This window comes from Streptomyces sp. NPDC056160, from assembly GCF_042268205.1.
Taxonomy (GTDB): Bacteria; Actinomycetota; Actinomycetes; order Streptomycetales; family Streptomycetaceae; genus Streptomyces.
The window spans coordinates 112,691-170,361 of the sequence record NZ_JBHJUW010000001.1 but is presented as its reverse complement, the minus strand read 5'-3'; the positions used below and the strand labels follow the sequence as shown (position 1 = coordinate 170,361).

At 73.1% G+C, this 57,671-nt stretch carries 41 protein-coding genes, 9 tRNA genes and 1 riboswitch (2 of these 51 running past the window's edge); of the genes, 23 read left to right on the top strand and 27 right to left on the bottom strand.

The window, feature by feature from the left end:
• Positions 1 to 1,187, top strand: partial view of a sigma-70 family RNA polymerase sigma factor gene (locus tag ACFC02_RS00800; RefSeq protein WP_376350244.1) — the 3' portion only. Its footprint begins 985 nt before the window's first position; 1,187 of the gene's 2,172 nt are visible here — the last part of the coding sequence; the start codon falls outside the window, past its left edge; it ends in the stop codon at positions 1,185 to 1,187.
• Here the strand turns inward: ACFC02_RS00800 and ACFC02_RS00795 are convergent.
• Together ACFC02_RS00795 and ACFC02_RS00790 are read right to left on the bottom strand one after the other, a co-directional pair.
• A complete protein-coding gene (locus tag ACFC02_RS00795) occupies positions 1,174 to 4,575 on the bottom strand; it encodes a BTAD domain-containing putative transcriptional regulator (protein ID WP_376350242.1) in 3,402 nt (1,133 codons plus the stop codon). The two genes, ACFC02_RS00800 and ACFC02_RS00795, sit on opposite strands and share 14 nt — an antisense overlap.
• Before the next feature lie 86 nt (positions 4,576 to 4,661).
• Entirely contained in the window at positions 4,662 to 6,740 is a 2,079-nt protein-coding gene (locus ACFC02_RS00790) for an asparagine synthase-related protein (RefSeq protein WP_376350239.1), read from the bottom strand.
• 716 nt (positions 6,741 to 7,456) lie between these two features.
• Here ACFC02_RS00790 and ACFC02_RS00785 point away from each other — a divergent pair.
• From ACFC02_RS00785 to ACFC02_RS00770, 4 genes are all read left to right on the top strand, one after another.
• A complete protein-coding gene (locus ACFC02_RS00785; RefSeq protein WP_376350236.1) occupies positions 7,457 to 8,881 on the top strand; it encodes an MFS transporter in 1,425 nt (474 codons plus the stop codon).
• Positions 8,882 to 9,123: 242 nt separating this feature from the next.
• Positions 9,124 to 10,344, top strand: coding sequence for an L-2-hydroxyglutarate oxidase (lhgO, locus tag ACFC02_RS00780; RefSeq protein WP_376350233.1), 1,221 nt, complete (start codon positions 9,124 to 9,126; stop codon positions 10,342 to 10,344).
• 572 nt (positions 10,345 to 10,916) lie between these two features.
• Positions 10,917 to 11,777 (top strand): tRNA (guanosine(46)-N7)-methyltransferase TrmB, encoded by an 861-nt coding sequence (trmB, locus tag ACFC02_RS00775; protein WP_376350230.1) that lies wholly within the window; start codon positions 10,917 to 10,919, stop codon positions 11,775 to 11,777.
• Between the two features lie 219 nt (positions 11,778 to 11,996).
• On the top strand, positions 11,997 to 13,397 hold the full coding sequence (locus ACFC02_RS00770) for a PrsW family intramembrane metalloprotease (protein ID WP_376350227.1): 1,401 nt from the start codon (positions 11,997 to 11,999) through the stop codon (positions 13,395 to 13,397).
• A gap of 56 nt (positions 13,398 to 13,453) precedes the next feature.
• Here ACFC02_RS00770 and ACFC02_RS00765 read toward each other — a convergent pair whose 3' ends face one another.
• The 12 genes from ACFC02_RS00765 to ACFC02_RS00710 all read right to left on the bottom strand — a co-directional run bounded on the left by ACFC02_RS00765 (position 13,454) and on the right by ACFC02_RS00710 (position 25,874).
• Complete coding sequence (locus tag ACFC02_RS00765) at positions 13,454 to 14,398, bottom strand: aldo/keto reductase (RefSeq protein ID WP_376350224.1); 945 nt, start codon at positions 14,396 to 14,398, stop codon at positions 13,454 to 13,456.
• Positions 14,399 to 14,487: 89 nt separating this feature from the next.
• Positions 14,488 to 15,591 (bottom strand): M23 family metallopeptidase, encoded by a 1,104-nt coding sequence (locus ACFC02_RS00760; RefSeq protein ID WP_376350221.1) that lies wholly within the window; start codon positions 15,589 to 15,591, stop codon positions 14,488 to 14,490.
• Between the two features lie 11 nt (positions 15,592 to 15,602).
• A riboswitch (cyclic di-AMP (ydaO/yuaA leader) is annotated at positions 15,603 to 15,760 on the bottom strand.
• Positions 15,761 to 16,153: 393 nt separating this feature from the next.
• Positions 16,154 to 16,227: transfer RNA gene (locus tag ACFC02_RS00755), tRNA-Met, on the bottom strand.
• A gap of 46 nt (positions 16,228 to 16,273) precedes the next feature.
• Positions 16,274 to 17,455: a dihydrofolate reductase family protein gene (locus ACFC02_RS00750; RefSeq protein WP_376350218.1), complete on the bottom strand. Its 1,182-nt coding sequence runs from the start codon at positions 17,453 to 17,455 to the stop codon at positions 16,274 to 16,276.
• Between the two features lie 155 nt (positions 17,456 to 17,610).
• Positions 17,611 to 18,903, bottom strand: a complete 1,293-nt coding sequence (locus ACFC02_RS00745; RefSeq protein ID WP_376350216.1) for a mannosyltransferase family protein — start codon at positions 18,901 to 18,903, stop codon at positions 17,611 to 17,613.
• Between the two features lie 138 nt (positions 18,904 to 19,041).
• Entirely contained in the window at positions 19,042 to 19,587 is a 546-nt protein-coding gene (locus tag ACFC02_RS00740; RefSeq protein WP_376350213.1) for a hypothetical protein, read from the bottom strand.
• A 10-nt stretch (positions 19,588 to 19,597) separates the two neighbouring features.
• A complete protein-coding gene (locus ACFC02_RS00735) occupies positions 19,598 to 20,104 on the bottom strand; it encodes a SigE family RNA polymerase sigma factor (protein WP_360977465.1) in 507 nt (168 codons plus the stop codon).
• 314 nt (positions 20,105 to 20,418) lie between these two features.
• A tRNA-Lys gene (locus ACFC02_RS00730) sits at positions 20,419 to 20,491 on the bottom strand.
• A 123-nt stretch (positions 20,492 to 20,614) separates the two neighbouring features.
• A complete protein-coding gene (locus ACFC02_RS00725; RefSeq protein WP_376350211.1) occupies positions 20,615 to 22,183 on the bottom strand; it encodes an amino acid permease in 1,569 nt (522 codons plus the stop codon).
• A 135-nt stretch (positions 22,184 to 22,318) separates the two neighbouring features.
• On the bottom strand, positions 22,319 to 24,598 hold the full coding sequence (locus tag ACFC02_RS00720; protein WP_376350208.1) for a DEAD/DEAH box helicase: 2,280 nt from the start codon (positions 24,596 to 24,598) through the stop codon (positions 22,319 to 22,321).
• Between the two features lie 294 nt (positions 24,599 to 24,892).
• Positions 24,893 to 25,441 carry a hypothetical protein gene (locus ACFC02_RS00715; protein ID WP_376350205.1) on the bottom strand — a complete coding sequence of 183 codons (549 nt, stop codon included), beginning with the start codon at positions 25,439 to 25,441 and terminating at the stop codon, positions 24,893 to 24,895.
• An 82-nt stretch (positions 25,442 to 25,523) separates the two neighbouring features.
• Positions 25,524 to 25,874, bottom strand: coding sequence for a metallopeptidase family protein (locus ACFC02_RS00710; RefSeq protein ID WP_376350203.1), 351 nt, complete (start codon positions 25,872 to 25,874; stop codon positions 25,524 to 25,526).
• 237 nt (positions 25,875 to 26,111) lie between these two features.
• On the opposite strand from ACFC02_RS00710, the gene ACFC02_RS00705 reads away from it, so the two are divergent.
• The 8 genes from ACFC02_RS00705 (at position 26,112) to ACFC02_RS00670 (ending at position 33,835) form a co-directional block, all read left to right on the top strand.
• Positions 26,112 to 27,740 carry a metallophosphoesterase gene (locus ACFC02_RS00705; RefSeq protein WP_376350200.1) on the top strand — a complete coding sequence of 543 codons (1,629 nt, stop codon included), beginning with the start codon at positions 26,112 to 26,114 and terminating at the stop codon, positions 27,738 to 27,740.
• 80 nt (positions 27,741 to 27,820) lie between these two features.
• Positions 27,821 to 27,893: transfer RNA gene (locus tag ACFC02_RS00700), tRNA-Glu, on the top strand.
• Between the two features lie 50 nt (positions 27,894 to 27,943).
• Positions 27,944 to 28,018: transfer RNA gene (locus ACFC02_RS00695), tRNA-Asp, on the top strand.
• Between the two features lie 24 nt (positions 28,019 to 28,042).
• Positions 28,043 to 28,116, top strand: a tRNA-Phe gene (locus ACFC02_RS00690).
• 81 nt (positions 28,117 to 28,197) lie between these two features.
• A complete protein-coding gene (locus ACFC02_RS00685) occupies positions 28,198 to 28,866 on the top strand; it encodes a histone deacetylase (RefSeq protein WP_376350269.1) in 669 nt (222 codons plus the stop codon).
• 134 nt (positions 28,867 to 29,000) lie between these two features.
• Positions 29,001 to 32,954, top strand: a complete 3,954-nt coding sequence (gene hrpA / locus ACFC02_RS00680; RefSeq protein WP_376350198.1) for an ATP-dependent RNA helicase HrpA — start codon at positions 29,001 to 29,003, stop codon at positions 32,952 to 32,954.
• A gap of 126 nt (positions 32,955 to 33,080) precedes the next feature.
• Positions 33,081 to 33,155, top strand: a tRNA-Asp gene (locus ACFC02_RS00675).
• 386 nt (positions 33,156 to 33,541) lie between these two features.
• Complete coding sequence (locus ACFC02_RS00670; RefSeq protein WP_376350195.1) at positions 33,542 to 33,835, top strand: DUF6274 family protein; 294 nt, start codon at positions 33,542 to 33,544, stop codon at positions 33,833 to 33,835.
• 465 nt (positions 33,836 to 34,300) lie between these two features.
• On the opposite strand, the gene bldC is transcribed toward ACFC02_RS00670, so the two are convergent.
• Complete coding sequence (gene bldC / locus ACFC02_RS00665) at positions 34,301 to 34,507, bottom strand: developmental transcriptional regulator BldC (RefSeq protein ID WP_003949541.1); 207 nt, start codon at positions 34,505 to 34,507, stop codon at positions 34,301 to 34,303.
• Between the two features lie 554 nt (positions 34,508 to 35,061).
• Positions 35,062 to 35,985 carry a hypothetical protein gene (locus ACFC02_RS00660; RefSeq protein ID WP_376350192.1) on the bottom strand — a complete coding sequence of 308 codons (924 nt, stop codon included), beginning with the start codon at positions 35,983 to 35,985 and terminating at the stop codon, positions 35,062 to 35,064.
• Positions 35,986 to 36,217: 232 nt separating this feature from the next.
• Here ACFC02_RS00660 and ACFC02_RS00655 point away from each other — a divergent pair, with 232 nt between their 5' ends.
• Together ACFC02_RS00655 and ACFC02_RS00650 are read left to right on the top strand one after the other, a co-directional pair.
• Positions 36,218 to 37,318: a Leu/Phe/Val dehydrogenase gene (locus ACFC02_RS00655; protein ID WP_376350189.1), complete on the top strand. Its 1,101-nt coding sequence runs from the start codon at positions 36,218 to 36,220 to the stop codon at positions 37,316 to 37,318.
• 307 nt (positions 37,319 to 37,625) lie between these two features.
• Complete coding sequence (locus ACFC02_RS00650) at positions 37,626 to 37,877, top strand: DUF3073 domain-containing protein (RefSeq protein ID WP_360978662.1); 252 nt, start codon at positions 37,626 to 37,628, stop codon at positions 37,875 to 37,877.
• Positions 37,878 to 37,984: 107 nt separating this feature from the next.
• Here ACFC02_RS00650 and purM read toward each other — a convergent pair whose 3' ends face one another.
• The 6 genes from purM to purS all read right to left on the bottom strand — a co-directional run bounded on the left by purM (position 37,985) and on the right by purS (position 45,403).
• Positions 37,985 to 39,049, bottom strand: coding sequence for a phosphoribosylformylglycinamidine cyclo-ligase (gene purM / locus ACFC02_RS00645; protein WP_376350186.1), 1,065 nt, complete (start codon positions 39,047 to 39,049; stop codon positions 37,985 to 37,987).
• Between the two features lie 44 nt (positions 39,050 to 39,093).
• Positions 39,094 to 40,623: an amidophosphoribosyltransferase gene (gene purF, locus ACFC02_RS00640; RefSeq protein WP_376350184.1), complete on the bottom strand. Its 1,530-nt coding sequence runs from the start codon at positions 40,621 to 40,623 to the stop codon at positions 39,094 to 39,096.
• Between the two features lie 291 nt (positions 40,624 to 40,914).
• A complete protein-coding gene (locus ACFC02_RS00635; protein WP_376350181.1) occupies positions 40,915 to 41,712 on the bottom strand; it encodes a sterol carrier family protein in 798 nt (265 codons plus the stop codon).
• A gap of 462 nt (positions 41,713 to 42,174) precedes the next feature.
• Positions 42,175 to 44,433 carry a phosphoribosylformylglycinamidine synthase subunit PurL gene (gene purL, locus ACFC02_RS00630; RefSeq protein ID WP_376350178.1) on the bottom strand — a complete coding sequence of 753 codons (2,259 nt, stop codon included), beginning with the start codon at positions 44,431 to 44,433 and terminating at the stop codon, positions 42,175 to 42,177.
• Positions 44,430 to 45,134 carry a phosphoribosylformylglycinamidine synthase subunit PurQ gene (gene purQ / locus ACFC02_RS00625; protein WP_376350175.1) on the bottom strand — a complete coding sequence of 235 codons (705 nt, stop codon included), beginning with the start codon at positions 45,132 to 45,134 and terminating at the stop codon, positions 44,430 to 44,432. Before purQ ends, purL begins: the two co-directional genes overlap by 4 nt.
• The gene (gene purS / locus ACFC02_RS00620) at positions 45,131 to 45,403 is read right to left on the bottom strand and encodes a phosphoribosylformylglycinamidine synthase subunit PurS (protein WP_031037010.1); all 273 of its coding nucleotides are present in this window, start codon (positions 45,401 to 45,403) and stop codon (positions 45,131 to 45,133) included. Before purS ends, purQ begins: the two co-directional genes overlap by 4 nt.
• A 365-nt stretch (positions 45,404 to 45,768) precedes the next feature.
• Between purS and ACFC02_RS00615 the strand changes: the two genes are divergently transcribed.
• The 8 genes from ACFC02_RS00615 to ACFC02_RS00580 all read left to right on the top strand — a co-directional run bounded on the left by ACFC02_RS00615 (position 45,769) and on the right by ACFC02_RS00580 (position 50,759).
• Positions 45,769 to 46,086 carry an Lsr2 family protein gene (locus ACFC02_RS00615; protein WP_037862750.1) on the top strand — a complete coding sequence of 106 codons (318 nt, stop codon included), beginning with the start codon at positions 45,769 to 45,771 and terminating at the stop codon, positions 46,084 to 46,086.
• A gap of 192 nt (positions 46,087 to 46,278) precedes the next feature.
• A tRNA-Gly gene (locus ACFC02_RS00610) sits at positions 46,279 to 46,350 on the top strand.
• Between the two features lie 80 nt (positions 46,351 to 46,430).
• Positions 46,431 to 46,503 (top strand) — tRNA-Gly (locus tag ACFC02_RS00605).
• Positions 46,504 to 46,647: 144 nt separating this feature from the next.
• Positions 46,648 to 47,619: an ABC transporter ATP-binding protein gene (locus tag ACFC02_RS00600; protein ID WP_376350172.1), complete on the top strand. Its 972-nt coding sequence runs from the start codon at positions 46,648 to 46,650 to the stop codon at positions 47,617 to 47,619.
• Entirely contained in the window at positions 47,616 to 48,425 is an 810-nt protein-coding gene (locus ACFC02_RS00595; RefSeq protein WP_376350169.1) for an ABC transporter permease, read from the top strand. The genes ACFC02_RS00600 and ACFC02_RS00595 overlap by 4 nt, the downstream gene beginning before the upstream one ends.
• 277 nt (positions 48,426 to 48,702) lie before the next feature.
• Positions 48,703 to 50,043: a sensor histidine kinase gene (locus ACFC02_RS00590; protein WP_376350266.1), complete on the top strand. Its 1,341-nt coding sequence runs from the start codon at positions 48,703 to 48,705 to the stop codon at positions 50,041 to 50,043.
• Positions 50,040 to 50,663, top strand: a complete 624-nt coding sequence (locus ACFC02_RS00585) for a response regulator (RefSeq protein WP_376350166.1) — start codon at positions 50,040 to 50,042, stop codon at positions 50,661 to 50,663. The genes ACFC02_RS00590 and ACFC02_RS00585 overlap by 4 nt, the downstream gene beginning before the upstream one ends.
• Before the next feature lie 23 nt (positions 50,664 to 50,686).
• Positions 50,687 to 50,759 (top strand) — tRNA-Gly (locus tag ACFC02_RS00580).
• A 53-nt stretch (positions 50,760 to 50,812) separates the two neighbouring features.
• On the opposite strand, the gene ACFC02_RS00575 is transcribed toward ACFC02_RS00580, so the two are convergent.
• The 5 genes from ACFC02_RS00575 to ACFC02_RS00555 form a co-directional block, all read right to left on the bottom strand.
• Positions 50,813 to 51,712 carry a phosphoribosylaminoimidazolesuccinocarboxamide synthase gene (locus ACFC02_RS00575; protein ID WP_376350164.1) on the bottom strand — a complete coding sequence of 300 codons (900 nt, stop codon included), beginning with the start codon at positions 51,710 to 51,712 and terminating at the stop codon, positions 50,813 to 50,815.
• A 68-nt stretch (positions 51,713 to 51,780) separates the two neighbouring features.
• The gene (locus ACFC02_RS00570) at positions 51,781 to 53,304 is read right to left on the bottom strand and encodes a N,N-dimethylformamidase beta subunit family domain-containing protein (protein WP_376350161.1); all 1,524 of its coding nucleotides are present in this window, start codon (positions 53,302 to 53,304) and stop codon (positions 51,781 to 51,783) included.
• 282 nt (positions 53,305 to 53,586) lie between these two features.
• A complete protein-coding gene (locus ACFC02_RS00565) occupies positions 53,587 to 55,554 on the bottom strand; it encodes a hypothetical protein (RefSeq protein WP_376350158.1) in 1,968 nt (655 codons plus the stop codon).
• A gap of 397 nt (positions 55,555 to 55,951) precedes the next feature.
• Positions 55,952 to 57,205, bottom strand: coding sequence for a phosphoribosylamine--glycine ligase (purD, locus tag ACFC02_RS00560; protein WP_376350156.1), 1,254 nt, complete (start codon positions 57,203 to 57,205; stop codon positions 55,952 to 55,954).
• Between the two features lie 114 nt (positions 57,206 to 57,319).
• On the bottom strand, positions 57,320 to 57,671 hold the 3' end of the coding sequence (locus ACFC02_RS00555; RefSeq protein WP_376350153.1) for a DNA polymerase III subunit gamma and tau. Its footprint extends 2,090 nt past the window's final position; only the last 352 of its 2,442 coding nucleotides appear in the window; its start codon lies off the right edge, out of view; its stop codon occupies positions 57,320 to 57,322.

Sequence of the window (57,671 nt, the reverse complement as noted above, 5' to 3'; positions counted from 1 at the left end):
ACGAGGAGTGCTCCCGCTACGCCGGCCAGCTCGGCGGCTACGCCCGGCGCAAGCTGCGCACCCGCGCCGAACGGGGTCTGCGCAAGCATCTGGCGGAGTGCGCCAGGTGCCGGCTGGCGGCGCTGCAGATCGAGGAGGTCGCGAGCGGCATCCCCGCCGTCGTCCCGGTCGCCGTCATCGGCTGGTTCGGGGCCGCCGGGTACGCCAAGGCACTCGGTCTCCTCGCGGGCGGAGCGGGAGCGACGGGCGCGGCGGGTGCCGCCGCGGTGGGCGGAGGTTCGGGGGGCGCGTCGGCGGGGGCGGCCGGTGGAGCGGGCGGTGCGGCCACCGCTGCCGGGGGCGGTTCCACCGGGGGCGCGGGTGGGGGCGCGGCCGCCTCCGAAGGGCTCGGCGCCCCGGTGAAGGCCGGTATCGCGGCCGGGGTCGTCGCCGTGGCCGCCGCGGCGCTCGCCTTCGCCCTGGCCGGGCAGGAAACCCCGGCCAGGAAGCCGGAGGCGGCACCTCCCCCGGCCCCGGCCGTCGAACCGCAGCCACCGTCGGCCGCCCCGCCGCAGCCGACGCCGAGCCCCCGGCCCAGCCGGAAGCCGCCCGTGCACGCCGCAGCGGCCCGCCCCGCCCCCAGGCCGACGCCCACGCCCGCACCCACGCCCGCTCTTTCACGCAAGCCGTCCCCGAAACCCACGCCGGCCCCCGAGCCTCCTGCTCCGCCGCCCCCTTCACCGACGCCGACCCCGCTGCCGACGCCGCCCGCCCGGGCCGTCTACCGGTGGAGCGAGCTGGACTACGACCTCACCGGTGACGGCACCGGCCCGGAGATGCGCATCGACCGCAGCAGCTGGGTGTGGCAGCGCGACGGCGTGTCGATCGCCGGGAGGCGTTATCCGCACGGTGTGAGCGTCCACGGCGAGTCCTCCGTCACCGTCGAGCTGAACCGCACGTGCTCCGCCTACGACGCGCTGGCCGGTGTCGACGACCTGGCGGCCGGGCTGGGCAAGGTCACCTTCTCCGTGTACGCCGACGGGGTCCGGCTGTGGCACTCCGGCCCCGTCGTCGGGGGCGCTGCCGCCGTCCCGGTCCATGTCGACCTCGCCGGGCACCGGACCGTACGACTGGTCGTCGAGCCGCGCGGCGCCTTCGACGCGGTGCCCCTCGCGGACTGGGCGGAGTCGCGGTTCACCTGCGGGTAACGGGGTGGGCGCGGACGGCCCGGTCGAGTTCGGCGAGGACGTCGTCCGCGGTGAGCGCGGCGCCCCGGGTCCGTTCGGCGGCCAGGCGTCCGGCCGTGAGGGCCGCACGCGCGGCGCCCTCGACGCGCTCGGCCGTCTCGCGCTCGGGCACCAGGCGGGGGCGGCCGCCGCGCCAGCGGTCCGCCGCGGCGAGCAGCCGCACCGCGCGCGCCTGCTCGCCGAGCCGGGCCAGCATTTCGGCGGCGCCGTCCACGAGGGCCGCCGTGACCACCTCCGCGCAGCGCTGTGCGACGGCTGTGCGCAGCGCCTCGGTCAGCAGCGGAAGCCCGTGCCGCGGGCCGTGTTCGGCCGCCGTGACGAGGGCGTCGACCGCGCTCAGCATCGCTTCGAACTGCGGTGGCGGGCTCCCGCGCCGGCTCTCCTGGCGGGCGCCGTCGCACAGGGCCCGGGCGGAGGCCGCCTCGCCGGCGTCCAGGGCGAGCTGGGCGCGCAGGAGCAGGACGAACGCCTGGGAGTCCGCGACGCGGTACTGCTCGGCCGACTCACCGGCCTCGTCCAGGATCCGCAGGGCGCGGGCGCGGTCGCCGGAGCGGTAGGCGATCTCGGCGAGGCGCGCCTGCAGGAACGGGGCCTCGGCATGGGCGCCGACCTCGTGGGCGAGTTGCAGCGCCCCCGCGAACTCGGCGCGTGCCTCCTCCAGCCGGCCGCGGACCATGGCCGCCTCCCCGGCCGCGCTGCACACCTGCGCCCGCATCCAGCGGTCGCCGACGCGGCGGCTGATAAGCCGCAGTTCCGCCAGGTCGTCGTCCACGCCGTGCAGGTTGCCGGGCGAGTCGACGACCAGGTGCGTGCGGAACATGAGGGCCACCCCGGTCTCCCAGTCACCGCCGTACGCACGGCAGTTGGCCACAGCCGCATCCATGGCGGGGCGGATGCCGTCCGCGTGGCTGTACAGGTAGGCGGTCAGCGGCCAGATGAGTCCGGGCATCCGGGCCGCCCGGGGGCCGCCCGCCGCGAAGGAGGACCGGACCAGGTCGACGTAGCGCAGGGTCCGTTCGTCGCGGGCCACCTCCGCCGGCTCCGTCTCCGTCGTCAGGAACAGATGCATCATCCGCACGTCCATGCGCAGTTCGTGCAGCGGATGGTCCGCCTCCCCGTCGGGGTCGGACAGGAAGGCGTCGACGGGATCGATGCCGTCGACGCCCCGGCCCGGGAGCGCGGCGGCGCCGGCCCGGCCGGGCGCGGACGCCGGGCCGGACGCGTCGAGGGCGGCGCCCAGGCGGAGCACGCGGTGGAACCACTCCATGGCTTCCCGGCGGTAGTTGCGCAGCCACCAGAACCAGCCCACGTTCAGGACGAGTTCGCCCGCCGCCCGCTCGTCCCCGGCGGCGAGCGCGCGGTCGAGGGCCGCCCGGATGTTGTCCAGCTCGGCCTCCAGCCGTGCGATCCACGGCAGTTGCGCGGCCGACCGCAGGCGCGGCGCGGCCTCCTCGGCCAGGGCGCGCGCCCACGCGCCGTGCCGCTGCTCGGCGGCGGCACGCAGGCCGGGCACCTCCGCGGCGCGCTCGACGGCGTACTCGTGGATGGTCTCCAGCATGCGGTACCGCATGCCGCCTGTGCCGCCCTCTGCGTCGTCGGCCGGGGTGGCGACGATCAGGGACTTGTCGACGAGCGCGCCGACGAGGTCGGCGGCGGGGCCGGTGCACACGGCCTCGGCGGCGGCGAGGTCCCAGCCGCCCGCGAAGACGGAGGCCTCCCGCAGCATGGTCCGCTCCCGCTCGTCGAGCAGGTCCCAGGACCAGTCGACGACGGCACGCAGGGTCTGCTGGCGGGGCAGGACCGTGCGGCTGCCCGCGGTGAGCAGGCGGAAGCGGTCGTCGAGCCGGTCGGCGATCTGGCGGGGGCTGAGCATCCGCAGCCGGGCGGCGGCCAGCTCGATGGCCAGGGGCAGGCCGTCCAGGCGGCGGCAGATCTCCGCGACGGCCTCCGTGTCGCCGAGCGCGACGGCCGCGTCGGGGCGGACGGCGGCGGCGCGCTCGGCGAAGAGGCGGTGCGCCTGGTCGGGGACCAGGGGCTCGACGGGGCGCACCAGCTCGCCGGGCACGCCCAGCGGTTCCCGGCTGGTGGCGAGGACGGTGAGGCCCGGGCAGCGGGTGAGCAGGACTTCGACGAGGTGGGCCGCCGCGTCGATGACGTGTTCGCAGTTGTCGAGGATCAGGAGTTCGCTGCGCGGTGCGCAGTACTCGACGAGGAGGGCCACCGGATCGTTCTGCGGAGTCACCAGCTCGTTGGTCATCAGGACGGTCTCGCGCAGGCCGAGGGCGCTGACCACCGCGCCCGGCACCGCCTCGGGACGGTCGAGCGGCGCCAGCTCGACCAGCCAGGCCTGGGGAAGCCCGGCGGCGGCTTCCTCGGCGAGGCGGGTCTTGCCGGAGCCGCCCGGTCCGGTGAGGGTGACGAGGCGGGCCCTGTGCAGATCGGAACGGATGGCGGCGAGTTCGGGTTCCCGGCCCACGAAAGAGGTAAGACGCGGACGGATGTTGCCGGTCCGGCCGGGTGCGGGCGGGCGGGGGGTGTGGTGAGCGGCGTGGGACGGGGCAGGAAACGGTTCTGCCGTCACCGGCGCCGCTGCCGCGTCCGGCGCCGCTGCCGCCGCTTCGCCCCCTTCGTCCGCCGGGGCGAGCAGCGCCGCGTGCAGGGCGCGCAGTTCGGGCCCGGGGTCGGTGCCCAGTCCGTCGGCGAGGGCGCGGCGGACCCGTTCGTAGGCGGCGAGGGCGTCGGCGCCCCGTCCGGTGTCGCGCAGGGCGCGGACCAGCAGTGCGTGCAGCGTCTCGTCGTACGGGTGCGCGGCGGTCAGTTCGGTCAGTTCCGGTACGACGTCCACGGCGCGGCCGAGGCGCAGTCGCGCGTCGGCGCGGGCACGTACCGCCTCCAGGCGCAGGGTCTCGGGGCGTGCGGCCGCGGTCCGGTCGGGCAGGTCGGCCAGGGCGGGGCCGTGCCACAGGGCGAGGGCCTCGCCCAGGTGGCGCTCCGCGGTGACCGCGTCCCCCCGGTCGAGAGCGCTGCTGCCCTGTCGTACGAGCCGTTCGAAGGCGAAGAGGTCGACGTCCTCCCGGTCCACGGCGAGCCGGTATCCGCCCGTCTCGGAGCGGATCGCGTCCTTGCCGAGGGCGCGGCGCAGGCGGCCCACCAGGGCCTGGAGCGCGGCGGGGGCGTCCTGCGGCGGGTTCTCGCCCCACACCTCGTCGATCAGGACGTCCGGGCCCGCGGCCCGTCCGGGTCGCAGGGCGAGGGCGGTGAGCAGCGCCCGCAGGCGCCGACCGCCCACGGGTACGGCTGTGCCCCGGTCGTCCTCCGCCTGGGTGACGCCCAGGATTCTGTACTGCACCGGCCCATTGTCGCCGGGTGCGGGGGAACGGGGCACGGAGTTTGCCGCCGCGGGCTCGGGGACGGCGTACGGGATGCTCGACGCCGTCAGGCGCCGGAGGCCAGTGCGCCCCGCTGCGGGACGATGCCCGCGGGTACGGCGCGCGAGCGCGCGGGGGTGCCGGTCCAGCAGGTGCCGCGGCGGGCCAGCAGGCGGCGCAGCCACACTTCCAGGGAGACCAGTTCCGCCAGGCCGTCCAGGGGCAGTGGCTCACCCTCGGCCGCCGCACGCAGCGCCTTGCGGACCACCCGTGCCTCGACCAGGCCGGCCTCGGCGAGCAGGGGTGTGGCGAACAGGGCCATCAGGTCGTCGACGGCCACGCGCAGGCCCGCGCGGGCGGCGACCGCCGCGGGGGCGTGGGTGGGCGCGCCCCAGCCGGTCGGCAGTTCGCCCACCCCGGCGCCCTCCAGGACGGTGCGCAGGATGGCCGCGCGGGCTCCCGGGCGCACGCGCAGCGCCTCGGGCAGCGCCCGGCAGGCACGGACGACCTGGTTGTCGAGGAACGGGGCGTGCAGCCGCTGGGAGCGGATCTCCGCGGCCTGCTCCAGGACCCGTACGTCGGCGGCGTGCCGGGCCAGGGCGGCACGCGCGCGATAGTCGCCGGGCCGCTGCCCCGGGCCGACCCCCGAGCGGTTCGTCGCGCCCTGGAGGCAAACCGATACTTCAGCCAGTGCCTCGCCCGTCAGCCAGCGGGCGGCGGGGCCGGGTCTGGCCCAGGTGAGCGCGGCCAGGGAGGCACCCACCGCCCCCTTGGGCTCCTCGAACCGGCGCTGGAGCAGCCGCTCCGCGAGCACTTCGAGGCCGTCCCGGTACGGCGTCCGGGCGAGCCGCCGCGCCGCGCTGTACACGCGCGCGGGGACCATCACCGACCCGTCGGCCTTGGCCAGCGCGGCGACCGGCCGGACCAGGTGGCGCCGTTTGCGGTCCATGAGCAGGTCGGCCAGGCGCGCGGGGTGGGCGTCGAGGACCTGGCGGGCGCCGTAGCCGGTGAAGTGGTCCGCACTGCCCGACGCGAGGCGAGCCCGGTGCCGTGCCGAGGTCACCAGCGACGGGCCGGGCTCGTCGGTCAGGGGGCCCTCCAGGTCGGCGTACGGCAGCACCTCCTCGCCGCCGGCCACCACCACGTGGTGCAGGCGGGGGTCGGCCGCGAGCGTCCCGGCGCGCTCCAGCTCGGCCTCGCGTCCGCCGACGGCGAGGTCGTTGAAGGTCACGGCCAGCAGGCGCTCCCCGGCGCCGGTGCCGTGGCCCAGGAGGGTGCCGGGGTTGCCGGGCAGGCCCGCCGCCAGCAGCGCGAGGGTGCCCGAGGCGGGGCCGCCGGACAGGTCGGCGCCGATGCCGGGCACCGGCATGCCGCGGGCGGCGCGGCGCTCGGCGGGGCCCATGCCCGGTACCGGCCCGGGGTCGATGTCCGGCACGTGCCGGGGCGCGGAGAGCCGGGCGCGGACGGCATCGACCAGGGCGTCGCGTACCGCGCCGACCGCGCTGTCGGGGTCCGCCGGGGGCGCGGCCACGGCGAGGGAGGCGACCGGCTCGTAGCCCGCGACCTCACGCGCCCCGGCGCGCAGGATCAGTGCATGCCCCGGCGGAATGCGCCGTACGCCGTCGTACGGCGTGGAGTCGTCCAGCGCGGCCGGGACGTCCGGGGCGGCGAGCAGGGCGGCGAGGTGCCCGAAGTCGAGGTTGGCCTCGACGAGGTCGGCCAGCGGCAGCGCGGCCGTCGCGTACGCCGTGCCGCCGGACCAGGGGGTGTGGAACACCGGGCGGGCGCCCGCGAGGTCACCGCAGACGGTGATGCGGCGGCCCACCTGGACGACGGCGGTGTAACTGCCGGGCCAGGCGGTCAGATGACGCAACGCGCCCCCGCGCGCGGCCAGCAGGCCGACCCGCAGCTGTTCGTCGGAGGCGCCGCAGGTGCCGAGCACCGCAATCCTCGTCCGGTCGTCGGCCCGCACGAGCCGGACCTCGTCCGGGCGCCAGTCGCCGACCGCCCACAGCGGGTCGGGGTCCCCCCACAGGAGCTGGGAGCCCACCGGTTGCACGGTCTCGCCGTCGTATCCGGTGGCGCCCGCGGAGCCGATTGCTCCGGTGCCCGCGGCGGCGCTGCTCCATCCCACCAACCACCGCATCGACGCCTCCACGGACCGGGGATCACCAGTGCACCGCACCAACCGGGTCCCATGCTGCCACGAAGGCGGCGCACCGGAGGGGAGGCGGAGCCGCCTTCGACCCAGCGTGCACGCCCTCGCGCGCCCGCCCGCAGGATGGCCGGCCCCCTCGGGCACGCATGGCCAACGCCCGCAGTGGGCACGGACATCACGACCTGAATGCGCCCCCTTATGCGCTCCCCGCGATCCCCCGCGCGCCGTCAACTGCCGTGGTGGGGACGGAAATTCACGGCAGGAGGCAGAGCTGATTTTCAGCCAAATCAGCGCGGCGGATGCGGACGTGCGCCCGACGTGCACACGCTCCGTACACGCTCTGCGCAGGGCGCGGACAACGCGCAGTCCGGGAGGCGCAGTTCGCCTCCCGGACCGTTCCGCCGCCCGCGGGGATGAAGGCGGCGGTGTCCCCCAGCCCACTGGATCCAGTACAGCGGGCCGACCCACGCAGAGACCATGGAACCGGTCCCCCGATGGCCGGAGAAGAGCGCACGGGCGGGCGCACGACCACACAGAGGGGGCACGTCGCCACGGTGCGTGCAGGGCCCGTACTTCCGTGCGGGCCACAATCCCGCCAACCGGAAGAATGCCCCTTAACGCTTGGGATGCGGCGAACTACGCTGGGTTTACGAATGCCGCGTGGTTATGCCAGCGCGGCAGCCGTCTGTGTCGAGGGGTGGCGCATGTCCAGGGAGCAACGCGGGCCGAACGAAAAGCTCGGCGCCGTTCTCGCCCTCGCGGGAATCAGCAACGCCGGACTCGCGCGGCGCGTCAACGACCTCGGCGCCCAGCGCGGGTTGACCCTCCGCTACGACAAGACCTCCGTGGCGCGCTGGGTGTCGAAGGGGATGGTGCCGCAGGGCGCGGCGCCGCACCTCATCGCGGCCGCCATCGGACAGAAACTCGGCCGCCCGGTGCCGCTCCACGAGATCGGCCTGGCGGACGCGGACCCCGCGCCCGAGGTGGGCCTCGCCTTCCCCAGGGACGTCAGCCAGGCGGTGAAGGCGGCCACCGAGCTGTACCGCCTCGACCTCGCGGGCCGCCGGGCCGGCTCCGGCGGCATCTGGCAGTCGCTCGCCGGATCGTTCGCGGTGACCGCCTACGCGACGCCGGCCTCCCGATGGCTGATAACCCCGGCCGACAGCTCGGTGGCGCGCGAGGCGGGCGGAGCGGAGGGCTCGGGCGCACCGATCAAAGTCGGCCACAGCGACGTGCAGAAGCTGCGGGAGGCCGCCGAGGACGCCAGGCGCTGGGACTCCAAGTACGGAGGCGGCGACTGGCGTTCGTCCATGGTGCCCGAGTGCTTACGGGTGGAGGCGGCGCCGCTCCTCCTCGGGGCGTACTCCGACGAGGTCGGCCGTGCCCTGTTCGGGGCGTCGGCCGAACTGACCCGGCTGGCCGGCTGGATGGCCTTCGACACCGGCCAGCAGGAGGCCGCCCAGCGGTACTACATCCAGGCGCTGCGCCTGGCACGCGCGGCGGCCGACGTGCCCCTGGGGGGATACGTCCTGGCGACGATGTCGCTCCAGGCGACCTACCGCGGCTTCGGCGACGAGGGCGTCGACCTCGCGCAGGCCGCCCTGGAGCGCAACCGCGGCCTGGCCACGGCCCGCACCATGAGCTTCTTCCGGCTGGTCGAGGCACGGGCCCACGCGCGCGCGGGCGACGCCCAGGCGGCCGGCGCGTCCCTGAAGGCGGCCGAGGGCTGGCTGGAGCGGTCCCGGGAGGGCGACAACGACCCGACCTGGCTCGGCTTCTACGGCTACGACCGCTTCGCCGCCGACGCCGCGGAGTGCTACCGCGACCTGAAGGCACCGCGCCAGGTCCGCCGCTTCACCGAGCAGGCGCTGTCGAAACCCACGGAGGAGTTCGTGCGCTCGCACGGCCTCAGACTGGTGGTCTCCGCGGTCGCCGAGCTGGAGTCGGGCAACCTCGACGCGGCCTGCGAGCAGGGGGTGCGGGCGGTGGAGGTCGCCGGCCGCATCTCCTCGGCGCGCACCACCGAGTACGTCAGGGACCTCCTCCATCGGCTGGAGCCCTACGGCGACGAACCGCGCGTGGCCGAACTGCGCGAACGGGCCAGACCACTGCTGATGACCACGGCCTGAGCTGCCCGAACCGCCGGGGGCGCCCCCGGCGCGACGCTTCGGGCGCTCCACCCGCTTCGGCCGCTTCGGGGGCCCCGATGCTTCGGGAACTCCGGGTGCTTCGGCCGTCCGTCTTGCGACGGGTTGCCCGGCCGCGGGCGGGTGCCCGGCTGCCCCGGTCGCAGGCCGCTTCGGCGCGCCGGTCCGCCCGACCCCGGTTTGAAGGCATTGTCAGTGGCGCAGTGCACTATCGGGAGCGGGAGGTGGAGCAGGTGCGGAAGATCGCTCACGACTGCGATGCGCTGGTGATCGGGGGCGGCATCGTCGGCTTGTCGACGGCGTACGCGATCACGCGTGCCGCGCCGGGCACCCGGGTGACGGTGCTGGAGAAGGAACCGGGCCCGGCCCGGCACCAGACCGGACGCAACAGCGGGGTGATCCACAGCGGGATCTACTACCGGCCCGGCTCGCTCAAGGCGCGCTACGCGGTGCGGGGCGCCGCCGAGATGGTCAAGTTCTGCGCGGAGTACGGCATCGCGCACGCCGTCACCGGCAAGCTGATCGTCGCCACCGAGCGGGAGGAGCTGCCCCGGCTGCACGCCCTGGTGCAGCGCGGCCGGGAGAACGGGATACCGGTGCGCGAACTGGGCGCCTCCCAGATCGAGGAGTACGAGCCGGAGGTGCGCGGCCTCGCCGCGATCCACGTGGGTACGACGGGCGTCTGCGACTACACGGGCGTGGCCCGGCGGCTCGCGGACGCCTCGGGCGCGGAGATCCGCTACGGCGCCCAGGTCGTCCGCGTGGACCGGCGGCCCGACCTGGGCGTGGCCGTGCGCACGGCAGGCGGGGACGTCGTCCGCGGGCGCGTGCTGGTCAACTGCGCCGGGCTGCACTGCGACGAGGTGGCGCGGCTTACCGGGGACGAGCCGGACGTGCGGATCGTGCCCTTCCGGGGGGAGTACTACGAACTGGCACGGCCGGAGCTGGTGCGGGGGCTGGTGTATCCGGTGCCGGACCCGGCGTTCCCGTTCCTCGGCGTGCACCTCACGCGGGGGATCGACGGTGGCGTGCACATCGGGCCCAACGCGGTGCCGGCGCTGGCCCGCGAGGGGTACGGCTGGGGGGTCGTACGGCCCCGTGAGCTGGCGGGCACGCTGAGCTGGCCCGGCTCGTGGCGGATCGCCCGGCGCCACTGGCGGTACGGGGCGGGGGAGCTGCGGCGGTCCGTGTCCAAGGCGGCGTTCACCGAGGCGGTGCGCAGGCTGCTGCCGTGCGTGGAGGAGAGCGACCTGGTGGCCGCCCCCGCGGGGGTGCGGGCGCAGGCCGTCCTCCGGGACGGGACGCTGGTGGACGACTTCCTGATCCGGGAGGGGGCCCGGGCCGTGCACGTGCTGAACGCCCCGTCCCCCGCGGCGACGGCGTCGCTCCCGATCGGGCGAGAGGTGGCACGCAGGGCACTGGGGGCACTGGCGACCGCGGGATGAGCTTGCGGGCACCGACGGCGGTGATACCCGCACGGGGCTGCGCGGAGGCCTGAGCAGCGCCCGAGCCGCCCAGCGGTGGCGCCTGACAGGACTCGGAGATGCCTGGCGGAGGACGCGGGGGCGCCTGACGGGAGCGGGACCTGGGGATGCCTGTCGGACGTGGACCCCCGCCCGGGAACGCCTGACGGGGACCCGGGCCGGACCGTCCCCGTCAGGCCCGGGGGCGACAGCCGAGCGGCCCGTGAGGAGAAGGCCGTCCGAGGGGCCCGAGAGGCCGTCCCCGGGGGCGTCTCAGCGGAGACCCCAGGTGCCCCCAGCACCCCGAGTGCCCCGAGTGGTGCCCGCGCGGAGGTTCGAGAGACCGTCCGAGGGGGGACCCCAGCGGCGATCCCGAGCGCCCCCAGCACCCCGAACGGCACCCGCATGGAGGCGGCACGGAGGTTCGGGAGGGCCCTCAGGCCCCGCGGCGGCACCGGTGGGGGAAGCCCGGGGACGTCTGCGGAGCCGCCCCGGGGCCCGCTCGACGCCACCCGGCCCGCCCGGCCCGCCCAGCCCGTAAAATGGATCGCACTGTGTCTGACTCGTTGAACACTCCCGCCGCCCCCACTCCCCCGCACACCCCCGGGGTGTCCGTCCGGCACACACGGGCGAAGGGGGAGCCGCGGTTTCCCGACGGGCCGCAGGCCGATCCGGCCGGGTCGCACTTCGAGCGGCGGATCCGCAGCTTCCAGCCGCGGCGGAGCCGGGTGACCGCGGGGCAGGCGGACGCGCTGCAACGGCTGTGGCCCCAGTGGGGGCTGGACATCGACGGCCGGCGGGTGCTCGACCTGGCCGAGCTCTTCGGCAACGCCCGTCCCGTCGTCCTGGAGATCGGGTTCGGCATGGGCGAGGCCACCGCGCAGATGGCCGCCGCTGACCCGGACACCAACATCCTCGCCGTCGACGTGCACACCCCCGGCCAGGGCAACCTGCTGAGCCTCGCCGACCGGGACGGGCTCACCAACGTCCGGGTCGCCAACGGCGACGCGATCATCCTGCTGCGCGAGATGCTCACCCCCGACTCCCTCGACGGGCTGCGCGTCTACTTCCCCGACCCATGGCCCAAGAAGCGGCACCACAAGCGGCGGCTGATCCAGCCGGAGTTCCTGACGCTGGCCGCCACCCGGCTCAGGCCCGGCGCGGTCGTGCACTGCGCGACGGACTGGGAGCCGTACGCCGAACAGATGCTGGACGTCCTGACCGCCCACCCCGCCTTCGAGAACACGCGGCCCGACGGCGGTTACGCGCCCCGCCCCGCCTTCCGCCCCCTGACCCGCTTCGAGGGCCAGGGCCTGGACAAGGGCCACCTCGTCAACGACCTGCTCTTCCGGCGCGTACCGCACGGCGACGAGCACCCTGCCGAACGCCCCGCCCGGCACTCCGGTCTCGCCTGACGCACCACCGCACCCCGGCCCCGGCCCCGGTCCCGGCCCCGGGACGCGACCGCCAATCCCGAACGCCAGTACCCACCGCCGGCCCGGTCTTCGGTCCCGGCCGCTGTCCCGGCCGCTGGTCCGGGCCGCCGGTCCGGGCCGCCGGTCCGGGCCGCCGGTCCCTGCCGACGCGACGCGGCACCATCGCGATCGTCCCCTTCCCTCGTTAGGGTCAATGACGTGGCCACCTGTCCCCCGTACCCGACGTATCCCAGCGGTCCTCCGCCCATAGCCGACGGCCGGCCGCGACACGCGCACTGGTGGCACAGGCGGTGGGTGCGCTACGGCGCCCTCGCCGCGCTGCTCGCGCTGTCCGGGCTCGTCATCCTGGCCCTGGTCCGCCGGCAGACCGGCACGGAAGGGTTCCTGGTCGGTCTCGGCCTGGCCGTGCTGCCGGTCCCGCTGCTGACGGCCGCCTTCCGCTGGCTGGACCGGGTCGACCCCGGCCCCTGGCGGAACATGGTCTTCGCCTTCGCCTGGGGCGCCTGCGCGGCGGCGCTGATCGCGATCGTCGCCAACAGCTTCGCGACCAAGTGGATCGCGACCGCGACCGCCGACCCGGTGGGCGCGGACACCCTCGGCGCGACCGTCATAGCGCCGGTCGTGGAGGAGTCCGCGAAGGCCGCCGCCGTCCTGCTGATCTTCCTCTTCCGCAGACGCGACTTCACCGGCATCGTCGACGGTGTGGTCATCGCCGGGGTCACCGCGACCGGCTTCGCCTTCACCGAGAACATCCTCTACCTCGGCACCGCCTTCGGCACCGACCAGATGACCGGCGGCCAGGGCATCGCCTCCGTCACGGCGGCGACCTTCTTCGTGCGCGTGATCATGTCGCCGTTCGCGCACCCGCTCTTCACGGTCTGCACCGGCCTCGGCTTCGGCCTGGCCGCGCTCGCGGGAGAACGCCGGCGCCGGCGCCGCCTGCTGCTGCCCCCGGCCGGGCTGCTGCTCGCGATGGGCATGCACGCGTTCTGGAACGGCTCGTCGACCTTCGGCCGGTTCGGGTTCTTCGCGGTCTACGGCGGCTTCATGGTGCCCGCCTTCGGGCTGCTGACGTGGCTGGTCGTCTGGACCCGGCAGCGGGAGCTGCGCACCATCCGCGAGGAACTGCCCGCGTACGCCGCCGCCGGGTGGCTCACCCCCGCCGAACCGTTCGCCCTCGGGTCGATGCGGGCGCGCCGGCTGGCCCGCGAGTACGCCGGCCGGCACCTCGGCAAGCCCGCGGCGCGGACCGTCGCGCAGTACGAGGCCTACGCGACCTCGCTGGCGTTCCTGCGCCGCCGGGGGCGCCTCGGGCGGGTCGGCGCCGACTTCGGCGTGCGCGAGCGGGAACTGCTGCACGAACTGTGGCGCAGGCGCGAGGTGGCCCAGCCCGCCCTGGACCACGCGGCACGGATGACCGCACCGCCGGTACGCGTCTTCGCGGCGCCCTGGCCGGCGTACGGCCTGTACGGCTACGGCTACGGGCACGGACAGCCTCACGGCCGCCCGCCGCTTCCGTACGGGCAGGGTCCGTACGGGCAGCAGAGCCCGCACGTGCAGCCTTCGTACGGGCAGAGTCCGTACGGGAGTCATCGGTGAGCCACGGGCCGTGAGGCCGTGAGACCGCGCAGCCAGGGGGCCGTGGTCCGCGAGGCTCAGGCAGATGCCCGGGTGAGCCGCGCGACCTCTTCGTCCGTGAGGTCCAGCTCCGCCACCGCCAGCAGGGCGGGGAGCTGTTCCACCGTCCGGGCCGAGGCGATCGGGGCGACCACCGTCGGCTGGGCCGCCAGCCAGGCCAGGGCCACCGTGGCCACCTCGGTGCCACGGGCACGGGCGACCTCGTCGAGCGCGGTGAGGACCTTCTGGCCGCGCTCGGTCGCCAGGTGCTTGGCGGCGCCCCCGGCGCGCGGGCTGTCGACCGTCGCGCCCGGCCGGTACTTGCCGGTCAGGAAGCCGGATGCCAGTGCGTAGTACGGCACGGCGGCAAGGCCTGCCCGCTCGGCGAGGTCTCGCAGGGCGCCCTCGTAGGTGTCACGGGAGACGAGGTTGTAGTGCGGCTGGAGCGCCACGTACCGCGCGAGTCCCTCGCGCTCGGAGAACTCCAGCGACGCGGCCAGGCGCTCGGCGGAGATGTTGGAGGCGGCGATGTGCCGGACCTTGCCCGCCTTCACCAGTTCGTCGAGCGCGCCGATGATCTCCTCGACGGGTACCTCGGGCTGGTCGAAGTGCGTGTAGTAGAGGTCGATGTGATCGGTTCCCAGACGCTGGAGGGAGGCGTCGGCCGCGGCCCTGATGTTGGCCGCGGACAGGCCCTGGAAGTCGGGGTGCTGGCTGACCTTGGTGGCGATGACGACGTCGGAGCGGTTGCCGCGCTCCTTGACCCACTTGCCGATGATCGTCTCGGACTCGCCTCCGTGGTTGCCCTCCACCCACGCCGAGTAGGAGTCGGCGGTGTCGATGAAGTTGCCGCCGGCGGCCGTGTAGGCGTCCAGGACCGCGAAGGACCGCGCCTGGTCGGCGGTCCAGCCGAAGACGTTGCCGCCGAGGGCGAGGGGGAAGACCTCGAGGTCGGACGGGCCCAGCTTGCGCAGAGAAGTCATGCCCCACATCAACGACCAAGGCGGAGCGCTCCATTCCGCGCCCCGCCGGTGGCCGGCGCAAAGCTTGCGCAAACCACCCGGTCGGACCGTCAGGGAGTGAGGCCCTTGCCCTGGAGCCACGCCATCGGGTCGATGCCGGCGGCCTGGCCGTCCGGGTGGACCTCCAGGTGCAGGTGGGGGCCTGTGACGTTGCCGGTGGCGCCCACCCGGCCGATGACCTCGCCGGTGCTCACCTTCTGGCCGGCCGTGACGTTGATCGACGACTGGTGGCAGAACCACAGCTCGGTTCCGTCGTCCAGGGTGAGGACCGTGCGGTACCCGTAGGCGCCGGCCCAGCCCGCCTCGGTGACGGTGCCGCTGTGGACGGCCTTGATCAGGGTGCCGGTGGGCGCGGCGAAGTCGAGGCCGGTGTGGTGCCCGGAGGACCACATGGAGCCGGCCTGGCCGAAGGTCGAGGTGAGGGTGTACGAGGAGGTCGGCAGCGTGTACTGCTTGGCGAGGGCGGCCAGCCGGGCCGCCTCGGCCTTCTTCCGGGCCTCCTCCTCCGCCTTCTTCTTCGCGGCGGCGGCCCTGGCCTCGGCCTCCTCCTTCGCCTGGGCGGCGGCCTGCTCGGCCTGCCGGGCGGCCTTCGCGGCAGCCGCCGCCTCCGTGGCCGCCCTGGTCTTCGCCTCGGCCTGGTTCTGCTGCTGCTCGGCCTGGGCCATGATGCGGTTGCGCAGCGCCTCGCCCGCGTCGGAGGCGTGTTGCGCCGTCGTCCCGGTGGCTTCCGTCGCGTCGGTCGCGTCAGCTTCGTCCGCCGCGCCGGCCTGGGCCGCGGTGACGTCGCTGAGCGCGGTCGCGGAGCCCTCGGGGCCGTCGTGGCCGGAGCCGTCGAAGAGGGCGCCCACGGCGGGCAGGCCGTGCAGGTCGGGCAGAGCGATCGAGACCGGCGGCTTGCCGGTGTTGGCGCTGGCCATGCCACCCGCACCGACGGCCGCTATGACGCCCACGCCGAGCACAGTGGAGCTGCGGGCGAGCCCGCCGCCGCGCTGCTTGGCGACCCGGTGCCGGCCACGGACGGGACGGACGGACTCCTCGGTGGGGTTCCACTCCTCCCAGGGGCCCTCGTCGGGGCGCCGGCCGCCGTAGGCGAAGGGCTCGGTGCGCCGGCTCGGCACGGACGGGGCTTCTGAGGCAGGCCGGTTGGACGCCACGCGGGCGTGCTCCTTTCCTTCCGTCTCGCCTACCGGGTTAGCTGACGGGTTCGGAGCGGGAAGGTCTCCTACGCGCGTCAACCAGCCGTGTGCGTACGGCGGATGGCGCCCGATTCACCCCAAGTTGGTGGTTCCCCGGTTCCCTCGCGGGATTCGGCGCGCGCGCACGGAGCCGCCTCGGGTGACGGCTGGGACGACCGCGCTGCGTTATCGAACGTTAATAGACCCGGGGCTCCGATTCCAAGCCGTCCGGCTTGATCATTAAACCTTTTTGGCCAGGATCTACGTCTCACAGGTGATGAAACCGGGGCAAGTTGACTTGAGTTCAGGCCATTCAAGGGCGCCGTCCAGCCAGGGCGCCTGCATGCGTTTTACTGATGGTGTGTCAGTTGTTATGCGGACGGGGACCGCTCGCTCACGACACGTGACGATGACTCGGGTCGGCATCCGGGGCGATACCCGGGTCGATGCCTCGGACCGACGACCCCGGCCGATGACCCGGCGGCCGGAGAAAAACACTCAGGGCCGGAATTCTCATCGAATTCCGGCCCTGAGTCTTCAGTAGCGGGGACAGGATTTGAACCTGCGACCTCTGGGTTATGAGCCCAGCGAGCTACCGAGCTGCTCCACCCCGCGTCGGTGAAACCAGTGTACGTCATTCTGGGGGTGGAATGCACACGCGTCACAGCAGGTGGCGGTTGGGCGCCTTGGCCCGGCTCTCGAACTCCGGCAGGACGACGACGTCCGCGCCCTCGCGCGCCAGGACCCCGGTGCCGTCGGCCGACTCGACGAACGTGTCCGGCTCCCGCCAGGCCGTGACCACCCGGCGTACCCCCGCGTCCAGAATCAGCCGGGCGCACGGTCGCGGCCGGGAGGCGCGTCGGGCGCACGGTTCCAGGCTGCTGTACACCGTCGCCCCCGGCAGACGCGGGTCCCCCGGGTCGATCTTCGCGAGCGCGGCCTCCTCCGCGTGCACCACCGGATCGCCGGCCTCGCGCGAGTGGCCACGCGCCAGCTCGGTGCCGTCGGCGGCCACCACCACCGCGCCCACGCTGAACGCCGTCCGCGACGGCGGGCACTCCCCGGCCAGCTCGCACGCGATCCGCAGCCAGTGCCGGTCGGCGGGGGCGGCGTCGCCTCCGGCGCCGGGTTCCGTGGGCTCGTAACGCATGAGGACGACGTCCCCGAGGGCCCGCGTCTCCACCAGCCTCAGCCGCCCCCGCTGGTAGGCGCCCGGCCCGAACAGCCGCGGTGCCCGCGGGTCTCCCACGAGGAGCGGCGCGAGCACGAGTTGCAGCTCGTCGGCGAGGCGCTGCTGGAGCAGCTGGGTGTGCACCGTGCCGCCGCCCTCGACCATCAGCCGGCGGACCCCGCGCACGTCGTGCAGGTGTGCCAGCAGCCGCCGCCAGTCGAGTTCGCCGCCCAGCGGCACGACGGAGACGGTGCCGGTGCCGGTGCCGGAGCCGGTGTCGGCGCCCACGCTCGTGCCGGTGCCGGGGAGGCCCGCACGGCGCAGGCGTTCGGCGCCCTCGTCCGTCGTGTAGACGGTCTTCTCGCCGCCCGTCCGGAAGAAGCGCGCCCGCGGGTCCAGCTCCCCGGAGGCGCTGACCGCGACCTTCAGCGGATGCTCCGGCCGGCCGGCCGCGAGTCGGGCCGCGCGCCGCTCGGGCGAGTTGACCAGCAGGCGGGGGTTGTCGGCGCGCACGGTCTTGGCCCCGACCAGGATGGCGTCCGCGGAGGCCCGTACCGCGTCGACCCGGTCGAAGTCGGCGCGGCCGGAGAGCAGGAGACGGCTGGGGCCGGTGTCGTCCAGGCAGCCGTCCAGGGAGACGGCGGCGGACAGGAGGACGTAGGGGAAGGGCATCGGCGCGCTCTCTCTCGGCGACGGACGGGCTCGGAGGCGTGGGGGCGCCTCGGGCTTTCTACCAGCCCGGCCCGCACGGGAGTGCGCCTTCGGACCGGAGACCGAGGACACCTGGTCAGCCACCGGGTCGGTCACCCCGCCGGTCGCCGGGGCGGTCACCCCGTCCAGCGTCCCGAGGTGAAGGTGACCGCGAGGACGACCGTCAGCGGTGCCACCACGCCGGCGTAGGCCTCCTTCACCCAGCGCCGCCGCAGGCTCCAGTGGGCCAGGCCCGTCCACAGCGGCCACCAGAGCAGGGTGGCGCGCGGCACGGAGAGGTACCAGTACGACGTGCCCAGCGCCCACAGGTTGAGCGCGACGAACACGGCCTCCGGCCAGCGACGGCGGACCAGCAGCACGGCCAGCAGCGCCACGCCGACGGCCATGGCGGCCAGCTCCAGCTGGAACTCGACGGCGTACCCGGTGCTCTGGAGGTGGCCGAAGGCGTTCTTCCAGGTGTTGCGGAAGGCTTCGGCGGGGCTGTGGAAGTCGCGGTACCAGCCGCGCTCCTCGGCGTGTTTCCAGGCCATCCAGTCCCCGGTCCGCACCCGCAGGTAGCCGGTGTACGCGGCGGCGGGCACCGCCGGCAGCAGGCACCAGCCCAGCGGGCGCAGCCGCCGGGGCAGCGAGGGGCCGCCCGCCCGGCCCTGTGCGCGCACGACGATCAGGAGTTCGACCGCGATCGCGGCGGCCAGGAACAGGCCGCTGATCCGTACGGTGGTGGCGGCCGCGCCGAGGAGAGCGGCGAGCGGCCAGTTGCGGTGCTTGGCCGCGAGCCAGGCCGGGAGGGCGAAGGCGAGGAAGAGCGCCTCGGTGTAGCCGGCGGCGAGGAACACCGCGGCGGGCGAGAACAGCAGGAGGGTGGCGGCCCGCGGACCGGAACCGTCGTCGGCCGGCCGGCCGAGTCCGGCGATCCGGGCCAGGGCCACCACGGCCACCGCGCCGCTCACCAGGGAGATCAGCAGCCCGGCCACGGTCCAGTTGGGAACGACGGTGTGGACGGCGCGCAGCGCGAGGGGGAAGCCGGGGAAGAAGGCGACCCGGTTGTCGTGCGGGGGATCCAGGCCCGGGAACGGGTCGAAGTAGCCGTACTGGGCGATGTGCTGGTAGTGCACCCAGTCCCACTGCTCCCAGCGGGACAGCCAGGTGGCGGGCGTCTTGTCCGAACCGGCGGCGGGGGTGAGCCAGGCGCTGGCGTAGGCGACGAGCCACAGTCCCAGGCGGGTGAAGAGGTACAGGCGCAGTACGCGCAGGTCGGTCGGGGTGAGCCGGCTGGTTATTCGCCGCAGCAACGGCCCGCCGGGCGGGGCGGACCCGGTGGCGGAGGCCGGGTCCGGCGCGGGGGTGCCGTCCGCCCGAGGGGTGCCCGGGGTGCCCTGTGTCTCGGTGGCGGGCAGGGTCGTGGTCATCGGGCGTCCGTTCCTGGTGGGGTACCGGGCGGGCCGGCGGGAAGTGGTGGGAGGGACCTGTGTCCGGGGTGTGTGGGCGGGGGCGGGTCCAGTGCTGTGACCGGAAAGGTTCACCGGCTCGCGACGCCCGGCACGGCCCTAGCCGGGCGGCCCGGTGAGAGAAGAACTGCTGGGCGGGGGCGCCGTCCTCGGGGGCGGGGTGTGGGAGGCCGACGAGGAACTCGTCGCCGACCCCGTCGTCCCCGTCGTCCCCGTCGTCCCTGCCGTCCCCGTCGTCCCTGCCCTCTCCGTCGTCCCCGTCGATCCCGGCGGCCGGGTCAAGGACGACGGAGAGGTGCTGTCCGGCCACGGCCGGCCGGACGTGGCGACCGAGGTGGGCGTGCCGCTCGGGGACTGCCGCGGTGACGGTGACGTCCCCGGCGAGGAGGGGGAGGGCAACCGGCTCGAGGCGGGACGCGGGCGGGGCGCGCTGGGCTCGACGTCGACACGCGTGCCGGGCAGCAGGAACACACCGACGCCGACTCCGGCGACCGCCAGGAGCGACCCGACGGCCCGTTGCGCCCTGCGCGCCCTGCGGCGGGCCCGTACGCCGGCCCACAGGCGTTCGCGGTTCCGGGGTTCGAAGGGGGTGTGCTCCTCGGCGGCGCGCATCATCTGCGTCAACTGCCGTTCGAAGTGGTCCATGGTCTCTCCTTCAGCCCACCGACTCGCTGACGTCGTCCAGGAGCTGCCTCAGGCGTGCCACTCCGCGCGCGGCGTGCGACCTGGCCGTGCCCACCGGGCAGCCCAGCGCGTCCGCCACCTGCCTCTCGGAGAGGTCCTGGTAGTAGCGCAGCACCACCACGGCCCGCTGCCGCGCCGGCAGCCGGGCCAGTGCCGCCTCCAGCCGCGAGCGCTCCGCCACGGTCGCGGAGACGTCACCCGCCACGGGCGTCTCGGGCAGTTGGTCGACGGGGCGCTCGCCCCACCAGCGCCGCCGCGCCGAGCGGGCCGCCGCGCGCGCCATCACCCTGCGGACGTACGCCTCCGGCGCCTCGTGGGCCACTTTCGGCCACACGAACCAGAGTTTGACGAGGGAGTCCTGCACCAGGTCCTCCGCCCGGTGCCGGTCACCGCCGGTGAGCAGCCGGGCGAGGTGGAGCAACGCCGACCAGCGGGCCGCCACGAACTCGTCGAACTCACCGGCCAGAGCCTGCCGCATCCACACCGTCCCGTTCCCGCCCATTGCCTACACCTGGGGACAAGACTGTGGCAGGGCCAGTTCTATGCACTCACCCGCTGTGATCCGGGTCACCGCACGGCCGGACGCGGCCGGTTGCCCAAGGCGCCGCTCCCCGGACGAGGTTGACGTCGTTCGTCGAGGCGCGGCGCGGACACCGGCCAGGAGCTGCCCGCGACCACGTCGCCACGTCCCACCAGAGCCGGTCACCCCGCACACGCCGCAGCGCCCCGCCCGGTCGGAACCGGTCGGGGCGCTGCGCTGCGGGCCGGGGGGGGACACCCTCCCCGCGTCGGTAGGCCCTGTGGGACTCGAACCCACAACCAATGGATTAAAAGTCCACTGCTCTGCCAATTGAGCTAAGGGCCCGGGCGACGTTGCTCCCCCGAGCATAGCCCCAGGAGGCCGCGTCTTTGATCGGGTATCGGTCGGCGAGGCCCCGACTGCGCCGTACGGGCGCCGGTGGCGGCCGGCCCGGGACCGTATGGCGTCTCACGCCCGGCCCGCGGGTGGTGCCGGGGTGGCGGGGGTGCCGGTGTCCTGGTGGCCGCCGTGGTGGCCGTGGGACGGGTCGAGGAACCAGTGGCGGGCCGAGACGAGCCACCAGAGCGCGGCGGAGCCGAGGACGACCAGGACGGCGACCGGGGCGTAGTTGAAGGTCTGCCAGGTGACCGGGGAGACCTGGGGGAGCATGAAGAGGACCGTGATCACGCCGACCCAGAGCACCGCCACGATCCCGATCGGCCGCGACCAGCGCCCCAGGTGCCAGGGGCCCCGCTCGAAGGCGTCGCCCTTGCGTACCCGCAGCAGCGTGGGGATGACGTAGGCGATGTAGAGGCCGATCACCGCGATCGACGTCACGGCGGCGTACGCGGTCTCGTTGATCAGGTAGGGCAGGCCGAGGACCAGGGCGCCGAGCGCGGCCAGCCACACGGCTGCCACGGGGGTGCGGGTGCGCGGGCCGACCGTGTGCCACAGGCGGGAGAAGGGCAGCGCGCCGTCGCGGGAGAAGGCGTAGATCATGCGGCTGTTGGCCGTCACCGAGGCCATCCCGCAGAAGAGTTGCGCGCCGATCACCACGAGCAGCAGCAGTTTGCCCGCGCTCGCGCCGAGGGCGTCCAGGAGGATCTGGGCGGGCGGGGCGCCGGTCGGGGAGTTCAGCTCTCGGCCGTAGTCCTGGATGGCGTAGGTGAAGCCGAGCAGCAGGACGAAGCCCGCTATCCAGGAGGTCCAGATGGAGCGGACGATGCCCTTCGGGCCGGCCGTGGACGCGTCGCGGGTCTCCTCCGTCATGTGGGCGGAGGCGTCGTAGCCGGTGAAGGTGTACTGGGCCATCAGCAGACCGAGCAGGACGACGTACACGCCGCTGCCCCAGCCCGTGTTGTCCACGTAGTGGGTGAAGACGAAGGACGTCGAGCGGTGGTGGTCCGGCACGAAGGCCAGCGCGGCGACGATCACGGCGACGCCGAGCACGTGCCACCACACGCTGACGCTGTTGAGGAAGGCGACGATGCGCACGCCGAAGGTGTTCAGCAGGCCGTGCAGGAGCAGGATCGCCGTGAAGAGGAGGACGGTCCGGCCGGGGGTGACCCCGAAGCCGAACTGGAGGTTCAGATAGGCGCCCAGGAAGGACGCGGCGCCGAAGTCGATGCCGGCTGTCACCGCCACCTGGCCCAGCACGTTGAACCAGCCCGTGAACCAGGCCCAGGCGGCGGCCGAGCGCGGCGGCGCCAGGCGGTGGGCCCAGAAGTACAGGCCGGCGGAGGTCGGGTAGGCCGAGCAGATCTCGGCCATCGACAGGCCGACGAACAGGGTCATCAGGCCCACGCCCACCCAGCCCCAGGTGATCACGGCGGGGCCGCCGGTGTTCATCCCGAAGAGGTACAGCGTCAGACAGCCGGACAGGACGGAGATGATCGTGAAGGAGACCGCGTAGTTGGCGAACGCCGACATGCGGCGGGCGAGGACCTGCGTGTAGCCGAGCTGGGCCAGCCGCTCCTCGTCCGAGGGGCCGCCGGCCCCTGGCGCCGGCTCTGACGCTCTGGCGTCGTCATCTGTCATGCCCCCAGCAATTCCCACACCGGGGGTGTGACATGCATCACCCGGCAAGCCGAAAGGGCCCGTACGACCGGTGTCGTACGGGCCCTCTCGAGTCAGCTCACAAGCTGTCAGCCGTTGCGGTCAGCCGTTGCGCCGTCAGCCGTTGCGCTTCCAGCGCGGCTTGTCCTCGCGGCGGCCGAAGGAGCCGCCACCGCGGTGGTCGTCGCGGCGGCCGTAGGGGCGCTCGTGGCCGCCGGTACGGAAGCCGGGACGGTCGCCCTGGCGGTCACGGTTGAACGGACGGTCGCTGCCGCGGTGCCCGCCGCGCTCGTCGCGCCGCGCCGGACGGTCGTCACGGCGGAAGCCACCGCGGTCGTCACGACGGTCGTCACGGCGGTCGAAGGAGCGGGGAGCGCGGTCGCGGTCGCGGTCGTCGCGGCGGAAACCGCCCCGGTCGTCACGCCGCTCGAACGAACGGCCACCACGGTCCCGGTCCCGGTCGCGGTCGAAGGAACGCTCACCGCGGTCGTCCCGGCGGAAGCCACCGCGGTCACCACGGTCGCGGTCGAAGGAACGGCCGCCGCGGTCGTCCCGGCGGAAGCCACCGCGGTCACCACGGTCACCGCGCTCGCTCCGGTCGCCCCGGTCGCCCCGGTCGAAGGAACGGTCGCGGTCGTCGCGGCGGAAACCGCCCCGGTCGTCACGCCGCTCGAACGAACGGCCACCACGGTCCCGGTCACGGTCACGGTCGAAGGAACGCTCACCGCGGTCGTCCCGGCGGAAGCCACCGCGGTCACCACGGTCACCCCGCTCGTCGCGCCGCTCACGGCGGTCGTACGACGACGGAGCCGCCGTACGCTCCTCACGCTCGCCCCGCTCCGCGCGGTCGACGTCCTGCGCCGCGGGCTGCTCCGGCACCGACACCTCGGCGGACCGCTCGGCCGCCGCCTGCGCCTCGGCCACCGCCGCCTCCGGGTCCTCGCCGCGCTCGCGGGCGACCCGGGCGACCAGCCGGTCGGCCTCGTCGCGCAGCTCGGACGCGCGCCGCTGCGCCCGCTCCAGCTGCTTGGTGAGGTGGGAGACCTCGCGCTCGGCCTGCTGCGCGGCGTTGCCCGCGGACTCGGCCTGCACCTCGGTCATCGAACGGGCGCCGGTGATCTCGGCGACCTCCGGATCGAAGGCCGCGCCGCCCTGGATGATGTGGCGCGAGGCGTCGACGCCCGCGTCCTCCATCAGGCGGAAGATCTGGCGCCGCTGGTGCGGCAGGGAGAGGGAGACCACGGTGCCCGTGCGGCCCGCGCGGGCCGTGCGGCCGGCGCGGTGCAGGTAGTCCTTGTGGTCCCCGGCCGGGTCGACGTTCAGCACGAGGTCGATGCCGTCGACGTGGATGCCGCGCGCGGCGACGTCGGTGGCGACCAGGACGTTGACGTACCCGTCCTTGAAGTCGGCCAGGGTGCGGGTGCGGGCGCCCTGGGTCATGCCGCCGTGCAGGGCGTCGGCCTTCGCACCGGCGTCGCGCAGCTGCTCGGCCACGCGGTCGGCGCCGAGCTGGGTGCGCACGAAGATGATGGTGCGGCCCTTGCGGGAGGCGATCGCGGCGGTGACCGGCGCCTTGTCCTTGGGCTTCACGACCAGGATGTGGTGCGACATGGTCGTCACCGCGCCCTGCGCCGCGTCCACCTCGTGGTGGACGGGGTCGGTCAGGTAGCGGTCGACGAGGGTCTTGATCTCGTTCTCCATCGTCGCGGAGAACAGCATCCGCTGGCCGCCCGCCGGGACCTGGTCCAGCAGCTCGGTGACCTCGGGGAGGAAGCCCAGGTCGGACATCTGGTCGGCCTCGTCGAGGACCGCGATCCGCACGTCCTCCAGGGAGCAGGCGCCGCGGTTGATGATGTCGCGCAGGCGGCCCGGGGTGGCGACGAGGATGTCGACGCCCTTCTCCAGGGCGTAGATCTGGTTGCCCATGGACGTGCCGCCGCAGACGACCTTCATCTTCAGGCCGACGACGTCGCCGTAGGGCTGGAGCGCGTCGGCGACCTGCATCGCCAGCTCGCGGGTCGGGGTGAGGATGACGGCGCGCGGCTTGTGCTTCTGGGTGCGGCCGCCGGCCAGGGTGGCCAGGGTCGGCAGACCGAAGGAGAGGGTCTTGCCGGAGCCGGTGCGGCCACGGCCGAGGATGTCCTTGCCGGCCAGGGCGTCCGGGATGGTCGCGGCCTGGATCGGGAAGGGGGTGGTCACGCCGTTCTGCGCGAGCTTGCGCACGATGCCCTCGGGCAGGCCGAGGTCGGCGAAGGTGATCTCGGGGGCCTGCTCGGTGCGGTCCTCGGCCGCCCCGGCGTCCTCCCGGGTCTCCTGGCCGTCCAGGACCTGCGGGTTCTCGGGGGTGTCCTCGGCGCTCTCGGGCACGACGACGTGATCAGTACTGGCAATGGACATGCGAATGCGAAACCTTCCGGAGTCTCTTCGGCACGCGCCCGTCAACTCCGTGTTTCGCACCACGACCGCCTCGATGCGGTCCGCCACGGCAAGGGAGAGTACGCGCCACACGGCGCGCTCTGTATGGGCGCCGGGCAAATGGGATCAAACGATCTACCACCATACGCACTTCCCACCCCTCAAGGCAAACCGAGGCCGTATGCGCAGGTCAGGGCATGCACGTCCAGACCGCGGTCCTGGCCGTGCCCGGCCAGGTCACAGGGCAGGCCGTACGTCGCCGAGTCCATGCGCGGATCAGGTCCGTGCCCGGCCGGGGCGGCGCAGCCCGCCCGGTTCGGGCGCCGGCTCCCGCTGCTCGAGCTGCGGCCCCGGGCCCTCGTGCGCCGACGACGACGGCTCGGCCACCGTCGGGTCCGGCGAGGGCGGCGGGGGCGGCGGCGGGGGCGGCGGTTCCTGCGGCGGAGCGGACGTCTGCGGCGGCACGGGCACCACCTCCGTCGCCGTCGGCTCGCCCGCCCGGGGCGGCCTGCCCGGTCCGGGCGGCGCCGCGGCCGACGCGCTCGGGGCCGCCGACGGCGAGGCCGACCCGGACGGCGTCCCGCTCCGGTCGCCCTTCTCCTTCTTCCCGTGCCCGTGCTTGCCGTCGCCGCCCGCACCGGCCCTGGCCGCAACACCTCCGGACACCACCGCGCCGCCGTTGGGCACCTCACCGCCACCGCGCCCGGCGGAGTGCGACGGCCGGGCCCCGCCACCGGAGTCCTCCCCCACACTCACGCACCCGGCGGTCGCGGCGAGTGCGGCGAGTGCGGCGGCGAGACGGACGGATACGTACAAGGGGCGCACGGGGGCCACCTCCGGGAGGGAGAAGTCGCCGTGCCCAACTCCCCGCGCCCGCAAGAGGACACGCCGGTCTCCCGGGCGGCCCTCAGCCGTAGCCCAGGGTGTGCAGCCGGGCGTCGCCGATCCCGAAGTGGTGGGCGATCTCGTGCACCACCGTCACCTCGGTCTCCGCGACGACGTCCTCCCGGCTCGCGCACATCCGCAGCGTCGGCCCCCGGTAGACGGTGATCCGGTCCGGCAGCACGCCCGCGTACCACTCCCCGCGCTCGGTCAGCGGGGTGCCCTCGTACAGCCCGAGCAGCTCGGGATCGTCGGCGGGCGGCTCGTCCTCGACGAACACCGCGACGTTGTCCATCAGCCGCGTCAGCTCCGGCGGGATCCGGTCGAGGGCCTCGGCGACCAGTTCCTCGAACTCCTCGCGCGTCATCTCCAGCACAACCCCATTGTCCGGCACCCCGCCCGGTAGACGCCCTGTTCGTCCGGCGGTCCGTCCGTCAGACGCCCCACCCCTGTCCGTCAGACGCCCGGTCCGGTCCGGCGCCCGGTCCGGTCCGGCGCCCTGTCCAACCGCCCTGCCGCCCCCGCCCCGGCACAGCCCGCCCCACCCCACAACGCGGCCCGCCCCACCCGCGGAACGCGCATATCCGGCACCGGAGGCGGGCATACGCGCCCAATGGCTCGCGTCCGCCTCGCCGACCTGAACCTCCTGAAACTCCCGCGCCGCGGGAACGCCGCCCGAACCCACAGCACCCGCACCCGCACCCGCGCCCCCCGCGCCCGCCTCAGGGCGCGCTCCCTCACCCTGACCCCCGAGCCGCACCCCTGGCTGCGCGCCCTCGGGATGGTGGCCGTGGTGGTCGCCGGCGCCTGGCTGGGCCTGCTGGTCGTCGGCAACGTCCGCGCCCCGGTCGGACCCGTGAACACGACGATGGCGCTGCGCCCCTCCCTGAACGGCGGCACGAAGATCGACGTCTCGCCGCTGGGCGCCCTGAGCCTGGACAGCCATGCCGCACCGGTGCGGCTGGACGTGAACGTCGACCAGCTCGACCCGGAACGCGCCCAGGCCCTGGTCGACCATCCCGAACGGCTCTCCGGCCTCCAGGACGAGGTGGTGCACGACGTCGAACACGGCACCCTGGACCTGGCCCTGCGGTCGTGCGTCGCGGTGGTCACCGGCGCCACCGCGCTGGGACTCGCCGTCTACCGCCGTCCGCGCCGCGCCCTGGCGGCCGGCGGGCTGGCCCTGACCCTGCTCGCCGCGTCCGGGGCCACGGCCTACGCCACCTGGAACCCGAAGTCGGTGCTGGAGCCGAGGTTCTCCGGACTGCTCTCCTCGGCGCCCTCACTCGTGGGCAACGCGCGCAGCATCGTCACCGAGTTCGACGTCTACCAGAAGGAGCTGGCGCGCCTGGTGACGAACGTGACCAAGCTGTACGACGTCACCTCCACGCTCCCCGCCTACCAGCCGGACCCGACGACCATCCGGGTCCTGCACGTCTCCGACATCCACCTGAACCCGGCGAGCTGGAAGATCATCGCCTCGCTCGTGCAGCAGTACAAGGTCGACGTGATCGTCGACTCCGGCGACACCATGGACCACGGCACAGCGGCGGAGAACGGCTTCCTGGACCCGGTGGGCGACCTGGGCGTGCCCTACGTCTGGGTGCGCGGCAACCACGACTCGCCGGCCACCCAGCGCTATCTGGCACGCATGAAGAACGTGCACGTCCTGGACGACGGCCACGCCGAGACGGTGGCGGGCCTGCGCTTCGCCGGCGTGGGCGACCCGCAGTTCACCCCCGACCGCTCGGCCGTGCCCGGCGGCGACGCGGCGGAACGGCTGGCGGGTGCCCGCCTGGCGTCGTCCCTGCGCGACCAGCAGTCCAGGGGCACCCCCGTGGACATCGCCGTCGCCCATGAACCCGTGGCGGCCCGGGAGACCGACGGCGCGGTGCCGCTGGTCCTGTGCGGGCATCTGCACCACGAGGGCACGGAGATCCTCAAGTACGGCACCCGTCTGCGCATGGAGGGCTCCACGGGCGGCAGCGGACTGCGCGCGGTCGAACACGAGCACCCGGCGCCCATCGAGGCCTCGGTGCTCTACGTCGACCGGGACAGCCACCGTCTCCAGGCGTGGGACGCGATCAAGCTGGGCGGCCTGGGCCAGACGACGGCGGAGGTCAGCCGCCACCTCGCCGAGGACAACCGGCCGGGCGCCGCCCCCTCCCCGTCGCCGCCGTCCCCGGGCGCCCCCCGCTCCCCCTCGACCCCGTCCTCAGCCGCCTCCCCCTCCGGCTCGTAAACGGTTTTGGCGATACCCCCCGCCATCCCATATGCTTCTCACGTCCCCGACGCGCTGAGAAGCGCCCAGGCGGGCCGATAGCCCTCATCGTCTAGCGGCCTAGGACGCCGCCCTTTCAAGGCGGTAGCACGGGTTCGAATCCCGTTGGGGGCACGCAGTACGGTGTGTAAGACTGACAACCGTCGGTTCACACACTGCCACATGGTCCTGTGGAGCAGTTTGGAGTGCTCGCCACCCTGTCAAGGTGGAGGCCGCGGGTTCAAATCCCGTCAGGACCGCTGAGGTTTCACGTGAAACCTCGTGGCTGGGTAGCTCAGTTGGTACGAGCGATCGCCTGAAAAGCGATAGGTCGCCGGTTCGACCCCGGCCCCAGCCACAACCGCCCCCACCAGGGCACCGGGCCCCTCTCCGAGTCTCATCGGAGAGGGGTTCTTTCGTGCGCGAGGAGCCGACCGGCGTGAAAGCCCTGCACCCCATCGACCCGACGCTGCCGGCCGACCCCGCCCCCGAGCAGGTCTGGTACACCTCCTACGGCTCGAACATGGACCTCGACCGGCTCGGCTGCTACCTGCGCGGCGGGCAGCCGCCGGGAGCCGCCCGAGCCACCCCGGGGTGCCGCGACCCCCGGATGCCCGCACGATCGGTCCCGGTCGAACTCACCGGGACCCTGTACTTCGCCACCGAGTCGCAGGTCTGGGGCGGCGGCCGGGCCTTCTACGACCCCCGGGCCGGGGGCCGGGTCCTGGCCCGGGCGCACCTCCTGTCGGCCGAGCAGTTCTCCGACATCGCCGCCCAGGAGATGTACCGGGAGCCCGGCGCAGGCCTCGACCTGACGGGAGCACTCACCCACGGCCGGGCCGTGCTGGGCCGGGGCCGCTACGAGACCCTCGTCTGCGCGGGCCAGGCGGACGGCCTGCCCGTCCTCACGTTCACCGCCCCCTGGGCCGTCGGCGACGTGCCCTGGAACCCGCCGTCCGCCGCCTACGTCCGCCTCCTCGCCGGCGGGCTGCTGTCGGCCGGCGCCTGGGACGCGGACGCGGTCGCCTCGTACATCGCCGCCTGCCCCGGTGCGACGGGCCACTGGACCGAGCCGGCCGTCGCGGACGTGCTGCGCACCGTGCTGTGACTTCCCCGCCGCCACCCTGACCAGCCGCTCGTTGTCCCGCCGCCCCCGTGACCCGCGGGCACGGCGACCTCTCCGGCCACGGCCGGGCAAATCATTCGCGCGAGATTTGCCCGAGGTGAGATCCTGGGACGCGTATGTCTACGCACCCCGCCCCCGCCCTGGACACTCTGGCCGCCCGCCTGACCGAGCTGTCGCTGCGTGACGCGCACCGGCTCGGGCGCAGGCTCGAAGGCGCGCGCAGGATCCGCAAGCCGCAGGCGCGCGCCGCCGTCCTCGCCGAGATCGAGGGCGAGGCCGACAAGGCCGCGCGGCGCATGGCCGACCGGCGCTCCCGTGTGCCCGCGATCACCTACCCCGAGCAGCTGCCGGTCAGCCAGAAGAAGGACGAGATCGCGGCGGCCATCCGCGACCACCAGGTCGTCATCGTCGCCGGTGAGACCGGGTCCGGCAAGACCACGCAGATCCCGAAGATCTGCATGGAACTGGGCCGGGGCGTGCGCGGCATGATCGGGCACACCCAGCCCCGCCGGATCGCGGCCCGCACCGTCGCCGAGCGCGTGGCCGACGAGCTGAGTACGCCGCTCGGCGAGGCCGTCGGCTGGAAGGTGCGCTTCACCGACCAGGTGGACCCGGACGCCACCTTCGTGAAGCTCATGACGGACGGCATCCTGCTCGCCGAGATCCAGACCGACCGCGAGCTGCGTGCCTACGACACGATCATCATCGACGAGGCCCACGAGCGGTCCCTCAACATCGACTTCCTCCTCGGGTACCTGGCCCAGCTGCTGCCGAAGCGCCCGGACCTGAAGGTCGTCATCACCTCCGCGACCATCGACCCCGAGCGTTTCTCCCGGCACTTCGGCGACGCGCCGATCGTCGAGGTCAGCGGCCGTACGTATCCCGTGGAGGTGCGCTACCGGCCGCTGCTCGAAGAGGATTCCGAGGACGCCGACCGGGACCAGATCACCGCGATCACCGATGCCGTCGAGGAACTGATGGGCGAGGGCCGGGGCGACATCCTGGTCTTCCTCTCCGGCGAGCGCGAGATCCGCGACACCGCCGACGCGCTGATCAAGAAGCAGTACCGCTTCACCGAGGTGCTGCCGCTGTACGCGCGGCTCTCCCACGCCGAACAGCACCGGGTCTTCCAGCCGCACACCGGCCGCCGGATCGTGCTGGCGACCAACGTCGCCGAGACGTCCCTGACCGTCCCCGGCATCAAGTACGTCATCGACCCCGGCTTCGCCCGGATCTCCCGCTACAGCCACCGCACCAAGGTGCAGCGGCTGCCCATCGAGCCGGTCTCGCAGGCCAGCGCCAACCAGCGCAAGGGCCGCTGCGGCCGTACCTCGGACGGCATCTGCGTCCGGCTCTACAGCGAGGACGACTTCCTCGCCCGGCCGGAGTTCACCGACGCCGAGATCCTGCGCACCAACCTCGCCTCCGTGATCCTCCAGATGACCGCGGCCGGCCTCGGCGACATCGAGAAGTTCCCCTTCATCGACCCGCCGGACCACCGCAACATCCGCGACGGTGTGCAACTCCTCCAGGAGCTGGGCGCGCTCGATCCGGAGCAGAAGGACCCGCGCAAGCGGCTCACGACGACGGGCCGCAAGCTCGCCCAGCTGCCCGTGGACCCCCGGCTGGCCCGGATGGTCCTGGAGGCCGACAAGAACGGCTGCGCGCGCGAGGTCATGGTGATCGCCGCCGCGCTGTCCATCCAGGACCCGCGCGAGCGCCCCGCCGACAAGCAGGCCCAGGCCGACCAGCAGCACGCCCGCTTCCGCGACGAGACCAGCGACTTCCTCGCCTTCCTCAACCTCTGGCGCTACCTGCGCGAGCAGCAGAAGGAGCGCGGCTCGTCGTCCTTCCGCCGCATGTGCAAGCAGGAGTACCTGAACTTCCTGCGCATCCGCGAATGGCAGGACATCTACTCCCAGCTGCGCACGGTCGCCAAGCAGATGGGCATCCACCTCGACGAGGAGGACGCCCCGGGCGACCGCGTCCACGTCTCCCTGCTGGCCGGTCTGCTCTCGCACATCGGCATGAAGGACGTGAAGGACGGCAACAAGAACGAGTACCTGGGCGCCCGCAACGCCAAGTTCGCGATCTTCCCCGGTTCGGCGCTGTTCAAGAAGACGCCCCGGTTCGTGATGTCCGCCGAACTCGTCGAGACGTCCCGCCTGTGGGCGCGGGTCAACGCCAAGATCGAGCCCGAGTGGGTCGAGCCGCTGGCCGGGCACCTGCTGAAGCGGACGTACAGCGAACCGCACTGGGAGAAGGACCAGGCCGCGGTGATGGCGTACGAGAAGGTCACGCTGTACGGCGTGCCGATCGTCGCGCAGCGGAAGGTCAACTACGGCCGGATCGACCCCGAGGCCAGCCGGGAGCTGTTCATCCGCAACGCCCTGGTGGAGGGCGACTGGCGTACGCACCACAAGTTCTTCGCCGACAACCGCAGGCTGCTGAGCGAGGTCGAGGAGCTGGAACACCGGGCCCGGCGCCGGGACATCGTCGTGGACGACGAGACGCTGTTCGACTTCTACGACCAGCGGGTGCCCGAACACGTCGTCTCCGGAGCCCACTTCGACTCCTGGTGGAAGCACAAGCGGCACGAGCAGCCCGACTTCCTGGACTTCGAGCGGGAGATGCTGGTCCGGGAGTCGGCCCAGGCGGTCACCAAGGACGACTACCCGGACTCCTGGCGGCAGCGGAACCTGAAGTTCCGGGTGACGTACCAGTTCGAGCCGGGCGCCGACGCCGACGGTGTGACCGTCCACGTCCCGCTCCAGGTCCTCAACCAGGTCACCGACGAGGGCTTCGACTGGCAGATCCCGGGCCTGCGCGAGGAAGTCGTCACCGAGCTGATCCGCTCGCTGCCCAAGCCGGTCCGCCGCCACTACGTCCCCGCGCCGAACTACGCGAAGGCGTTCCTGGAGCGGGCCGTGCCCCTCCAGGAGCCGCTGACGGTCACGATGGCGCGTGAGCTGAAGCGCATGGTCGGGGTGCCGTTCGAGGCCGAGGACTTCGACTGGGCCAAGGTCCCCGACCACCTGAAGATCACCTTCCGGATCGTCGACGAGCGGCGCCGCAAGCTGGCCGAGGACAAGGACCTCGACGCGCTGAAGCTGCGGCTGAAGCCGAAGGCGCGCAAGGCCCTCTCCCAGGCCGCCGCGGCGACCGCCGAGCGCACCGGCGGCGAGTCGCTGGAGCGCGGCGGCCTGACCGACTGGACGATCGGTTCGCTCACCCGGGTCTTCGAGACCCGCCGGGCCGGCCAGCCCGTGAAGGCGTACCCGGCGCTGGTGGACGACGGACCGGCGGCGAACACCGTCTCGGTACGGCTCTTCGACACCGAGGCCGAGCAGGCCGAGGCCATGTGGAAGGGCACGCGCCGGCTGATCCTGCGCAACATCCCGGTGAACCCCGCGAAGTTCGCGTCCGAAAAGCTGACGAACCAGCAGAAGATCGGTCTGTCGGCCAACCCGCACGGTTCCGTCCAGGCCCTGTTCGACGACTGCGCCACGGCGGCGGCGGACCGGCTGATCGCCGACTTCGGCGGACCGGCCTGGGACGAGGAGTCGTACCGCAAGCTCTACGACAAAGTACGGTCCGAGATCGTGGACCTGACCGTACGGACCGTGGGCCAGGTGCAGCAGGTGCTGGCCGCCTGGCAGGCCTGTGAACGCCGCCTGAAGGCCGTACGGAGCCCCGCGCTGCTGGCCAATCTGACGGACGTGCGGCAGCAGTTGGACGCACTGGTGAGGCCGGGCTTCGTCACCGAGGCGGGCATACGGCGGCTGCCGGACCTGATGCGCTATCTGGTCGCCGCGGACCGCCGGCTCCAGCAGATGCCGACCAACGTCCAGCGGGACACCACGCGCATGGAGAAGGTCCTGGAGATGCGCGACGAGTACGCGTGGCTGCTGGAGCAGATGCCGCAGGGCCGCCCGGTGCCGCAGCAGGTGCGGGACATCCGCTGGATGATCGAGGAGCTGCGGGTCAGTTACTTCGCGCACGCGCTGGGCACGGCGTACCCCGTCTCCGACAAGCGGATCGTGAAGGCGATCGACGCGGCGGCGCCGTGACGGGACCTGCACACTGAGTGAGTTCGACCCGGCGGCCCGCCTCCTGTACAGTCTCTTCTCGCAGCGCAACGCGAGATCAGCGCCGCGAAACTCCCCCAGAGCCTCAAGGGTCTGGGAGGGGCTCCAGGTCCTGTGGAGCAGTTTGGAGTGCTCGCCACCCTGTCAAGGTGGAGGCCGCGGGTTCAAATCCCGTCAGGACCGCAGATGAGGGCCCGCATTCGGAAACGGATGCGGGCCTTTGCCATGCGGCTTCACGGCCCCCGATACCGGAGGCCGCGCCCGCGGCGGCAGCCGCCGTCGGACACAGCAAATCCCGTCAGGACCGCAGATGAGGGCCCGCATTCGGAAACGGATGCGGGCCTTCCCCATGCGGCATCACGGCACCCGATACCGGAGGCCGCGCCCGCGGCGGCAGCCGCCGTCGGACACAGCAAATCCCGTCAGGACCACAGATGAGGGCCCGCCTCCGTTTCCGGACGCGGGCCTTTCCCGTACACGAGGGCTGCTTCCCGGTCCCTTGACGGCGTCACATTCCGCCGGTACCTCAGAAGCAGGGTCGTTCCGCCGCGGCCCCCTGGAGGTGGCGTATGGCCGCATCGGCCAGGCACGAGACCCGGGCGCTGCTCCGCGCGCACCTCGCGGCCGCCTCGTCGTACGGCCATCTCACCAGCCGCTGCCCCGCCTGCCACCGCCTGCTTCGGCTGGCGATGGAGAGCACGCCCCGGCCGGCCGCGGCTCCCGGCGCCCCGCAGCCCCCGGGAGCCGGACAGGAGCCCCCCAGCGGCCCTCTGACGGCCTTGCAGGTACTGGGCGACCAGGAGCCGCCGGAAGCGCTCCGCGCGCTGGAAGCCGCCGACCCCGACCGGCCCTCGACCACGTGAGCGCACCGGCCGGTTTCCGAACTCCCGTCCCCCCAGGGGCCGATGGAGCCACAGCCTCCTTTAGCGCACGGTTACGGCACGCAACAAGCTCCGCGCGATGTGACGGGTGTCACCGCACGAGTTTCTGAAACCGCTCTCCTTACACCCCTCCTACAAGCAGTCAATTTAATATGTGCAATTGCACCGAGCTCCGACGCTGCCCACAGAGGATCCGACACCCCTCCCCAGGCTCGGACAAGGCCGCTCACAGACCCACCCGCAGGACCTCGCCGACCGCACAAAAAAGATCGCGCTGGACCCGGCGGAGTCCAGCGCGATCGACGACGCACCCTGTTCACTTGCCTGCGGAGCTCTGACGGCTTGGGCGTGGGGCCTGTTGGGGCAGGACCCGCGTCGCTTGGAGCTGTGGGCCCGGACGCCCTGACTGGTTGGGGGACCAGCCGGTTTGTCCGGTTATGAAGTTGTTCAGGCCTCGCTGCGCTGCTGCGGGATGCCCGCGAGCAGAGCGCGGACCTCGGCCTCGCGGTAGCGGCGGTGCCCGCCGAGCGTGCGGATCGACGTGAGCTTGCCGGCCTTCGCCCAGCGCGTGACCGTCTTCGGGTCGACGCGGAACATGGTGGCGACCTCAGCCGGGGTCAGCAGCGGCTCGGCATCAGGGGTGCGAGCGGTCATGAGCGGCCTCCTCGGGAGAACCGAACCTTCTCGGTTCTTTCCTCTAAATTCTGCACCTTGACCCGCGTTGCCCGAAATGGCGGACGCGAGTCGAGTCGGTTATAGGACGAACGGCTTGTCCTCGGCACTACAACTACACCATCTGTCCAGCCGCGTCGGCCAAACCGATGGAATTGCCCTCCCAGGTGTTCATCAGCGACGGAAGCCGATGGACCATGCCATAGCGGACAGTCACACCACTGTGACGATCAGTCACGGGGTGATCAGGAAGTCACCAGACCCCCCAAAGCGTGCAATGCGGATATTCCGCCCAAGGCGGAGCACAAGCGGGCGGAAGGAGCCCTCCCCGGACTCCTTGTCCTATTTTGGCATGAGGAGGGCCAACCAAGGCAAGGGTCTGTTAAGTGCAGTCCATCACCCTTGACACAAACGCCCGGATCGGGCCCTACGTCCCATCAGCTCCGCTTAAGACCCTTGACCGTACGCTGTTCGACGCCGTTCGAGCCGTGATGCAGGTCACTCGGTGACGAATCGTCAGCGAGCGGGTCACCGGGTCAGTTGGCCGAGCGCCGGTCCCGCACCGCGCGCCAGCGCTCCACGAGCCGCCCGTAGGCCTCCGCCGCGGCCGTCCCGTCCCCCCGGCGCAGCGCCTCGATCCCCTCGGCCACGTCGGCCGCCGAATGATCGCCCTCCAGCTCACCGGCCGGAAGGACGTGCACCAGGCCGCCGTAGTCCAGCTCCACCAGGGAGCGCGGGTGGAACTCCTCCAGCCAGCGGCCGACGTCCACCAGGCCGTCGATCAGCGGCCCCTCGTCGACGGCGTCCCGCAGCGCCCGCAGCGCCCGCGCCACCCGCCGCCTGGCCTGCACCATCGGCGTGCGGTACCGCAGCGAGGGAAGCTCGTCCCCGAAGTCGCCCGGCGCGGCGAACCCGTCCCCCGCGCCGGCGTCCCCGGCGGCCTTCGGGGCCGCACCGGCCGCCGCGGCCCCGACCCCCTTGACGTACTCCCGCTCCTCGTCGGAGACCAGGACGAACCAGTTCAGCGGCACCTGCCAGGTCGCCGTGCGGATCCAGGGCCGGGCGTCGGGGTTGCGGGCCAGCCAGCGCTCGTAGTCCTGGGCGGCCTGGCGCCGTACGAGCGGGGGCAGCACCGCGTCCAGGACCACCGCCGGCAGCTCCTCGGCGAGCTCGTCCAGTGCCTGCCAGCCGCGCAGCCGGGTGCGCCAGGGGCAGACGCAGACCACTCCGTCGACATCCAGCACGAACGCGTCCCTGCTCTCGTGCACCGGCACCGCCACCGGCGGGGTGGGCAGCAGGTCGGCCAGCGAGCGTCGCAGTTCGTCCTGGTACGAGGGACGGCCGGGGCGGCGGGCGTAGCGCGCCCAGTGGCTGCGCTCCGGCTCGGGGAAGGCGGCCAGCGGCTCGTAGACGCGCAGATAGGTCGGGTACGGGACGACCACGGAGGACACCTTGGGCACGCCTGCTCCCTCCCCACCGGGCCGGGGCCGAAACCCGCCCGGCCCGCGCCCGGACGGACGGAAAACCACTGCAAATCGTCCCACGCCCGGGCGGGAAGGTACTCCTTGGGAGGGTGATCCGGACCACTGCCCCTCTGGTGGGCACGGTCAGGGTCTAGTCTCCTGCCACGGCCCCCGCCACCCGCACGGGGACGCCCCACCACCCGCCGCTACTTACCTGGGAGTCACCACCGTGACCGACGTAACCGGCGCGCACGCTGACGTACTGCACACCCTGTTCCGCTCGGAGCAGGGCGGCCATGAACAGGTCGTGCTCTGTCAGGACCGCGCCAGCGGCCTCAAGGCCGTCATCGCCCTCCACTCCACCGCCCTGGGGCCCGCGCTCGGCGGTACCCGCTTCTACCCGTACGCGAGCGAGCAGGAGGCCGTCGCCGACGCGCTGAACCTCGCCCGCGGGATGTCGTACAAGAACGCCATGGCCGGTCTGGACCACGGCGGCGGCAAGGCCGTGATCATCGGCGACCCGGAGCTGATCAAGTCCGAGGAGCTGCTGCTCGCCTACGGGCGGTGCGTCGCCTCGCTCGGCGGCCGCTACGTCACCGCGTGCGACGTCGGCACGTACGTGGCCGACATGGACGTCGTGGCGCGCGAGTGCCGCTGGACCACCGGCCGCTCCCCCGAGAACGGCGGGGCGGGAGACTCCTCCGTGCTGACCGCCTTCGGTGTCTACCAGGGCATGCGGGCCTCGGCCCAGCACCTGTGGGGCGACCCCACGCTGCGCGGGCGCACGGTCGGCGTCGCGGGGGTGGGCAAGGTCGGGCACCACCTGGTGCGGCACCTGCTGGACGAGGGCGCCGAGGTCGTGATCACGGACGTGCGGAGCGAGGCCGTGGACCGTGTCGTCGCCGCGCACCCCGCCGTGCGCCGGGTCGCCGACACCGACGCCCTGATCCGCGTCGAGGGGCTCGACGTCTACGCCCCCTGCGCGCTCGGCGGCGCCCTGAACGACGCGACCGTGCCGGTGCTGACCGCCCGGGTGGTGTGCGGAGCGGCCAACAACCAGCTCGCCCACCCCGGCGTCGAGAAGGACCTCGCCGACCGCGGGATCCTCTACGCGCCGGACTACGTGGTGAACGCCGGCGGTGTCATCCAGGTCGCCGACGAGCTGCACGGCTTCGACTTCGACCGGTGCAGGGCGAAGGCCGCGAAGATCTTCGACACCACGCTCGCGATCTTCGCACGTGCGAAGGAAGACGGGATTCCGCCGGCCGCCGCGGCCGACCGGATCGCCGAGCAGCGGATGGCGGAGGCGCGCCCCGCGCACACGCGGTGAGGCGGCGCGCCGGCGCCTCTCGTCGCACGTTTGACCGGTACCTGCCGGTGGACAGTTGGAGAGAACTCTCACTTCCACCGGCGGGTCGCCCGCCGATAAGTGGTTAAAATCGCCACTGACCAGCGAGGACGGGGCGCCTCGAAGGTTCTGGGCGGACGCGCGTCCTGCGGGCGACGTACCGTATGGCCGCGGGCTCAGGTACCGTGGAAGCCCTACGGACCGGTCTCTCTGCGGAGAGCCCGTGCCGGAACATGAACGCGTGTCAGACTCTGGGGCCGTTGAGCCCCGTCGTTGAGGGGGTCGAGCCATGGGGCGCGGCCGGGCCAAGGCCAAGCAGACGAAGGTCGCCCGCCAGCTGAAGTACAACAGCGGTGGGACTGACCTCTCACGCCTGGCCGAGGAGCTGGGCGCATCGACGTCGAATCCGTCGCCGACCAACGGCGACCATTTCGAGGACGATGAGCAAGACGACGACCTGTACGCACGGTACGCCGACCTCTATGAGGACGACGACGAGGACGAGCAGGACGACTCCTCGCAACACCGTCGCGGCGCCTGAGACCCACGGTCGGCTCTGCCGTCCCACGCGCGTCGCAGGGTTCTCCACTTCACCCGGTCCGGTGCTTCCAGCGCCGGACCGGGTTTCGTGCTGTGTTCACCCGCCGCTCACGCGTGGTCGCCCACCAGAGCCGCTCCCGTGGTGTGCTCGCCCCGGGCGGTGATCTCACCGGCGACCCAGGCGTCGACCCCGCGGTCGGCCAGCGTGGTGAGGGCCGCGTCGGCCGACTCCTGCGGCACGATCGCGATCATGCCTACGCCCATGTTGAGGGTCTTCTCCAGCTCCAGTCGCTCCACGTTCCCGCTCCGGCCGACCAGGTCGAAGACCGGCGCCGGGGTCCAGGTGGTCCGGTCGACCACGGCGTGCAGGCCGTCCGGGATGACCCGGGCCAGGTTGGCGGCGAGCCCGCCGCCGGTGACGTGGCTGAAGGCGTGGACCTCGGTGGTGCGGGTCAGCGCCAGGCAGTCCAGCGAGTAGATCTTGGTCGGCTCCAGCAGCTCCTCACCGAGGGTGCGGCCGAAGTCCTCGATGTGCTCGTCCAGGGACAGACCCGCCCGGTCCAGCAGCACGTGCCGCACCAGCGAGTACCCGTTGGAGTGAAGACCGGAGGACGCCAGGGCGATCACCGCGTCGCCCTCGCGGATGCGGTCCGGGCCGAGCAGCCGGTCGGCCTCCACGACGCCCGTACCGGCGCCGGCGACGTCGAAGTCGTCCTCGCCGAGCAGACCGGGGTGCTCGGCGGTCTCGCCGCCCACCAGGGCGCAGCCGGCCAGGACGCAGCCCTCCGCGATGCCCTTGACGATGGCGGCGACCCGCTCGGGGTGCACCTTGCCGACGCAGATGTAGTCGGTCATGAACAGCGGTTCGGCACCGCAGACCACGATGTCGTCCATGACCATGGCGACCAGGTCGTGGCCGATGGTGTCGTACACACCCAGCCGGCGGGCGAGGTCGACCTTGGTGCCGACGCCGTCGGTGGCGGAGGCGAGCAGGGGACGCTCGTAGCGCTTGAGGGCGGAGGCGTCGAAGAGGCCGGCGAAGCCGCCGAGGCCGCCGAGGACCTCGGGGCGCTGCGTCTTCTTCACCCACTCCTTCATCAGCTCGACGGCGCGGTCGCCCGCTTCGATGTCGACGCCCGCCGCTGCGTAGCTGGCACCGGTTGTCTCAGACATGACGATGAGAACTTTCGTGTCGTACTGCGGGGGTGACGGGCTGCCTACGGACGACGGATGGCGTCGGCCGCGGCCGTGGCGGCGGGCCCTGCGGCCAGCTCGGTCTCCAGCAGCTGCTTGCCGAGCAGCTCCGGGTCGGGGAGTTCCATCGGGTACTCGCCGTCGAAGCAGGCACGGCACAGGTTCGGCTTGGCGATCGTGGTCGCCTCGATCATGCCGTCGATGGAGATGTACGCCAGCGAGTCGGCGCCCAGCGAGGTGCCGATCTCGTCGATGCTCATGCCGTTGGCGATCAGCTCGGCGCGGGTGGCGAAGTCGATGCCGAAGAAGCACGGCCACTTCACGGGCGGCGAGGAGATCCGGATGTGGACCTCGGCGGCCCCGGCCTCGCGGAGCATGCGCACCAGGGCGCGCTGGGTGTTGCCGCGGACGATGGAGTCGTCGACGACGACCAGGCGCTTGCCCTTGATGACCTCCTTCAGCGGGTTCAGCTTCAGCCGGATCCCGAGCTGGCGGATGGTCTGCGAGGGCTGGATGAACGTACGTCCGACGTACGCGTTCTTGACCAGGCCGCTGCCGAAGGGGATGCCGGAAGCCTCCGCGTACCCGATGGCGGCGGGGGTGCCGGACTCCGGGGTCGCTATGACGAGGTCGGCCTCGGCCGGGGCCTCCTTCGCGAGCTTGCGGCCCATCTCCACGCGGGAGAGGTAGACGTTCCGCCCGGCGATGTCGGTGTCGGGGCGGGCCAGGTAGACGTACTCGAAGACACAGCCCTTGGGCTTCGCTTCCGCGAATCGCGAACTGCGCAGGCCGTTCTCGTCGACGGCGACGAACTCGCCCGGCTCGATCTCGCGCACGAAGCTGGCGCCGCAGATGTCGAGCGCCGCGGACTCGGAGGCGACCACCCAGCCGCGTTCCAGCCGGCCGAGGACCAGCGGGCGGATGCCCTGCGGGTCACGGGCGGCGTACAGGGTGTGCTCGTCCATGAAGACGAGGCTGAAGGCGCCCTTGACCTGCGGGAGGATGGCGCGGGCCGCCTCCTCGATGGTCAGCGGCTTGCCGTCGGCGTCGACCTGGGCGGCCAGCAGGGCCGTCAGCAGGTCGGTGTCGTTGGTGGCCGCCACCCGGGTCGAGCGGCCGTTGGTGTCCTTGGGCAGTTCGGCGACCATCTCGGCGAGCTGCGCCGTGTTGACCAGGTTGCCGTTGTGGCCGAGCGCGATCGAACCGTGCGCGGTGGCGCGGAACGTCGGCTGGGCGTTCTCCCACACGGAGGCGCCGGTGGTCGAGTAGCGGGCGTGACCGACCGCGATGTGACCCTGGAGCGAACCGAGCGAGGTCTCGTCGAAGACCTGGGAGACGAGGCCCATGTCCTTGAAGACGAGGATCTGGGAGCCGTTGCTGACCGCGATACCCGCGGATTCCTGGCCCCGATGCTGGAGGGCGTAGAGCCCGAAGTACGTGAGCTTTGCGACCTCTTCGCCCGGAGCCCAGACACCGAAGACGCCGCACGCGTCCTGGGGGCCTTTCTCGCCGGGGAGCAGATCGTGATTGAGTCGACCGTCACCACGTGGCACGCCACCGAGTGTAGGCGAGGTCGACCACTGGTCCGAATTGGGGAATGTCAAAAAATCCCGGAGCCGCCACGTCACTTGTCCGCGACGATCTCCGAACTCTCTGTATTCACGCAGGTCAGACCGCTGGTGTGCGGGTGGTCGCGGCCCGCCCGGCCGATGCGGCCCGGATGGCGGCCGCGTCCCCGTCCAGGGCGAGTGAGGTGTCGCACACCGTGGGGGCCGGACTCGGTGCGCGTGCGGGCCGGGGCCGGGGCGGTGGGGCGGTTCGGCTCCGGGCGGAGCCGCGCCGGTTCAGGACATCAGCGGCAGCAGGCCGCCGAGGTCGGCCCGTTCCCCGCTGGCGCTGACGGCGGCGTGGTCGAGGGCGTCGCGCCACGCCGTCCGTCCGGTGGCCAGCCGGATCCAGGTCAGCGGGTCGGTCTCGACGACGTTGGGCGGGGTGCCGCGGGTGTGGCGGGGCCCCTCGACGCACTGGACGACGGCGTACGGCGGCACCCGCACCTCGGTCGAACCGCCGGGCGCCTTCACCGCGAGCGCGTCGGCCAGCAGGCGGGTGGCGGCGGCGAGGGCCTGCCGGTCGCAGGGGACCTCCAGGCCGGGCACGGCGGCGTTCAGGTCGTCGGTGTGGACGACGAGTTCGACGGTGCGCGTGACGAGGTAGTCGGCCAGCGGCAGGGCGCCCGCGTTGGTGGCGAGGAGCCGGGTGCCGGGGTGTTCGTCGAGCTGCCGGCCCAGGGCCCGGCCGATCTGGGCGAGGTGGGCGTCGAGGTCGGGGATCTCCGCGGCGAGGCGCCGGGTGAACGCGTCGATGGCCGCGGCGTTGGCGGAGGTCGCGAACGGCCAGTCGAGCAGGACGGTGTCCTGCCGCGCGGGTTCGGGCAGGTCGAGGGCGCGGCCGATGGCCGTGACGGCCATCCCGATGTGCACGACCAGTTCCCGCACCGTCCAGTCGCCGAGCCGGGTGGGCAGCGCGAGTTGTCCGGGGGTCAGCGTGCGCACGGCCTCCCGTACGGCGTCGAGCTGGGCGAGGACCGCCGTACGGGTCCGGGCGGGGTCGTAGGTCCTGGGGCGTTTCCTGGCCGGAGGCATGGCGGTGAGCCTATGTCTTCACGGCGTTGCCGTTCAGACCCTTTTCCACCGGCTCGACGGCGGGCCGGACCCGTTCCGGAGCATGGGCGGCGCGTCCTCGTGCGGTTCACCGGCGTCGACGCGGTGGTGGGGGTTCTCCTCGGTGAGGGCGCGGCGAGGGGCGCGCCGGGTACGGCCGCGGCGGCGGTACGCCTTCCGATGACCGGTACGCGTGGTTCTCGCCCCGGCCGTCCTGGGCCTCGGCGTGACCGCCGTGACCGCCCTCGCGCTGTTCCCGGGGTGTCGGGCGCGGGCCCGAACCGGTGCTCCCGCTCCCCCCGTTCGCACCGGTGCGGGAATCCGTCCCCGCCCGAGGACCGGGCCGGTCCCGGGGGTGTCCCGACGCGCGCGAGGGGACCGGCCGTCTCCTGGCTGGAAACGACCGGCCCCTCTCCGGCCTGTGACGCCGTCCCGCGGCGGGGACTACGACAGCAGCGCCGGGATCGTGCCCTCGTGCGCCTCGCGCAGCTCGGCCAGGCTCAGCGCGAACTCGCCCTGGACCTCCACCGAGTCGCCGTCGACGACACCGATGCGGGTGACGGGCAGGCCCCGCGCGCCGCACATGTCGTTGAAGCGCACCTCCTCGGAGCGCGGCACGGCGACGAGCGCGCGGCCGGCCGACTCCGACAGGAGGAAGGTGAACGCGTCCAGGCCGTCCGGTACGACCAGGCGCGCGCCCTTTCCGCCCAGCAGCGCGGACTCCACGACCGCCTGGACGAGGCCGCCGTCGGACAGGTCGTGCGCGGAGTCGATCATGCCGTCGCGGGAGGCGGAGATCAGGATCTCGGCCAGCAGCCGCTCGCGCTCCAGGTCGACCTCGGGGGGCAGGCCGCCGAGGTGGTCGTGGACCACCTGCGACCAGGCCGAACCGCCGAACTCCTCGCGGGTGTCGCCGAGGAGGTAGAGCAGCTGGCCCTCCTCCTGGAAGGCGACCGGGGTGCGGCGGGCCACGTCGTCGATGACGCCGAGGACGGCGACGACCGGCGTCGGGTGGATGGCGGCCTCGCCGGTCTGGTTGTACAGCGAGACGTTGCCGCCGGTCACCGGGGTGCCGAGCTGCCGGCAGCCGTCCGCCAGACCGCGCACGGCCTCCGCGAACTGCCACATGACCGCCGGGTCCTCGGGCGAGCCGAAGTTCAGGCAGTCGGAGACGGCCAGCGGCTTCGCGCCGGTGGTGGCGACGTTGCGGTACGCCTCCGCCAGGGCGAGCTGCGCTCCCGTGTAGGGGTCGAGCTTGGCGTAGCGGCCGTTGCCGTCCGTGGCGAGGGCGACACCGAGGCCGCTCTCCTCGTCGATGCGGATCATGCCGGAGTCCTCGGGCATGGCCAGGACGGTGTTGCCCTGTACGAAGTGGTCGTACTGCTGGGTGATCCACTTCTTGGACGCCTGGTTCGGGGACGCCACCAGCTTGAGGACCTGCGCCTTCAGCTCCTTTGCCGACTGCGGCCGGGGCAGCTTGTTCGCGTCGTCGGCCTGGAGCGCGTCCTGCCAGGACGGGCGGGCGTAGGGGCGCTCGTAGACCGGGCCCTCGTGGGCGACCGTGCGCGGGTCGACGTCGACGATCTTTCCGCCGTGCCAGTAGATCTCCAGCCGGTCGCCGTCGGTCACCTCACCGATGACGGTGGCGATGACGTCCCACTTCTCGCAGATCTCCAGGAACCGGTCGACCTTCTCCGGTTCGACGACCGCGCACATGCGTTCCTGCGACTCGCTCATGAGGATCTCCTCGGGCGAGAGCGTGGAGTCGCGCAGCGGGACGTCGTCCAGGGTGACGCGCATGCCGCCGGAGCCGTTGGAGGCCAGCTCCGAGGTGGCGCAGGACAGGCCGGCCGCACCCAGGTCCTGGATGCCGACGACCAGCTTCTCGGCGAACGCCTCCAGGGTGCACTCGATGAGCAGCTTCTCCTGGAAGGGGTCGCCGACCTGCACGGCGGGGCGCTTGGAGGGCTTGGCGTCGTCGAAGGTCTCGCTCGCCAGGATCGAGGCGCCGCCGATGCCGTCGCCACCGGTCCGGGCGCCGTACAGGATGACCTTGTTGCCCGCGCCGGACGCCTTGGCGAGGTGGATGTCCTCGTGCCGCATCACGCCGATGGCACCGGCGTTGACCAGCGGGTTGCCCTGGTAGCAGGCGTCGAAGACGACCTCGCCGCCGATGTTGGGCAGGCCCAGGCAGTTGCCGTAGCCGCCGATGCCCGCGACGACGCCGGGCAGCACCCGCTTGGTGTCGGGGTGGTCGGCCGCACCGAAGCGCAGCGGGTCCACGACGGCGACCGGGCGGGCGCCCATCGCGATGATGTCGCGCACGATGCCGCCCACGCCCGTGGCCGCGCCCTGGTAGGGCTCGACGTAGGAGGGGTGGTTGTGCGACTCCACCTTGAAGGTGACGGCGTAGCCCTGGCCGACGTCGACGACACCGGCGTTCTCGCCGATGCCGACGAGCATCGCGTCGTTCTCGGGGGCCTTCTCGCCGAACTGGCGGAGGTGGACCTTGGAGGACTTGTACGAGCAGTGCTCGGACCACATGACCGAGTACATGGCGAGTTCGGCGCCGGTCGGGCGGCGGCCGAGGATCTCCACGACCTTCTCGTACTCGTCCTTCTTCAGGCCGAGTTCGGCCCAGGGCAGCTCGACGTCGGGGGTCGCGGCCGCGTGCTCGACCGTGTCCAGAGGCGTCCTGCTCATGCGGTGACCAGCTTCTTGAGGATCGAGGTGAAGAACGGGAGGCCGTCGGTGCGGCCGGTGCCGATCAGCGGCTCGGTGGCGTGCTCGGGGTGCGGCATGAGGCCCACGACGTTGCCGGCCTCGTTGGTGATGCCGGCGATGTCGCGCAGCGAGCCGTTGGGGTTTCCGTACCCCTCGGCGGCTTCCCCGCGGACGACGTACCGGAAGGCGACGCGGCCCTCCGCCTCCAGCTCGTCGAGGGTGTACTCGTCGGCGACGTACCGGCCGTCCATGTTCTTCAGCGGGATGGAGATCTCCTGGCCCTCGCTGTAGTCGCTGGTCCAGGCGGTGGAGGCGTTCTCCACCCGCAGCCTCTGGTCGCGGCAGACGAAGTGCAGGTGGTCGTTGCCGAGCATCGCGCCGGGCAGCAGGTGGGCCTCGGTGAGGACCTGGAAGCCGTTGCAGATGCCGAGGACCGGCAGCCCGGCCCTCGCCTGCTCGATGACGGTCTCCATCACCGGCGAGAAGCGGGAGATGGCACCGGCGCGCAGATAGTCGCCGTAGGAGAAACCGCCGGGCAGGACGACCGCGTCGACCTGCTTGAGGTCCTTGTCCTTGTGCCACAGGGCGACCGGTTCGGCGCCCGCGAGGCGGATCGCACGCTGGGTGTCCCGGTCGTCGAGGCTGCCCGGGAAAGTGACGACGCCAATACGAGCGGTCACTTCGCGGCCCCCGCGACCACGTCCTCGGACTCGACCTTGACGGTGAAGTCCTCGATCACGGTGTTGGCGAGGAAGGATTCGGCAAGATCGTGAATGCGGGCGAGCGCGGCCTCGTCGACGGGCCCGTCCACTTCCAGTTCGAATCGCTTTCCCTGACGAACGTCGGAGATGCCTTCGAAACCCAGCCGCGGCAGTGCGCGCTGCACCGCCTGGCCCTGGGGGTCGAGGATCTCCGGCTTGAGCATGACGTCGACTACGACGCGTGCCACTGGCACTCCCGGTGTGTGGTGCTGAGCAGGTTCCTTCAGACTACCCGTACAAAATTTCTACGCGAGTAGACTGGTAGGAAACTACGTGACGCCCGTCACGATCCGGCATCGATCGGGGGGCTTCGTGAAAAGTTCTGGGAAAGTTCGGCGTTCCGTCGCGCATCGGGTATTGCCCGGGCGCCGACCGGGACACGCAGACAGATTTAGTCGGGGCTTCACTTCGCAATGCCCGGCACTGTACAAATGAATTGGCAACAGCCGATACTTTTCCCGATAACCGGCGAACAGCCGGCATCTCCGAACATCTCCCCACGTCATGGCGGAGCGGATGGTCGCAGAGGTGCCGCACGAAGGGACCGATATTCGTGGCGCAGCGTGTCGTGGTCACTCTCTTTGACGACATCGACGGCTCGGAAGCGGCGGAGACGATCGCCTTCGGACTCGACGGCAGGTTCTACGAGATCGACCTGAACCAAACCAATGCCAAGAAACTGCGTAAGGCGCTCGCGCCCTACGTCGAGGCGGGCCGCAAGCGGTCCAGGTCCGGCAAGGCCTACCGGCAGACGGAGGTCGCCCCCGACCCGGCGGCCGTCCGCGCCTGGGCCCAGGCCAACAAGATGGACGTGCCGGCGCGGGGCCGCATCCCCAAGAAGGTCTACGAGGCGTTCAGCGCGGCCCAGTGACGGACGCGCGGCCCGGGCGCACCCGCCCGGGCGCACCGGGAGCGCGCGGCATGTCCGAGCGCTCCCGGATGCGGTCCAGGGGCCGTCAGCGGGCCCTGGGAGCAGCCGACTTGCGCTACCCCCCTGCTGATCAGCTAATGTCTGGAGCACGCCGAGGGGCGAGGCCGGAAGGCTGAGACCCACGGAGTACATGCGGGTGTAGTTCAGTAGTAGAACATCCCCCTTCCAGGGGGAAGGCGCAGTGTGCGATTCCTGTCACCCGCTCTGCACCACCGATCCGACCACGCAAGTGGATCAGGTAGGCTGGTGCTCGCACCGATCGGTGGAAGCCGGTCGGAGGCAATGCGGACGTAGCTCAGTTGGTAGAGCGCAACCTTGCCAAGGTTGAGGTCGCGAGTTCGAGCCTCGTCGTCCGCTCGGGAATGAGACCCCGGTCCTTTGGACCGGGGTCTTTTCATGTCCGCCCGTATGCCTCTCTCGGCGCGCTCGACTGACATTTGTCATTCCGGTCGATGACACCGCGCACTGCTGCGCGTCCTCGCCGGCCGCGACGCTGGTGTCATGGACAGGAACGAACACGAACACGTGATAGAGGTCACCGACCTGCGGCGTGTGTACGGGGGCGGGTTCGAGGCCGTACGCGGCATCACGTTTCACGTGAAACACGGCGAGATCTTCGCGCTGCTCGGCACCAACGGCGCCGGAAAGACATCGACGGTCGAACTGCTGGAGGGACTGGCAGTCCCGGCCTCCGGGCGCGTACGGGTACTGGGCCACGACCCCCACACCGAACGCGCCGCCGTACGGCCGCGCACCGGGGTCATGCTCCAGGAGGGCGGCTTCCCGTCCGAGCTGACCGTCGCCGAGACCATGCGGATGTGGGCCGGCTGCGTGAGCGGAGCCCGCGAACCGCGCGAGGCGCTCGCCCTGGTGGGTCTGGAGCGGCGCGCGGACGTACGGGTCAAGCAGTTGTCCGGCGGTGAGCGGCGCCGGCTGGACCTCGCCCTCGCCCTGCTCGGCGATCCCGATGTGCTGTTCCTGGACGAGCCGACCACCGGGCTGGACGCCGAGGGCCGCCGGGACACCTGGGACCTGGTGCGGGCACTGCGCGACGCGGGCACGACCGTGCTGCTCACCACGCACTACCTGGAGGAGGCCGAAGGTCTCGCCGACCGGCTGGCGATCCTGCACGAGGGACGCATCGCCGCCGCGGGAACCCCAGCCGAGGTGACGGCCGCTCAGCCGTCCCGGATCTCCTTCGAACTGCCCCCGGGTCACTTCCTGGGCGACCTGCCGCCACTCGCCGAGCTGGGTGTGTGCGGTCACGAGACCGAGGGGCGCGTCGTACGGCTGCGCACACGGGAGTTGCAGCGGACCGCCACGGAACTGCTGCTCTGGGCCCGGCGGTCCGGGCTCGAACTGCGCGGCCTGGACGCGCGGTCGGCCTCCCTGGAGGAGGCGTTCCTCGGAATCGCACGGGAGGCCTCCGCGCGGACCGCGTCCGCGCCGAAGGAGACGGAGTACGCCGCATGACCAGCACCCTCACTCCTTGGGCGGCCCGTGCACAGGGCGGCCCCAGCACCTCGCTGAGCCGCATGACCGCCCTCGCCCGCGCCGAACTGACCCTGTTCGCCCGGAGCAGGAGCACTCTCGTCGCCGCCGTCTTCGTCCCGCTGGTCCTGCCGTTCAGCCTCCACTCGGCGGCCGGGCAGATGAACCTGAAGGACGCAGGGCTCACCGTGGGGCTCGTCATGCTGCCCGCCGCCATCGGCTTCTCGCTGCTCTTCGCCGTGTACTCCACGCTCGTCGGCGTGTTCGTCGCCCGCCGCGAACAGCTCGTCCTCAAACGGCTGCGCACCGGAGAACCGCGGGACGCGGAGATCCTCGCCGGGACCGCGCTGCCCGCCGTCGCCACGGGCCTGGGGCAGTCACTGATCCTCACGGCCGCCTGCACGGCTCTCCTGCACGTGCCCGCACCGCGCGCACCGCACCTGGCCGTGCTCGGGCTGCTGCTGGGGCTGGCGCTGTGCCTGACCCTCGCGGCGGTCACGGCGGGCCTCACCCGCACCACGGAGAGCGCCCAGGTCACCTCGATTCCGCTGATCATGGTCTCGGCGATGGGCTCGGGGATCGCCGTCCCGCTGGAGATCCTCCCCGACCGGCTGGCCCATCTGTGCGAACTGCTGCCGTTGACACCCGCGGTCACCCTGGTGCGCGGCGGCTGGACCGGAGAGCTGAGCGGCCCCGAGATCCTGCGGGCCCTGGCCGTCGCGCTGGTCTGGCTGGCGCTCGCGGTGTTTGCTGTACGGCGTTGGTTCCGCTGGGAACCACGTCGCTGAGCGGGGAGAGGGAGCCGGCGCTGGGCGGGGGGACGGAGGCGGTGGGTGCCGAGCGGGGAGACGGGCTCGGCACCGGGGGCAGAAACGGACTCGGCATCGGGCGGCGGAGCGGGCGCGGAGACGGGTCCGGCGGCGAGTGACGGGGCGGGTCCGGCGGCCGGGCGCGGAGACAGGGGCGGTGTCGGGCTCGTGGGCGGGCGCGGAGACAGGGTCGGTGTCGGGCTCGTGGGCGGGCGCGGCGCCGAGCAGCGGGACAGACCCGGCGCCCGGCGCGGGGATGGGCCCCGCGCCGGGCGTGGTGGCGGAACGGACGGACTGGAGGGGCGCGGTGCTCGACGGCATCCGGCGGTGGCAGCGGCGCGAGTGGCGGGAGCGGAGCAAGGCGGAACGCGTGCAACTGCACAGCGTGATCACCTTGTGCGCCGCTGAGTGGGTGTTCATGCTCACCTGGCTGGTGCTGCCGGTCGCCGCGGGAGTGCGTCACCGGCCGCTGCCGCTCGCCCTGGCGGGCCTGCTGGTCGTCGTCGGCGTGCTCCAGTGCGTTGCGGCCAACCGGCTCGTACGGCCTTCCTTCGAGCACTACCTGGGCCACGTCCGGCTGCCCGGACGCGCGCTGGCCGCCCCCTTCGGCCTGCTGGTGGCCGCCGTCGCCCTTCCCCTCGTGCTGTCCAGCGTCGGGGCGCTCGCACCCTGGACGGCCCGGCTCGCCCTCGGCGCCGCCCTGGTGTCGTTCGGTCTGCTGTACGCGATGATCGTGTCCGTCCCGGTGTTCCTGCGCCGCTCCGCCGCGGTGGGGCTGGTCCTCATGGCGGCGGACGCGCTCGCCGTCCGAAGTGCCCCCGACGTCCTGATGGTGGGTCTGCTGGTCGCCTTCTCCATCGGCTTCTCCCTGCTGGCCGCACGCTGCGGCGCGTGGACCCTCTCCGTGCTGTGGGAGGCGGAGCGGGCCCGCGAGACCGAGGCCCGGCTGGCCGTCGCCGAGGAACGGCTGCGGTTCGGGCGGGACCTGCACGACGTCCTGGGCCGCAATCTCGCGGTGATCGCGCTGAAGGCCGAGCTCGCCGTGCAGTTGGGCCGGCGCGGGCGGCCCGAGGCGGTGGACCAGATGATCGAGGTGCAGCGGCTGGCGCAGGAGTCGCAGCGCGAGGTGCGCGCGGTGGTGCGCGGGTACCGTGAGGCCGACCTCGGCGCGGAACTCGCCGGGGCCCAGGGCGTGCTGGCCGCCGCGGGCATCGACTGCACCGTCACCGGCTCGGCCCCCGGGCTGCCCGCCCCGGTGCAGTCGGCGCTCGGCTGGGTGGTGCGCGAGGCCGCCACGAACGTGCTGCGGCACGGCGACCCTCGCCAGTGCTTGATCTCCCTGCGCGTGACCGGCGGCCGGGCCGAGCTGACGGTCGAGAACGACGGGGTGCCCGACACCCCGGCCGCCGGCCGACCGGGCTCCGGCCTCGCCGGACTGCGCGAACGGCTCGCGGACCTCGACGGCCTGCTGCGGGCGGGCCCGGCGGACCCCGGCCGCTTCCGCCTGACCGCCGAGGTACCGCTGCCATCCGACACCCCGCCGCGGCCCTCCGGCCCGGCAGCCGAGGACACCACCCTGAGCGAGGCCACCCCATGACGACGCCACCGGCCCCCGTACGGCTGCTGCTGGCCGACGACGAGCACCTGATCCGCGGGGCGCTCGCCGCGCTGCTCTCGCTGGAGGACGACCTCCTGATCGTCGCGGAGGCGGCGAACGGACCGGAGGCGCTGGCGATGGCCCGGGCGCACGAGCCCGACGTCGCGGTACTGGACCTGCAGATGCCGGGCGCGGACGGTGTGAAGGTCGCCACATCCCTGCGCGCCGAGCTGCCCGGCTGCCGGGTGCTGATCGTGACCAGCCACGGACGGCCGGGACACCTGAAGCGGGCGCTCGCGGCGGGGGTGCGCGGGTTCGTCCCGAAGACCGTCAGCGCCCAGCGGCTCGCCGAGATCATCCGCACCGTCCACACCGGGAACCGCTACGTCGACCCGGAGTTGGCCGCCGACGCGATCTCCGCCGGGGACTCCCCGCTGACCGCGCGGGAGGCCGAGGTGCTGGAGCTGGCCGCCGACGGCGCGCCGGTCACGGAGATCGCGGAGCGGGCCGCGCTCTCCCCGGGGACCGTCCGCAACTACCTGTCGTCGGCCGTGACCAAGCTGGGCGCGGAGAACCGGCATGCCGCGGTGCGCCTCGCACGCGAGCGAGGTTGGGTATAGTTGCTCTCGCGCCACGGCGCAACGCGGACGTAGCTCAGTTGGTAGAGCGCAACCTTGCCAAGGTTGAGGTCGCGAGTTCGAGCCTCGTCGTCCGCTCCGCACAGAAGCCCCCCGGTCCACCGCCGGGGGGCTTCTTCGTGTGCCAGGGCCTACGACCAGGTCGTTCCCGTCAGCCGCTCGTACGCCTCCACGTACTTGCCGCGGGTCGCCTCCACCACCCGCTCGGGCAGCGGCGGCGGGGGCTGCTCGCCCGTGCGGTCCCAGCCGGACTCCGCCGAGGTGAGCCAGTCACGGACGAACTGCTTGTCGTACGAGGGCTGCGCGCGTCCCGGCTGCCACTGGTCGGCCGGCCAGAAGCGGGAGGAGTCCGGCGTGAGCACCTCGTCGGCGAGGACGAGCGTGTCGCCGTCGTAGCCGAACTCGAACTTGGTGTCGGCGAGGATGATCCCCCGGTCCTTGGCGATGTCCCGGGCCCGGCCGTAGACGGCGAGGGTCGCCTGGCGCAGCCGGGCGGCCGGCTCGGCGCCGACCTGGCGGGCCACTTCCTCGTAGGAGACGTTCTCGTCGTGCTCGCCCACTTCGGCCTTGGTGGCCGGGGTGAAGATCGGCGCGGGCAGCTCGGAGCCGTCGACGAGGCCCTCGGGCAGGGCGAGGCCGCAGACCGTGCGGGAGGCGTTGTACTCGGCCAGGCCGGAGCCGGTGAGGTAGCCGCGGGCCACGCACTCCACGGGGATCATCCGCAGCGACTTGCACACCAGCGTGCGCCCGGCCCAGTCGGCGGGGGCGCCCTCGGGGACGTCGGTGCTGATGACGTGGTGCGGGGCGAGGTCCGCGAGGCGGTCGAACCACCACAGGGAGAGCTGGGTGAGGATGCGGCCCTTGTCGGGGATCTCCGTGGGCAGTACCCAGTCGTAGGCGGACATGCGGTCACTGGCGACCATCACGAGGTCGCCCGCCTCGTTCTGGTACAGCTCGCGCACCTTGCCGGTGTGCAGATGCACCAGACCCGGAACCTGGATCGGCTCGGGCTTTTCGACGAATCCGGACACGGTTCCTCCCCGTGGTTCTGTCCAATGCCCTGATTCTCCCGTATCGGGGGTGGGGCGAGGACAGCGGGTCAGTCGCGCTTGCAGATGCGGTCCAGGAGGTTGGCGGTGGCGCGCTGGATGCGGGGGTCGACGTGGCCGGGCCGGTCCAGCGCCGGTGACCAGGCGAATGTTCCGGAGGCGAAGACCAGGGCGCCGGACGGGGACCGGTACAGGGACGTCTCCTGGTGGCGCGGGGCGCCCTCGGCGTCGGTGTACGGGGAGTGCGCGAGGAGGATGCGGTCCTGGTGGTCAGGGAGCGGCGTGCGGGGGAAGTAGCGGTCGGCCTCGCCGGCGACCAGCCCCTCGATCCCGTCGCCCTCGCGCGCTCCGGTCCCCTCCCACAGCCAGTGGCCGGCGTTGCGCACGATCAGCGGGTGCGGTTCGGGGACGCGGCCCGCGTACTGGATGCCGACCAGTTGCTGCTCGGGCCGGTCGATCTCCCGCCACAGCACCGGCCGGCCGGGGCCCTTGCGTTTGCGGCAGGTCAGCAGGCGGTCGGGGACGCCGGCCGGGGAAGGGCCCAGCTCGACCTGCCAGTACAGGGTGTTGGCGGAGAGGAAGACCAGGGAGGTGCCGTGCTCGCGGGCGAGTTCGACGGTGCGGCGCATCGGGGCCGACCAGTACTCGTCGTGGCCGGGGAAGACCAGGCCGCGGTACCGGGTGGGGTCGACGCGGCCGGCGTGCAGGTCGCGGGCGTCGGCGTAGGCGAGGTCGTAGCCGTAGCGCTCGGCCCAGCGGATGAAGTCGTAGGCGTGGCCGACGTGCAGGGGCAGGCCCGCGCCCGCGTACGGCCGGTCGAAGGAGACCGTGGTGGCCGCGCCGGCCTCGCCGAGCAGCCGGCCCTCCTCGTCCCAGGCGTGGTAGAGGCTGGCGCCGGTGTGGCCGTCCTCCGGGTAGAGGTTGTAGGCCTGCCAGGTGATGTCCGGCAGCAGCAGGAGCAGGTCCGCCGGGTGGGAGTCGCGGACGGTGAACGGGATGTGGGAGCGGTAGCCGTCGGCGGTGGTCAGCACGGCGACGTACGCGCCGATGCTCCAGTAGGACGGGATCTGCAGCCGCCAGGACAGCCACCAGTGGTGACAGGACACGGTGCGGTCGGCGGTGAGCGGCGGGGGCTGGACGATGCCCGAGAGCCGCGGGCTGGTGGTGATCTTCGCGGCGCCGTCGCCGCCGTAGTGGCCGATGCGGTACACGTCGACGCCGAACTCCTGCGGCGGGTCCACGGTGATGTGGAAGTCGATCGCCTCGCCGGGCGTGACGGCGCCGGTGGAGGCGAAGCCCTTGATCTGGCGGTGCACGTCGTCGGCCGAGCGGGGGCCCACCTCGGCGGCGCGGGGGGCGGGGACGCGGGGCGCGGTGGCGGTCGCACCGCCGCCGTGCCCCGTGCCGGGCGCGGCCTGCGGGGGCGGGTCGACGTACCAGGGGACGACGTGGCCGGTGTCGTCGAAGTACGTCTCACTGCCGCGCAGCCAGGGGACGGGGCCCTGGCCGAACGGGTCCGTGACGGCGTGCGCGAGTGCTCCCGACTCCCAGCGGCGGACGCGGTCCGATCCCATTGGCTGTCCCCCTCCCTCGTGCCCCCGTGCTCTGTCGTACGGCGGTGCGAAAGCGTCGGCGGCGGTACGGCGGTGCGTCGGCGACGCGCCGGGTCCGCTGAGTCCGCTGAGTGGCTGACCGTACGGCTGCGCGGTTGTCGTATGTCGTACGCCTTTGCCACGTGCGCGGTCGGTCCCAGCACATCACATAACGCACGCATGTTGTCACTACTCGTTGCGAATTGACCGAAAGTGGAAGGAGGAGATCCGGTAGTTCTTCCTCCGGTTCGGCGCCCGTCGGAGTCAGGCCAGCCGTACGGGCTTCTCCGGGCGTATGCCCGCGTCGATGAGCCAGGTCCGCAGCGGCAGGGGGTTGCCGTCCTCGACCAGGGCGAGGACCCGGGGGGCGAGGTCGGCGGCTCTCTCGCCGTCGATCAGGAGGGCGGGGCCGTCGAGCCAGTCGAGGCCGGGGGTGGCGCCCGCCGTGTCCATCGCGGCGCAGCAGACCATCGCGGTGACATGGTCGGCGAGAAGTTCACGGCCGGTGCGCGGCGGCTGGAGGGGAAACAGGGGCAGCGCGCCCTCGTCCCAGGAAAGCGCGCCCGGGGCCTGGCCGGAGGCTTCCGCCGTGGCCGCGCGGGTCCCGGGCCCTGTGGTCTCCTCGCGGGCCAGTTCCGCGCTGAGGCCGGCGGCGAGCGCGGCGCTGCGCTCGTTGCCCGGACCGGCCTCTTCGTCCGGGTCGGCGAGATCGGCAGGAGCAACAGGAGCAGCAGGGCCCGCGGACGGCTCGGAGGCTATGGGGACTGCGAGGACGTCGGGGACGTAGGGGACGTCGGGGACTGCGGGAGGGGCGGGGTCTGCCGGATGTGCGGGATCCGGGGCGGGGCTCGTGCCGAGGTCCGCCGCGGTCCCCTGCGCCGAGTCCGGGCCCACGCCGAGGGCATCGGTGGAGGTCGGCGGATGGCCGGAAGGGAACGGCGCCGGGCCGGACAGGTGATCCAGGACGCGGGCCAGGGTCGTGCCGTGCGGATCCTGCGCCGGGGAGTCCGGGGAGCGGCGGACGCCCATCGTGTCCAGGACGCGGTGCAGACGGGCGGCGTCGGTGCGCCACTTGCGGTCGACGACCTCGTCGGGGTAGTCCTGCCAGGCCACCGGGGCCCAGTTCGGGCCGCGCTCGGCCGGGCCGCCGTGGAAGAGTCGCGCGGCCAGGAGCGAGGCGGCCTCGTCCACCGTGCCGGGCTCCTCCAGCAGGTCGCAGGCGGGCCGCTCGCCGAGCCGGGAGGCGAAGCCCTCGGCCAGGCGGTCCCGGCGGGACAGCTCGGTGAGCGCCGCGACGACGCCCGCGTCCAGCCGGGACGGCCAGCGCCCCATGCGCCAGGCGGGGAGCGCGACCCGCGTCAGCAGCCGGTCCCAGCCCGCGTAGGCCAGGCCCACCTGTTCCTGGGCGACGATGCGCAGGCCGTAGTCCACGGCCTGCGCGCGCTCGGCGGCGGCTGCCGCCACGCCCCGCTCCATCTGGGCCGCGTCCTCCCGGCAGCCGCGCAGCATCAGCCGGGCCACCCAGCCGACGCCGGCGCACACCGCGTGCGACAGGGGGCATCGGCCGGCCGTGGAGGCGGCGGCCACCGCCGCGTCCAGCCCGCGGACGAACCGGCGGGCCGCGGCTATGTCGGGGTGCGCCGACGGGCCCGTACCGGCCACCACCGGGGCGAGGACGGCCCGCAGTTCGCCGACGCGCATCCACCACAGGAACGGGGAGCCGATGACGAGGACGGGCGCCGCCGCGCGGCGCGGACGGGCCGCGGACGGGCCGCTCGGCCCTTCCGGCTCCTCCCGGTCACCGCCCGCGGGAGGCGCGTGGGCCGGATGGGTGCGGTCCTCCAGCCAGCTGTCGCAGTCCGGGGTGAGCGCTATGGCGGAGGGGGCAGGGACGTCCAGCCGGTCGGCGAGGTCGCGCACCAGGCGGTACAGGTCCGGCGCGGACTCCTCCGGGACCGGGACCGTCGGGCTCATGGCGGGGCGGGCGCGGGCCACAACCAGTCCGACGCCCGCGGCGGCGAGCAGGACGACGACCGCCACGGCGCCCACCACCCACCGGGCCAGGTCCCAGCCCGGGCCGACGAGGTGGCCCGTGGATCCGCCCGCGAGCAGGATCACGGCGACGGCGGCGGGCAGCAGGGCGACGGCCAGCGCCCGGCCGCGGACGCGCAGCACGGCCAGGGCCCGGGAGCGCGCCGACTGCGCGCCGGCCTCCGCACCGGTTCCGGTCACGACCTGACGTCACCCCCTCCCGACTGCCTCGAACTGCCCTGTGTTGCTCACTCCCCCACTGTGGCACCCGCCACTGACATCGCAATGCCGGTGGGCCAAGTGCCGGAACGCTTGCGCCGCACCCTAGTTGGGGGCCCGGCCCACGTCAGCCGGATGGGCCATTGCTCACTCGATGGAATGGCTTTGGTCAGAGGTGGATGACGCACAGCAAAGATCAGGCCCCGGATCCTGTCCGGGGCCTGATCTTCGGAAGGTGCCTCGAAAGGCCTGGTCCTGAGCGGTGCCGAGCAGCCGCCGCGGGCGCTGAGTGGCGCCGAACACCCGCCGCGGGCGCTGATCGGTCCACGTTCCCGCCGCGGGTGTTCCGGGCGTTCCTGGGCGCGCGCTCCGCGCGCTCCTACGCGCCCGCAGCCGCCTTGGCGGCGATGTCCGTGCGGTGCTGGGCCCCGTCCAGGCGGATGCGTCCGACAGCGGCGTACGCCCGTTCGCGGGCCTCGGTCAGGTCCTTGCCGGTGGCCGTGACGGACAGGACGCGGCCACCCGCGCTCAGGACGGCGTCGTCCTCGCGCCGAGTGCCCGCGTGCAGCACGTACGCGTGCGGGGCGTCCTGGGCGGCCACCTCGTCGAGGCCGGCGATCGGGTCGCCGGTGCGCGGGGTGCCGGGGTAGTTGTGCGAGGCGAGGACCACCGTGACGGCCGCGTCGTCGCTCCAGCGCAGGGGTGCCAGGTCGGCGAGGGAGCCGGTGGCCGCGGCCAGCAGGACGCCCGCGAGGGGGGTCTGCAGGCGGGCCAGGACGACCTGCGTCTCGGGGTCGCCGAAGCGGGCGTTGAACTCGATCACCCGGACACCGCGGCCGGTGATCGCGAGGCCCGCGTAGAGCAGCCCGGAGAACGGCGTGCCCCGGCGGCGCATCTCGTCGACGGTGGGCTGCAGCACGCTCCGCAGCACGTCGTCCACCAGCTTGGGGTCGGCCCAGGGCAGCGGGGAGTACGCGCCCATGCCGCCGGTGTTCGGCCCCTCGTCGCCGTCCAGGGCGCGCTTGAAGTCCTGGGCGGGCTGGAGCGGAAGCACCGTCTCGCCGTCGGTGATGGCGAAGAGGGAGACCTCGGGACCGTCCAGGAACTCCTCGATCACCACGCGGTCGCAGGCGGCGGCGTGCGCCCGGGCCGCCTCGACGTCGTCGGTGACGACGACGCCCTTGCCCGCGGCGAGTCCGTCGTCCTTGACGACGTAGGGGGCGCCGAAGGCGGCCAGCGCCTCGTCGACCTCCTTCGCCGTGGTGCAGACGTAGGACCGGGCGGTCGGGACACCGGCTCCCGCCATCACGTCCTTCGCGAAGGCCTTGGAGCCCTCCAGCCGCGCCGCCTCGCCGGACGGCCCGAAGACGGGGATGCCCGCCTCACGCACGGCGTCGGCGACACCGGCGACCAGCGGCGCCTCGGGGCCGACGACCACCAGGCCGGCACCGAGCCGGGTGGCCAGCGCGGCGACGGCAGCGCCGTCGAGGGCGTCGACCGGGTGCAGCTCGGCGACCTCGGCGATCCCGGCGTTGCCGGGCGCGCAGTGCAGCGCGGTGACGTCGGGGTCGAGGGACAGGGAACGGCACAGGGCGTGCTCACGAGCGCCGCCGCCGATGACGAGGACCTTCACGGGGTCAGCCTAACGGCAGGGCGCGGCCCCGTTTTGTGCGGGATGCCGAGGGGCCGGCAAGAGGCCGCTCGTACGTTCCTCCGAGGCGGGACCGTATCCAGGTCCCGCACCCCGCTACTCCGTGGGGTACTCCTCCACCACGGTCGCGCCCAGTTCCCGCACGATCAGGTCGTGGCCGGACAGGGCGGACTCGTCGAGGTCGGGGTCGTCCTCCTCGGGAATGTCGTCCTCGGGGGCGACGGGAGCGGGCTCCGGTGCGGAGGCCCTGCCGGGACGGGCCGCCGTGGCCGGGCCGGCTGCTGAGGCCGTACGCGCCGCCGAGGGCCGGTCGGGGGCCGGGGCGCCGGAGCCCGGAGCCACGGACGCGGTCTGGGGGGCCGCCGTACGCTGCGGGGCCGCCGGACCGCCCGGGTGGGCGCCGCTGCCGCCACCGCCGTAGCCACCGCCTCCGTAACCGCCGCCGCCT

Coding starts and splice junctions, on each gene's coding strand:
- ACFC02_RS00790 (WP_376350239.1), bottom strand. CDS start 6,740: ATGCGGTGGTTGGTGGGATGGAGCAGCGCCGCCGCGGGCACCGGAGCA.
- ACFC02_RS00785 (WP_376350236.1), top strand. CDS start 7,457: ATGTCCAGGGAGCAACGCGGGCCGAACGAAAAGCTCGGCGCCGTTCTC.
- ACFC02_RS00765 (WP_376350224.1), bottom strand. CDS start 14,398: ATGACTTCTCTGCGCAAGCTGGGCCCGTCCGACCTCGAGGTCTTCCCC.
- ACFC02_RS00750 (WP_376350218.1), bottom strand. CDS start 17,455: ATGCCCTTCCCCTACGTCCTCCTGTCCGCCGCCGTCTCCCTGGACGGC.
- ACFC02_RS00745 (WP_376350216.1), bottom strand. CDS start 18,903: ATGACCACGACCCTGCCCGCCACCGAGACACAGGGCACCCCGGGCACC.
- ACFC02_RS00740 (WP_376350213.1), bottom strand. CDS start 19,587: ATGGACCACTTCGAACGGCAGTTGACGCAGATGATGCGCGCCGCCGAG.
- ACFC02_RS00735 (WP_360977465.1), bottom strand. CDS start 20,104: ATGCGGCAGGCTCTGGCCGGTGAGTTCGACGAGTTCGTGGCGGCCCGC.
- ACFC02_RS00725 (WP_376350211.1), bottom strand. CDS start 22,183: ATGACAGATGACGACGCCAGAGCGTCAGAGCCGGCGCCAGGGGCCGGC.
- ACFC02_RS00720 (WP_376350208.1), bottom strand. CDS start 24,598: ATGTCCATTGCCAGTACTGATCACGTCGTCGTGCCCGAGAGCGCCGAG.
- ACFC02_RS00705 (WP_376350200.1), top strand. CDS start 26,112: ATGGCTCGCGTCCGCCTCGCCGACCTGAACCTCCTGAAACTCCCGCGC.
- hrpA (WP_376350198.1), top strand. CDS start 29,001: ATGTCTACGCACCCCGCCCCCGCCCTGGACACTCTGGCCGCCCGCCTG.
- ACFC02_RS00670 (WP_376350195.1), top strand. CDS start 33,542: ATGGCCGCATCGGCCAGGCACGAGACCCGGGCGCTGCTCCGCGCGCAC.
- bldC (WP_003949541.1), bottom strand. CDS start 34,507: ATGACCGCTCGCACCCCTGATGCCGAGCCGCTGCTGACCCCGGCTGAG.
- ACFC02_RS00650 (WP_360978662.1), top strand. CDS start 37,626: ATGGGGCGCGGCCGGGCCAAGGCCAAGCAGACGAAGGTCGCCCGCCAG.
- purM (WP_376350186.1), bottom strand. CDS start 39,049: ATGTCTGAGACAACCGGTGCCAGCTACGCAGCGGCGGGCGTCGACATC.
- ACFC02_RS00635 (WP_376350181.1), bottom strand. CDS start 41,712: ATGCCTCCGGCCAGGAAACGCCCCAGGACCTACGACCCCGCCCGGACC.
- purL (WP_376350178.1), bottom strand. CDS start 44,433: ATGAGCAGGACGCCTCTGGACACGGTCGAGCACGCGGCCGCGACCCCC.
- ACFC02_RS00600 (WP_376350172.1), top strand. CDS start 46,648: ATGGACAGGAACGAACACGAACACGTGATAGAGGTCACCGACCTGCGG.
- ACFC02_RS00595 (WP_376350169.1), top strand. CDS start 47,616: ATGACCAGCACCCTCACTCCTTGGGCGGCCCGTGCACAGGGCGGCCCC.
- ACFC02_RS00590 (WP_376350266.1), top strand. CDS start 48,703: ATGGGCCCCGCGCCGGGCGTGGTGGCGGAACGGACGGACTGGAGGGGC.
- ACFC02_RS00585 (WP_376350166.1), top strand. CDS start 50,040: ATGACGACGCCACCGGCCCCCGTACGGCTGCTGCTGGCCGACGACGAG.
- ACFC02_RS00570 (WP_376350161.1), bottom strand. CDS start 53,304: ATGGGATCGGACCGCGTCCGCCGCTGGGAGTCGGGAGCACTCGCGCAC.